Here is a 57401-nt window from a genome sequence, read left to right as displayed (position 1 = left end):
TTCTGTGCTATATTTTGCCATTAAAAAACTGACCTCCTTTAGTTAGTTTTTAGGTCTAACTTTTGGGGGTCAGTTCATAATGGGAGGTTTTTTCTTATTTATATAGCATAAATTATATATAATTTTCATTCATTATAGATAAAACTGGGTATCTTATTATTAGAATTATACATATGGAGGGATCTATGTTTAAGTACGAATTTATCGACGTAGTTCCTGAAGGGAGTCTTAAGGCTGGAAAAACCGATACCTTTGAAAAATGCAAGGAAATCATAAATGAAAAGGCCAAAGAAGGCTGGGAACTTGTCCAAATAGTACCGGTCACAAATGAAAAATGGTCAGCTTATTCCTTTATTAAATACACTATTATTTTTAAGGTGAATTTATAATTTTTTAAAGAGTTGGGAAAATACCCCAGCTCTTTTTTCATGCGTGAAATCACTTTAATTTTACTTATTTATTCTTATTCATTCTTTGCATCTTTAACTTGAAAATTCCCAAAAAAAAGCCAACCCTAAGGCTGGCTTGGTTTTACTCATCGTCTTTTGATAAGTCTATAAATCTCTTATTTTCATCTTCTTTTTCAGAATCATTTTCAATTTCGTTTTTATCTGATTTTTCAGTTTCACTTTCATTTTCAACTGGCTTTTCAGATTCTTCTGATTTTTCAGATTCTTCTTGTGGTTGGTTTTCTTCTTCAGAGTTTTCTAGATTTTTTACATCTACATCTGTATTTTCATCGATTTTTTCTTCGCTTACCTCTTTATTCTTCTTTCCTTCAAGAATTTCCATAAATTCTTCACCTGTTATGGTTTCTTCTTTTAGGAGATAGGCTGAGATTTCGTGAAGTTTATCGATGTTTTCCTTTAAGATTTCAATAGCTCTAAAGTGGGCGTCGGCTATGATTTTTGCAACCTTTTGATCAATCTTGTTGCCTGTGCCGTCTGAGACTATCATTGCTCTTTGACCGCCTAGGTATCTTCCTTGGATTTGCTCCAATTGCATGAAGTCAAATTCGTCGTCCATACCGTAGATTGTTACCATATTTCTTGCCATGGCTGTGGCTTTTTCTATATCATTTGACGCACCAGTGGTCTTGGTATTAAAGATTAGCTCTTCTGCCGCCCTACCACCTGCAAAGGTCACGATTTCATCGATTAACTCTTGCTTGGTCATGATATATTTCTCGTCCTTATCGACTGTCATTGTATATCCTAGGGCACCGCCAGTTCTTGGAACTATGGTTATCTTTGTAACTGGTGTTTTGTGGGTTTGGATGGCTGCTACTAGGGCGTGGCCAACTTCGTGGTAGGCTATGATTTTCTTTTGGTCATCAGAGATTACCGCATTTTTCTTTTGCATACCAGCTATTACTGTTTCGATTGATTCCTCAAGGTCTTCTTGGGTTAGCCTATTTCTGCCTTCCCTAACAGCCCTTAGGGCACCTTCATTTACAATATTTGCAAGGTCCGCTCCAGATGTTCCTGCAGTTCTCTTGGCTATTTCTTCATAGTCTATGTTTGTTTCTTTTTTAATTCTCTTAGCGTGGACTTTTAGGATATCCTCACGGCCCTTTAGGTCAGGAAGTTCGACTTGGACTTGCCTATCAAACCTGCCTGGTCTTGTTAGGGCTGGGTCTAGGATTTCCGGTCTATTTGTTGCAGCAAGTAATACTACTCCTTCTGCCGCATCGAAACCGTCCATTTCGTTTAGTAATTGGTTTAGGGTTTGTTCACGTTCGTCATTTCCAGAGTATCCTGACACGTCACGCTTCTTACCAATTGCGTCAATTTCATCTATAAAGACAATACATGGGGCCTTTTCCTTGGCTTGTTTAAATAAATCTCTTACCTTAGATGCTCCCATACCAACAAACATTTCCACAAATTCAGATCCTGAAATAGTGAAAAATGGTACCTTGGCTTCGCCAGCAACTGCTTTTGCAAGTAGGGTCTTACCAGTTCCTGGAGGGCCTACAAGTAGGATTCCCTTTGGAACTCTAGCTCCAATTTCCTTATACTTACCTGGATTGTGGAGGAAGTCAACAATTTCTGCCAAACTTTCCTTGGCTTCTTCTTGGCCTGCCACGTCTTTGAAGGTTTTACCTGTTTCATTTTCCATGTAGATTTTGGCATTGGATTTACCAAAATTCATGAAATCAGAACCGCCTCTGCCACCCATGGTCTTTGATAAAGACCTTGATGCGAAGTAGAAGATTCCGATTAGGAAAATAAATGGAAGGACACTTGTAAGGAAGAGTGACAAGTATGGATTCATCCTTGTTTCTATTTCCTTGCCGAAAATCAGCTTATCATTGCGTTTTTGAGCTTTCAAAAGCCTTTCTGTAAGGTCTGTGTCTTCCCAAAGACCTGTTTGGTAGGTCTTTTCTTCCCCTTCAACCTTTGCTTTGAAGGTGTATTTTAAATTGTCCTTATTAACTTCAGTTACTTGGTCGTTTTCAATCATCTCTACAAACTGGCTGTAGGATACTTCTTTGGCCCCGTCTTGTTGAGCAATAGGGCTAAAGACATATGAAAATATGAAATAAATTATTATGGCACCTATCCAATAATAGAGTAGGGGCCTATTTTTTCTTGGTTTTTGGTTCATATAGATCTCCTTGATATATATTTATCAAGTAGTATGTCAAGTTCTCTTAGCTCTTCGACTATTGTTTCTAGGTTCACATCCACAGCGTCATCTGGGAATTCTTCCCTTATCTTGTAGAAATATTCTCCAAGCTCCTTGCTTGCAGCGATTCCTGTCTCGGTTAGCCTGACATTGACCACTCTTTCATCTTCTTCACTTCTTATCCTATCTACAAAGCCTTTTTTCTCAAGCTTCTTGCAGATATTAGAAATATTGCCACCTGTGACCCCTATGGCCTTTCCAAGATTACCTATTGATACGTCCTCATTAGCAGAATAAAGGGCAATTATTATCTTTAGTTGGAGAGGGGTGAGGTCTAGACTGTTTGCTGTATCTTGGAGCAACAAGTCTATTTTATGTGATATTTCCCTAATCATTGAGAATATAGTATTGTTAAATTCAAAAAAGTTTATGTGTTTATCTGGCATAGCTACCTCCTATATACTAATTATTTTACATATCTTAAATTTTATGTCAATATAAAAAGCTATATTTTACACCTATTATATATTTATCAATTTTTACTAGCGAGATAAGACGCTGCCTTAAGGGCTGCAACCTGGCCCTCGCCGACAGCTTTCATGATTTGATAAGGCTTGCCAGTGATGTCTCCAGCCGCAAAAAGCCCCTTGATAGATGTGGATGTATCCTTATTTGTAAAGATATGATTATCTTCCATTTTTATACCCGGCACTAATCTTTCTGCCTTTGACGAATCTTTTTCTATAAAAAATCCATCAGCAAGGATTTCTTTTCCAGATTTAAAGATGAGTTTCTCTGCCCTGTCAGTCCCCTCAAAGCCAAGAGGAATCTCTCCTTCGATTAAATCTATGCCTTCATTTAAAGAAACTTCCTTACCTGTCATATTTACAAAAACAAGACTTCCCACAATCTCTGAAGTGAAATTTGCTTCTGCTACAGATTCATCATTATAACCGATAACCACGACTTTCTTTCCCCTATAAAGGGCTGAATCGCAAGTCGCACAGTAATTTACACCCTTGGCAAAAAACTTTTCTTCATTGGCCAAATCTTTTTTAAGCTCAATGCCACTTGCCATTATGACAGCCCTTGCTTCTACCATTTGACTTTCATTTTCAATTTCAATAGCAAAATAAGATCCCATGGCATAGATAGTTTTAACCTTCCTGGTATCTCTTTTGATTTCAAAATCTTTTAGGGAATCCTTAAAAGCCTGGTTTAGGTCAGCTCCAGTAACATCAGAAAAGCCCAGATAGTTCGAGATTTTCTTAGTTTTAACTAGCTTTTCAGAATCTTTCCCAAAAAGAATTACCGATTTATTCCTTATTTTTGAATTTAAAGCGGCGCTAAGTCCTGCTGGACCCGCGCCGATTATTGCAATGTCATAGGTCATTATATGAATTTTGCCATTTCCTCTTTGAGGTTTTCTTTTGGGTGGAAGCCGATTAGGTTGCCCTTTAAAACCCCATCTTTAAATATTAATAAAGAAGGAACTGCGTTTATATTGTATTGGGCTGCGATTTCGTTTGACTCATCCACATCCACTGTGTAGATGTCATAGTCAACTTCTCCTGCTAATTCTTCAAGGATTGGCGCTTGCATCTTGCATGGACCACACCAAGTTGCAGAAAAATCTACAAGGCAAAGTCCTGTGCCATTTTCTACCTTTTCTCTAAATTCAAATGTATCTAATTTTTGCATATAAGCTCCTTTATTTCTTAATTATTCTGTTCTACCAGACCAGCTACGTGGTTAACTGGTAGTGAATATATTATACCCTTTCCTTGGCTTCTCAAATCCATTTGGTCATAAATTTCCTTTTGAATTTTTTCTGCCATGTCTTTTTTAACAAGCATGATTACCAAATCTTTTTCTGGTTCTATGTTCATTGACAAGAACAACTTGCTTTTGACTGCTTCTCCTGAACCCCTGCCGTGGATTACTGTAGCTCCCCTAGCTCCGTTTTCTTGGGCTATGTGGATGGCTTTTTGGCCTTGGTGTCTGTCGACAATTACATATAAACAAACATATTCCATATTATTTTCTCCCTCTAATGATGTCGAAAATGCCACAGCTGAATTGACCGCTTGTAGCTTTTCAGATATTTCTCCTATTATTTTCTTTACAGACTCTTCTTCTATAAGGGCTGTAACTATTTCCTTTTTTGTCTTATCTATGGCAAGGGCTGATAAAATCTCGCTTGGCGCAGAGCCTTCGCCATAAAAACATCCAATGGCACTAGCCCCGTTGTCCTTTAAGATATTCATAAATTTAGATCCCTTACCCCTTGGTAAGATTATTCTTAATAATTGCATTATCTCGCTCCCTTATACAAATTGCCCATTATCATAATGGTTAAAACTGGCATCATGGCTACAAAGGAGATTACTCCAAAGCCGTCGGCAATATTACCTGCAACTCCTTGGCAAAATGCCAAAATGAAAGTCGCTGTCATAGGTCCTGATGCTACTCCTCCCGAGTCAAAGGCTATACCAACAAAGATTTGATCAACCCTCCTTGATAGGATGAGTGAGATTAAAAATCCTGGCACAATTAGCATCCAAAGGGCAAAACCTTCGATTCTTATCCTAAAAATTGCAAGCATAACTGCAAAGGCAACCCCGATTGATAGGGCTATTAGGATATTTTTTCTTGGAATGGAACCACCTGTGACGTCTTCTACCTGTTCGGATAAGACAGCCACCGCAGGTTCTGCAAGAACAACCAAAAGTCCTAATACGAAACCAATTAATGGCAAGAATTTGCTATGAGATAAGCCTTCTCCCATAACCCTAGCAAGGTCCATAAAACCACCTTCAACGCTAGTTAGGAAGAGTATTAGGCCAAGATAGGTATAAACAAGTCCCAAGCTGATTGACCTTAGTTCGTCTTTTTCTATCTTAAAATACAAATAGTTCATTATATAAAATACCAAAGCGATTGGCACTATTGCAAAAGTGGAATTGATAATGCCTGACATTAGTGGAGTGTGGGCCGCATGATCTGCTAGAATTTCTCCGCCGCCGCCTGAAAATAGACTCATCAAAAGGCCTGCAAGTATTGGGCCTGTTGAGGCAAGTCCAACAAGGCCAAAGGAATCATCCTCGCTTTTTTCTCCCTTTAAGTTGGCAACACCAAGGCCAAGGGCGATTATAAATGGAGTTGTCATGGCACCTGTGGTTGCACCTGAGGCATCAAAGGCTATGGCGTGGCCCATTTCTTCTGTAAAAATCATTAGGATAAAAACTATCCCATAGATTAAGCACATCATTGTTGATAGGCTAAATCCTTAAATATCCTATAAAGACCAAAAGAAATCATAATTCCCACTCCAAGGGAAATAATCATTACTATGACCTGGGCAGGGATTCCTATGGCGGTTGTGACTTCTCCTGCAAGTATTAAAAGGTCTGGCTCTGCGATTGATATAGTAAAACCAATGAAAACTCCAAAAACAATTACCTTTATAATACTATCAAATCTTGCAAGAAATTCTCCCATAATTGAGCCAATTTCTGATACTGATATTTCTACACCTGTTAGAAACACCCCGAGCCCAAGGATTACTCCAACGCATCCCAAAAAGAAATTAACTAAGAGTTTACTTTCTACCCCTACAAAAAATTCAAAATCACAACTAGGATGGCTATGGGCACTACTGATTTGGAGGTGTTTTTTATTTCATCTATAAATATAAGACTCACCTTCTTTCTTAGAATTTTATAAAAAAAGAGCAACCTAATAGATTGCCCTTAAGTTCTTATTTTTATTTATTAGCTACTGCTTCAGCTGCTTCTCTTGCTCTTTCGGCTGCTTGCATAGCTGTAATTATAGCTATTTCATACACATCTTGTGCTGAACAACCTCTTGAAAGGTCGTTAACAGGTGCGTTAAGTCCTTGGAGTATTGGTCCTAGGGCCTTGTAACCACCAAGTCTTTGAGCTATCTTATAGCCGATATTGCCTGCTTGTAGGTCTGGGAAGATAAATACGTTACACTTACCAGCCACGTCAGATTGTGGAGCTTTATTTTTAGCTGTTTCAGGATCAATGGCTGCGTCAAATTGGATTTCACCAACGATTTTAATTTCTGGATTTATTTCTTTAGCAATTGATGTTGCTCTTGCAACCTTTGTTGCGAGATCGTGGTGGGCGGAACCAAAGGTTGAGAATGATAGCATTGCCACATATGGGTCAAGACCAAAAGTCTTTGCTGTATGAGCTGTTTCTACTGCTACTTCTGCAAGTTCGTCCGCTTCTAGAGTGATGTTTACTGCTGTATCGGCAAATACTAGTTGTTCTCCATCTGGTCCTAGCATTACCATTACACCAGAAACTCTCTTCCTGCCTGGAATTGTTCTAATAATTTGTAGGGCTGGTCTAATTGTGTCTGCTGTTGTATGGATAGCACCTGATACAAGTCCGTCTGCGTATCCAAGTTTTACTAGCATAACGCCAAAGTAGTTTAGATCCCTTCTTAGGATAAATTCTGCTTCTTCTCTATCGATTTTGCCTTTTCTAATTTGTGTAAAGGCATCAACCATTTCATCAAATTTTTCATATGTTTCTGGATTTAAAATCTTGATATTTGATATACTTTTGCCTAGTTTGTCTGCTGTTTTTTGGATTTCTCCTTGGTCACCTAATACAAGTGGGCTTATTAGTCCTTCTTCTTGGTGCTTGATAGCAGCCTCTAGCACTCTTGAGTCACTACCTTCTGGTAAGACTATGGTAAGGTTTTTTCCTTTTATAGTATTAATAGCTTGTTCTAGAATTCCAATGTTTGCCATTAAATCCTCCTTGTTTTTTACTACTTTTATTATATTGTTTTCTATTTATAACGCTAGTTTTTTTGCAAATTTTTTGCAATTTTATCTTTTAGCTTTATTAAGAGCTTGGTTTTCTGGCTCAGATAATTCTTCTTTAGCAGAACCATTTGCAATTTCTTTTAGGTAAACATTGGCACCATCAGCACCATAAATGCTTGTTAAGATAATTCCATTGTGGAAATTATCTAGCATGCAAAGAGCAAAGGATAATTCACGAGATTGGCCTTCAAAGGCATCAAAATGAACAACTGCCATATTTGATACAGCACCCATAGTTGTATCTTTAGCGTCAGCCGCAGTCCTATTTATATTTCTAAGCTCCTTGTATGAGGATTCAATTTGGTCATTTAAATTATTTAATAATTCTTCAATATTCACATCTGGGTCGTTGCCTCTTAAGAGGTGGTCGTATCTTTGTTTTTGTCTACGAGTCCTATCTTGAAGTCCCTTTAGCATTGCAAATTGCAAGATTACAATTAAAGCCAAAAGACCCATTCCTACATATATTCCTGTCAAGCTTTCCTTCTTTCTATAATATTTCTATTATTTTGATATAATTTGTAAGCCTCTTTTAAGGCTTGATCTAGATCATACTTATATGACACACCATCGAGGTTTGCCTTTATGGTTGGTACTGTAGCCTTCATTGCATTATATAGCATCTCATTGGCTATTTCTCCATCGGCAAGTGTTGAGGCCTTTCCATGTTCTAAGTAAAAGGCAAGAATTTCAAGTGCCTTGGTGGCCAAAGTATTAAGTCTCACCTGAGGCCTTGCTGCGTCAATATAAAATTTATCGTCGATTGGTTCCTTCTTTTTGTATTGGTCAATCAAAAGATTTGCGTAGTAAATATCTTCATCAGCACATTTTACCAAAAGGTCCGAAATTTCTTCCATATCCTTGCGCTTTTTTCTGGCTTCTTCTTTAAGATTTCCCCAATCGTTTCTTTCCATCATTAGCCCAAGATTTAAGGCAAGATTTGCACTTAGGATTACAATCGCTCCTCCACCTGGTTTTGCGTTTACCTTCCTAGTTTCCTCTATTAATTCTCCTACCCTAAGGTCGTTAATCTTCATAGGAAATCCTGTCGTAAATTTTTTCTATATCTTCTATAGAATAGCAATCGATAACCACTTTATAGGCATCCTTGGATCTTTCGATGGCAACTTTTGTTGCTAGTTTATCCATGAATTTCTCCTCAAAATCGTCAAATAAAAGTGAGTCCAGGTTAGGAAGTTTTTCACTTTTTTCTTTTTTCTCTTCTTTTTTTGTTTCTATTTCTTTTTTGCCAGAAAGATCTACAAAGTTTCTGCGAGGAGTATCTTTTTCTTCTCTCGAAATTTTCTCTACATCACGGACAACAGCCTTCTTATTTATATAATCATCAAGGGCCTGGGCTCTTTTTTCCTCGTCACTTAAAGATAAAAGACTTCTTGCCTGTGATGGGGAGATAGTTCCCTGACTTAAGGCAGATTTTTCTTCCTCATTTAATTTCAATAGTCTTATTGTATTTGCAATATAAGAGCGAGACTTGCCCATTTTTTGGGCAATCTCATCTTGGGTTAGGCCAAAAGAGTCTATAAGCTTTTTGTAGGCAGCGGCTTCTTCAATGGCTGAAAGGTCTTCTCTTTGGACATTTTCTATCAAAGATAAAACTTCAATATCTTTTTCTTCATAGTCTTTCACAATAGCATCTATACTTTGAAGGCCATTTTTTAAACTCGCCCTATATCTTCTTTCACCAGCTAGAATTTCGTAATAATCTCCTTCCTTTGTGACTGTAATCGGATTTAAAAGCCCATATTCCTTAATAGAAAGCGCCAAGTCTTCTAGGGATTTTTCATCAAAATCTGTTCTTGGTTGGCCTTGTCTAGGCCTAACTTTATCAATTGGCAAACTTTGTATTTTTGTAAAATCTAAAGTTTCTTCTTTTTCTTCTGCCCTTTCTTCTTTTGAAATCTTCTGAGTCTCTTCTTGTTTTATTTCTTCTTTAACATCTGGTATTAGAGAACTAAGGCCCCTGCCAAGTGATCTTCTGTTGGTCATAAATCCTCCTAAATATTTTTAATTAGCTCGGTAGCTAGACTGATATAGGCCATTGCTCCTTGGCTTTTTGCATCATATTCTATGCCAGATTTGCCGTGAGAAGGTGCTTCTGCAAGCCTAACATTTCTAGGAATCATTGTCCTAAATACCTTATCTTTAAAGAATTTTTTTACTTCCTCGACAACTTCAAAGCTTAGTTTGGTCCTCTTATCAAACATAGATAGGAGAACTCCCTCCACATATAGGTCCTTGTTCAAACTTCCCTTTACAAGTTCAAAGGTATTCATAAGTTCGCTCACACCTTCTAGGGCATAGTATTCTGTCTGAATTGGGATAATTATAGAATTGCTTGCCACAAGAGAGTTGATTGAAAGTAATCCTAGGGATGGTGGACAATCTATAAGGATAAAATCATAGTCCTTTTTTATTTTACCTATTATTTCCTTAAGCTTTTGAGTCCTTCCAAGTGGGTCAAGGTCAACAAGTTCTACTTCTAGACCTGATAGGGCTGCTTCTGAAGGGATTAAGTCAACACCAGATTCTGTTTTTATAATATATTGGTCAAAACCTTCAAAAATATAACCCCCACTATTTGAATTCGAATTTTTTTCTCCATCTTTAGTTAGGTCAATATATCTTTTGCCAGAATTATCTAAACTCTCTTCTGATTTTTCTTCATGAATTTCTTCAGGCTTATTATCAGAAGTTTCTTCAAGATTAGCTTCTTCTTCAGCTTTTTTTCTTTCCTCCTCTTCAACTAGGATGTAGAAAAGATCGTAGATAGATGTGTCTGCCTTGTTTTTATCTATTCCTAGACCTGTTGTGGCATTGGCCTGGGGATCCATGTCAATTACCAATACCTTTTTATCAAGGTAGGCAAGTGCCACTGCTAAATTTACAACCGTGGTTGTCTTTCCAACCCCACCTTTTTGGTTAAATACTGATATAGTTTTCATATTCACCTCTCACTATTAATATGCTCATGTCGATCAACTTATTCTTTACAACTCGTCTGACCTTATTTCTATCTCCCTTTACACTTATCTTTCTTATATATTTCTTTCCTTTATATAGGACGCCTGCATAGGCTATTCCTAAATGTGCATAACCTGTAGTCGCAAGACATAAATCTGAACCTGTCGCCTCAAAAAGACCATCAAGCATTTCTCCTGCTACTTCTGGACTTACTACGTCATATTTTTCAATTGTTTCATATGAAACATTTAGTAATTTATGCTTGATTTCATTGGCATAGGTTATATAGGATTCTTTTATAACATCACTTGCACCAGCCACATCAATAATTGATGAAGCTACAAGTCCTCCTGTTATGGATTCAGCAGTGGAAATATATTCACCCTTTGTTCTTAATTCGTCTATTAGAACTTCTTCCCTGGACTTTTCTTCTGTTGTCAAAAGGAGCGGGCCAAAAACTTCTTTTACTTTATTAACTCCCTTATATAAGGAAGCTTTTAAATCTTCTTCACTTTCACCACTAGCTGTGACCCTTAATTCCACACCTGTAGTTTTAGCATAGGGACTGATGGTTGGATTTGAACCCGACAAATCAATCCTACTTGCCACATCCCATTCACCCAAAAGACCTATTTTGCAATTTATAGATCTTATCATAAGGTCGGTGTGGATTCTTGGCACAACTTCCTTGTCAAACATATTTTGCATTTCATTTGATGGACCAGGCATTAAAACAAATTTTGTCACATCTCCCATTATGCAACCTGGAGCTGTTCCTTGGTCATTTTTAAGTATAGTTGCAGATTTTGGGAAAATTGCCTGTTTTTTATTTACAGTCATGGCTCTTTTCTCATCGTTGAAATATTTTTGTAATTCCTCATAAGATTCCTGGTCCAAAACCATCTCATCTTCTAGACCCAAAACATTGACTACAGTTTCCTTGGTAATGTCATCTTCTGTTGGTCCAAGGCCTCCGCTAATAAAGACATAGTCATACTTGCCATCTGCTTCCTTTAGAGCTTGGTAGAGTCTTTCTGGATTATCTCCAACTGTTACCATCTTATATAAATTTATGCCTAGGTCCTGGAGCCTTTCGGCTATAAACTTTGAATTTGTGTCAAGAATTGAACCAAGTAGGATTTCTGTACCCACCGAATATATTATTGCTTTCATATAACTTCCTTAATGTTTCACGTGAAACTTTTCTATTTATATTTTACTCCTATTGAAAGTAAATTCTAATTATGAAAAATTAAAAACACCTAAGCTTTTTGCCTAAGTGTTATAAGTGAATATATACCTATTATTAAAAATGTTCCATAGATTGTAAGACCAATCGGGCTTAGACCCTGGTCTAGAATAGGAATCATAGCTATGATATTATTTGTTGCGTGTACTATTATAGAGCCCTTAATCGATTTTGTCTTGAAATATACATAAGCTAAAACAAGTCCCATGAAAAATGTATTTGGACTTTGAATTATATTAAAATGATAAAACCCAAAAATTAGGGCAGTTAAAAATATTGTGGTCTTTGTCGAAGATTCTTTTTTGATTTCTTCAAACAAGACTCCCCTAAAAAGTAATTCTTCAACGAGAGGCGCACCTATTGCAACTACCAATAATATAACAATGCCGTCTATCAGTCCTTTTGCACTAAAGGCTTTTTCCAAAAGTTTCATGGCACTATTTAATTGATCAGTCCCTGCAAAAACCTTCATTATTATGTTAACAAAAATTTGACCAAAGCCTACTGTTCCAAGACCTATTCCAAATAGTGGGATTGGATTTGTAATTTTTCCATTTAATATAAATGGTCTATCCAATTGATTTCTATAGGTCTTATCTCGCTTTTCTATATAAAAATATAAAATTGTTAGTTTTATTAATTGGGCCACCAATAGCCCATAGACAATATAGTCAGAAGCTTTTAGAATGTCCCCATCCATTATTCCTGCAATTATACTTGGTATGCTCGCTCCTGTAAAAACATCTATTATAACATTCGCAAATAGAAAGGATATTATTATGAATAAAACTTTAATTCCTTTTTTAAATCGCTCCATAAATCCTCCTTTGTTTCATATGAAACATTATAGGGGTTTCCTTTTTGGAAGGTTTTGACCCCTTGGATAAGTCTTCTTACAAGACCTGACTTTTTTGACAATCACATTTACTCTTTCATTGCCATCAAGGTCAAGCTCTTCCATTTTTATGACCTCTCCACCCAAAATCTCAAGGGCATTGGCCGCTGCTTTCACTTCCTCATCAGCCTTTGGTCCTTTGAGGGCGATAAAAAGTCCACCCACTTTCACAAATGGCAGGCATAGTTCAGAAAGAGTTGACATATTGGCAACAGCGCGGGAAACAACCACGTCGAAAGCTTCCCTATTTTCCTTAGCAAAATCTTCCGCCCTGGTGTGGATAGCCCTGGCATTTGATAGTCCTAAGATTTCTATTACTTCATTCATGAAATTAACCTTTTTATTAACTGAATCTATCAAGGTTAAATCAAAATCTTTTTCTATCCTAAGTGGGATACCTGGAAAACCAGCCCCAGCGCCCAAATCCAAAACCTTATCGCCTTCCTGAATATAATCCAAAACTGTAAGGGAATCCTTAAAGTGTTTTAATTCTATTTCAGAAGGATCTGTTATTGTTGTAAGATTGGTGTGTGAGTTTACTTCTAAAAGGTAATCTGTATAGGCCTTATATTTCTTATCCATAGAGTTCTCCAGTCTTAAGCCTAATCAAAAGCACATTTATATCCGCAGGGCTTACTCCAGATATCCTTGATGCTTGACCAAGTGAATCTGGTTTGATTTCATTAAGTTTTTCTGCAGATTCTTTCTTGAGGCCAGGTATTTTTGCATAGTCAATATCATGGCTTAGCTTTTTGCTCTCAAGCTTTTTAAATTTCTCTATATCCTTAAGCTGTTTATTGATGTAGCCTTCGTATTTAATCTCAGTTTGAACACTCATCCTTATATAAGCAGGAAGGTCAGCTCTTTCAGGGTCAAAACCCACTGAATTTTCATAAGTGATTTCAGGTCTTTTAATTAGCTCATAAAGGGTTAGGCCATTGTTTAGTGGAGTTGAGCCAAGCTCTTCGAGGGCCTTGTTTGTTTCCTCTTTTGGTGTAAGCATAATTGCCTTAAGCCTTTGAATTTCACCTTCAATTAGTCCACGCTTATCTAACATTTTTTGATAACGCTCATCAGACACAAGACCAATATCGTGGCCTTTCTTAGAAAGCCTTTGGTCGGCATTGTCTTGGCGCATGGTTAGCCTGTACTCACATCTGGATGTCATCATCCTATAAGGTTCGTTAGTTCCTTCTGTAACAAGGTCGTCAATTAGAACTCCTATATAGGCATCAGACCTGTCGAGGATAAACTCTTCTTGGCCTTTTATTTTAAGGGCTGCATTGATACCTGCAACCAAGCCTTGGCCAGCTGCTTCTTCATAACCTGATGACCCGTTGATCTGACCTGCAAAATATAAACCTGAATAAGCTTTTGATTCCAAAGTCCTTTTAAGTTCCCTGGTATCAATCATGTCATACTCAATCGCATAGGCAGGCCTCATTATCTTTACGTCCTCAAGTCCGATTATAGTTTTGTAAAATTCCATCTGGACTTCTTGAGGTAGGGAAGATGATACGCCTTGGACATACATTTCATTTGTAGTTAGGCCTTCTGGTTCTATAAATACTTGGTGGATGTCCCTGTCAGGAAATCTCACCATCTTATCTTCGATGGATGGGCAATATCTTGGGCCAATTCCCTTAATCTTGCCCCTATAAATTGGTGACCTGTCGAGGTTATCCATGATGATTTGTTTTGTTTCTTCTGTTGTGTATGTTAGGTAGCAGTCTTCTTGGTGCCTGTCAGAAAAATCCTTGCCTTCATTTAAAAATGAAAATGGAATTACTTCCTTATCGCCAGGTTGGACTGTTGTTTCCTTGTAATTTATAGAATCCCTGTGAACTCTGGCAGGAGTTCCTGTCTTGAATCTACGAATATTAAAACCCATTTCTACTAGGCTATCAGTTAGATATGTCGCTGCAGAAAGGCCGTGAGGACCACTAACTTTTTCATAATCGCCTATTAGGATTTTTCCGTTTAGGTAGGTCCCAGTACAAATTATAAGGGCCTTAGTTTCATAGATTGCCCCTTGAATTGTTTCACATGAAACAATTTTTCCGTCCTCGTAATTTATCTTGTCTACTTCTTGTTCAAATAAATCTAAGTTTGGTTCATCTTCCAAAACTTTTTTCATCTCTTCGTGGTATTTTCTTTTGTCAGCCTGCACCCTTAGGGAATGGACAGCTGGGCCCTTTGATGTGTTTAGCATCCTTGATTGGATAAAGGTCTTGTCGATATTAATCGCCATTTCCCCACCCAAGGCATCTATTTCTCTAACTATATGGCCCTTGCCTGTTCCTCCGATATTAGGATTGCAAGGCATGTCTGCTATTGATTCCATAGATGTAGTTAAGACTAGGGTCTTCATTCCAAGCCTTGCAGCTGCAAGACCTGCCTCACAACCAGCGTGGCCTGCACCAACAACAACTACATCATAGGATCCTGCTTGATATTTATTTTCCAACGCAAAACTCCTTAAATACTTTATCCATAATTTCTCCCGACACACTTTCACCTATAATTAGGCCCAAATCTTCGTAGGCAGAAGATAAATCAACCTCGCAGGCATCTATAGGGATCCCCGCCTCCATGTCAGATAAGGATTCCCTTATCTTATCCCTAGCTGATTTTAAAAGCCTTTCGTGTCTGGTATTTGTAATTAAAACTGATTCTCTATTTATTTCCTTAGTATCAAAAATATCTCTGATAGTATCTTCTAGTGTCCTAATCCCCATTTGGTCAACCATTGAAGTTTTAATAATAGGAAGGTCTAACTTAAATAAATTCTCGTTAAACTTCCCATCAAGGTCCGCCTTATTTAAGATTATAATGGCGTTTTTACCCTTAATAAGATCAAGGATTTTCTCATCTTCCTCGTCAAAATCTCTCGACATATCAAAAATCGCAAGGATTAGGTCGGATTGGTCCACAAGTTCGATTGACTTATCAACACCAATTTTCTCAACCAAGTCATCCGTATCCCTGATACCGGCTGTATCGTTAATCTTTAGGGTGAAATCTCCAAGGGAAATATATTCTGTAATCAAATCCCTGGTTGTCCCCGGTATATCAGTAACAATCGCCCTATTTTCATCCAAAAGGACGTTTAAAAGCGAGGATTTCCCCACATTGGGTTTGCCGATGATTGTAGTATTTATCCCGTCTTTTACAAGCTTGCCCTTGTTTGAAGTAGAAGCAAGTTGGTCAATTTTTGCCTGAGCTTTTTTGATGTAGGCTGTGATGTCAGAAACAGGTAAGTCTTCGCCATCTTCTGTGAAATTTATCGAATACTCAAGACGGGCAAGGCCTTCCTTGAGATCTGTCCTGATTTCTCTAATTTTTTTAGTCAGTGAACCTTGAAGTTGGCTTATACCTTGGCTTGCTGATAATTTATTTGTAGAATTAATTATATCAAGGACTGCCTCTGCCTGGGAAAGGTCAATTCTCCCATTTAGGAAGGCTCTTTTTGTAAATTCTCCTGGCTCTGCAAGGTCAGCCCCCTTGTCTAAAAGCAGGTTTAAAATCTCCCTTACAGCCACAAAAGACCCGTGACAGTTTATCTCGCACACGTCTTCTCTGGTATAAGTCGCAGGCGCCTTCATAAAGGCAACCATAACCTCATCTATAATCTCTCCGTCATTTCCAATAATGTGGCCGTAGCGAAGGTACCTATTGTCTTTGTCAGGATCAATAGGTCTTTTGTTAATCGGCCTAAATATTTCATTTATAATGGCTAGGGTCTTATCCCCTGTCATTCTCACTATCGAAATCCCACCAGTGCCCGCTGGAGTTGAGATAGCTGCTATTGTCTTTGCCATAAATCCTCCTTATGCTTTTAGTGATTGTCCACTACTTTCACTAGTGGTTTGTAACATAAAGATTATAGTGGAAATTGGCATTTTGTCAACATTAAAGCTTGACTTATAGCCATTTTGCTTGAATCGATAAAAATAAATGTATAATTTCCTTATTTTTCCCAAAAAAATCCGCAAAATTCGTTTATTTTCTTGGTTAAATATGATATATTAGAAGTAACGAAGATTTTTTGGAGGAATTATGAATTTATCATCACTGTCTTCCCTACAATGGAATCTCATCGCAGGAGGACTTGCAATATTCTTATTCGGTATCAGCCTAATGGGCGATGCCCTAACCAACTTTGCAGGACCCAAGATGCGAGGTTATGTTGAAAAATACACCTCAAACCCTATTAAAGGTGTCCTTGTAGGTATAATCATCACAGGACTTATCCAGTCCTCATCAGCAACCACAGTTATAGCTATATCCTTCGTAAGAGCTGGTATCATGAGCCTAGAACAGGCCATAGGAGTCACCCTCGGAGCCAATATCGGTACAACTGTCACATCAATCTTAATCGGTTTTAACCTAGGATATTTTTCCTACTTTATAGCCCTCATTGGTGTTTTGATCTTTATGTTCTCAGCCAAGAGGAAAAACAAATACATAGGTGAAATCTTTATCGGTTTCGGACTTTTATTTATAGGTCTTGAAATGATGGGCGGATCCCTTGAAGAACTCAAAAACATCCCAGGCTTTGAAGATGTAGTAGCAAATGTCGGCCAAAGACCAATCCTAGGCGTCCTTATAGGTACAATCCTCACAGCCATGCTCCAATCATCATCAGCCTTTATCGGTATCACCCAATCACTTTACGCATCAGGCGCCATAAGCCTAGAAGTGGCCCTAGCCCTAATGTTTGGTGCTAATATCGGAACATGTATCACAGCCATCCTTGCAAGTCTTGGAGGAAGCTTGTCAGCAAAAAGGACCTCCCTCTTCCACATACTATTTAACGTATCGGTCTCAGTAGTATTTTTAATATTGCTAAGTCCATACGAACAACTAGTAAAAACTATAGCAACTGCCACAAATGCAAGCGACCTAATGACCATAGCTATAGGACACTTCACTTTTAACTTCATAGGAATGATAATCTTCCTACCATTAATAAAGATCGTAGCAAGAATACTAAGAAAGATAATCCCAGGCAAGGACTCAATCCTAACCGACCTAGGAAACATCGAACTAGACGAAAGATTAATCTCAGCCTTCCCAGCAGCTGCCCTTTCGCAAACAAAGACAGCCATAATCCAGGAATCAGTAGTAGCCCTCGAAAACATCAAGGCAACCAAGTCCTACCTAAACACAAAGGACAAAAAACACTACGACACAAGCAAGGAAGCTGAATCTATGGTCAACGACATGGACACTAAAATCCAAGCCTACTTGCTAAACCTAGCCCAAAACCAACTCCCACCTGAAATCGAAAGAGATATGCAAACCTATCTGCAAGTACAAATGAACGTCGAAAGAATCTCCGACCTAGCAGAAAACCTAGCAGACTACTACCATGAAATCTACGAATCAGGCACAGGCTACGGTGAAGAAGCTGTAAAAGACCTAAACGACATCTGCGATTTGGTAATAAACAACATAGTATCAGCTATGGAAATCTATGAAGACATAGACCTAGCCAAATTCAATAAGCTAACAGAAGACGAGGCAGCCCTAGACCTAATGGAATTAAATCTAAGAAAGAGCCATTACGGTAGACTTAAAAAAGGCCTAGACATGACAACCATGGCCTCCTACGTCTACAACGACATCCTCTCCACAATGGAAAGAATCGGTGACCACGCCTACAACATAGCCAGAGTAACAGTGGAACCAATCAAAACTCACACCGGCTACCACATCGAAGGTGAAGACGGTAAAGCAATATTCTAAAAAAAGCCCCAACCAGGGCTTTTTTTCTTTGGGAAAAATCCTCACTTTTTGACATTAAACTCATTTTCACTTATAATTAAAATCTAGAATAGAAATGAAAATAAGGAGGACGTTTTGGGGAAATTTGATATTTTTAACTTCTACCTGCTATTGAGGATTACAATGGCTTTGGCAGCAGGTTTTATAATCGGATCTGAGAGAGAAAATAAAAATAAATCAGCAGGGACCAGGACTCACACCTTGGTCTGCCTGGGAGCCTGCCTTGCTATGATTGTGTCAAAATACGGTTTTTATGATGTCAAACACTTCGATGCAGCAAGAGTTGCAGCCCAAATTGTATCGGGAGTAGGTTTCTTGGGCGCAGGAGTGATTTTCGTAAAAAACTACGGAGTAACAGGCCTTACCACCGCAGCAGGAATCTGGACCACATCTATAATCGGCATGGCCTTTGGATCTGGCATGTACTTTATGGGCATCATAGCCACAAGCTTTATAGTATTTTTCCAATCCTATATGTTTCCAGGAGAAATCTTCCAAAGGCACACCCAATACACAGCTCTAATAGAATCCAAAGACTCAAACATAATCGGAAAAATCGATACCTACGTAGATGAAAACCACCTCCACAAAAAAGGCTACAACCTAAGATTTAAGGACGAAAAATTCATCCTAAACTTCAACATCTACCCAAAAGACCAAGAAGAACTAACCCACTTCATAACATTCCTAGAAAACGACCTCCACGTGGAGAAGTTTGATATATTTTAAAATAAATATTATAGATTATCCATGAGGATAAAACTTAAAAAGGCAGTAAATTTAATCTACTGCCTTTTGTTATTTTCTTAGTATAAATAAGTATTCATGAGCTATTAATAAAAAATTGTAGTCTACACTTCTTTGTTTCCAAAAGCCTGTTGCCCTTGTATTGTGTTGTTCTTTAATTATAAGTTCTTTTAATTTAAAACCCTCATCTTCAAAAACTTTCAAAACATCAAAACCCAAATGGACCATATGTTTATTTTTCCTGGTATCGCCCATTAAAATAGCGCAAAACTTATCTTTTTTTAAAACCCTATAAGATTCAGCCGCCACTTTTTTCATTTCTTTTAGAAATTCATCTATCTTTAAAAGTGACAAATCGTCTTCAAGATTATCTGAATATTTTATAATATCTGCATAAGGCGGATGGGTACAAACCAAATCAATACCTTCATCTTTTAGAAAATCTAAATTTCTAGCATCACCCTTTACAAGTTTAACATTTCCCATAGGTCTGTCAGTTAAATTGAAATCTATTTTTTCTTTACATCTATTTAAGGCAACATCATTAACATCAATTCCAATAATATTTCTATTCAAAAGCTTAGCTTCAACTAAAGTTGTTCCGCCACCAGCAAACTGATCGAGAACTAAATCTTCTTCTTCTGAATACCTTAAAAGAATATTTCTAGGTATATAGGGCGACCAATTCCCCCTCCATTTTGCATCGTGAGTTGCCCAGTTTCCTCTTTTTGGAAAAGACCAATGTGTTGTCATTTCTAATTCAAAATCATCTGGTTCCCATTTTTTTACGATAGACATTTCACACCTCTTAAAAGTTAAACTTCTTCTATATTTAAAAGACTAATGATCCAATTTAACCACCCCTGAACTGAACTTGATCGTCTGACTACTACACCTTCTTTGCAAACATTATATTTTCTCATTTTTGCTTGTATATTATCTTTTGATGGTAGTTTTCCAGTAGAGTATAATTCAAAAAATAATTCGCTAAATATTTTATGTTTTAACATTAATTGAACTAAGGCAAGCTGTCTATCCTTATAAGTTTTCTTAGCGATGTCTTTTCCTAATTTTGTAAGTCTAACTTTTATTAAAGTATTACCGTCTTCGTCACTATCTTCATAATCTGTATATTTTTCAAAAATTCCTAAATATTTGCCTGCATTATAGTAATAATCTGATTGTCTAATGTCAAATTCCATAACTTCAGCGATTTGTACCGTTGTTAAATCTTCTTTATATAAAGCTTCTAATAACGATATGACTCTTTCAAATGAATCAGCTTGAATAAATGGTGCATCATCTTTTGATTGATGATTAGTATTATCGTCAGTTTCTACTCTAGTAGACTGATATACTTTAAATAAATCCTCCATTGTTATTTCTGTATCTTCCAAACTGTAGTAATTTTCTTTAATTAGTTTGATCGAAGAATAATTGTTTGTATCTGTGAAAGTATATTCTTGCAATCTAAAAATCTGATTAGAGTATACAGAAAATACAAGTCTTATAGGTTTATTTACTCTATTACGCCACAATCTATAAGGATAATATAGTTGTCTTATGTGAAAATCATTATTGACAACATTTTTTGCCTCCATTATAACTACAGAGTTTTTATTTTCCATGCCTCCATCTATTTCACATTGCGCTTTGTCAACCTCTACTTCAAAAGGATCTCTATTTACTCGATCTACCTTAAATTTAAATTCTCCTGTCCCCATTCTTCCATTAAATGTTGAAACATTACCTTCTTCGTTTAAAAAATTATCAAGTATATCTGAAAGTAAAAGGACATTTATTGCATTTGACTCAGAGGTTATATTCCTTATATCAACACTTTCCAATTTTGGAAGTTTAACCTTACACATCTTTGTATTAGTAGTGAAACTATTTTCCAAAGCTTGATATAATTTAAAATCACTTAATATATATGAACCTCTTGAAATCGGAAGAATATTAATTTTATTTTTCTTGAAAATCGAAGGAAGAGATTCATAACTATCCCACTTAGCCATTAATCTGGGCTCTCTAAATTCTTTAATTTGACTTGCCTTAATCTCAAAACAACCATTTTTTTTAACATTATTTAGTATGTCGTATTTGTTGAAAAGTTCCTTCCAAGCTTCGTTAGATTTATCTGTTTTTACCATAATTCTTTATTAATACCTCATATATCTGTCCACGTTCATTTTTGTTAGAATTTATAGTTCTGGATGCTTTTACTCTTTTTATATTAAATCCTTTGTATAAATCATCAAAAAAATCATCATTTAGGTCATAATTTTTGGGATCTGAGTTACTAAGTAATAAATGAGCTGATTTTTCATCCATTTTTTTAAAAAATTCTGCTAATTCAATTTGATCTTCATCAGTAAAACTATCTTTAGAGTATGATGTAAAATTAGAAGTCGGTTTAATAGGTCTATAAGGCGGATCAAAATAAACAAAAGTATTTTCATCTATGAAATCAGCAGATTTTTTATAATCACCATGAATAATTTCTACATTTTGAAGTTTTTTATTTACATTCAGGATATTTTCTTTATCTAGAATTTTAGGATTTTTATAGGATCCGATTGGTACATTAAATAGTCCTCTCATATTTTCTCTATATAGGCCATTAAATCCTGTTTTATTTAGGAATATAAATAAAGCCGCTCTTTTTAAACTATCAGAATTTTTTAAAACTTTTAATCTATTAAATTCTTCTCTGTTTTTGTAATAAATAGCTTTTCTTTCTTCATGAGTTAGGTCCTTATATTCATTTTGAAATTCTTCTAATAACTCAATTAAATTTTCTACATCATCTCTAATTACCTTATAAGAATTTATAGCTTCTTTATTTATGTCACTTATGTAAACTTCTTTTAGGTCAAAGCTGTTAAGGACATCAAATAGAACAGCCCCAGCTCCAACAAAGGGTTCACAATATCTATTAATTTTCTCATCAAAAGGATAATACTTTCTTATTTCGTGCAATAATTGACTTTTACCACCTGCCCATTTTATAAATGGCTTAGCTTCAATAATTTTTTCTTTGTCACTCATAGTTGTCCTTCCTGTTACTGGTAACTATAAGTTACTTTACTCTATTGCTTAATAAAGATCCTCTTATAATTTTTTCGTAAAAAAAGAGTACCCTTTCGGATACTCATTTGTTGTTTTTATTCCCCAACGTAGTCTACTACTACGTATCTTTGTGGTTCACGGCCTTCGGAGTGGCTGGTGACGTTTCTGTGTTTACTGATTTCTTCGTGGGCTAGGCGTCTTTCGTAGGAGTTCATGTATCTTAGGTTCCATGATTTTCCGCTTTGGGCTACTTTTTGGGCTGTGTCCCTTGCTAGTCTTACGATTTTTTCGTCTCTACGTCTTTTGTAGTTGTTGATGTCTACATTTACTCTTAGGTTGTTGGATCTTGAGTCGATGGCTTTTCTTATGATAAATTCGATTGCATCTAGGCTTGCTCCGTTTTTGCCTATGGCGATGCCTGTGTCGCTTTCATCGACTTTTGCGTCTAGCTTTATGATTGATCCATCGAGGTTTCCTATGACACTTACATTTTCAAAGTGCATGGCTGTTAGGATTTCTTCTAAGAGTTCTTTGGCCTTGTAGTAGTTGTCTATGTTTGAACGTTTTTTGGAGAGGGCGTAGTCTCTTTTTTCTACTTCCTCTTCATTTTCTTGATCAAGGTCATTTTCGAATAGGTCTTCAGTTTTTTCTCCTACGAAGTCTTCTACTTCTTCAAATTTTTCCTTGATGGCTTCTCCAATGTCTTTAGCTTTTTCTTCAGCTTTTTCTTCGATTGGCTCTTCTGTTGGGATGCCTTCTTCTCTTTTAATTTCTTCAGATCTTTTCTTGATGTCGTAGTCTTTTTCTACTGCTTTTAGGGAGTCTACTTCGATTTCGTTTTTGAGGTCTTCTAGGACCTTGTCCATGTCTTCGTCGTAGGATATTCTAACTACTGCATCTTTGCCGCCGATTAGGCCTAAAAATCCACCGCTTCCTTCTTCTAGGACTTCGATTGTGACTTCGCTTCTATTTTTGCCTATTTCGTCTAGGGCAATTTTTACTGCTTCTTCTACTGTTTTGGCTGATTTTGTTAGAGATTTTTTCATTATTCTTCTACCTTTTTACCTTTCATTACTAAGTGCATCACTACCATTATTATTAGTCTGAATACTGATGATAGGGTGTAGTAGAGTGGAAGTCCCGCTGGTAATTGTCTAAAGGTGAAGAAAAATACTAGGGGTAATATTAGCATCATTGTATTCATGCCACCCATGGCTTGTTGTTGCTGTGGGTTTGTTTTCATTGAGAAAAGTGTGGTTAATAGTTGGGATAGGGATGTTAGTAGGGGTAGGCCGTACCAAAGTGGATCTGCTTCTAGGAGGGTTGGGACCCAGTAGAAGTCTGTTCTTAAGTGTTCTAGTCCTTCTGGAAATACGTATTTGCCTGTATTTTGCATCATTCTAAAGAGGCCGAAGAGGACTAATAACTGGATTATCATTGGTAGACATCCACCAAGTCCTGGTGCTACACCTTCTTCTTTGTATAGTTCTTGCATTTTCTTTTGTAGAACTTGTTGGTCGTAGCCGTATTTCTTTTGGATTTCGTCCATTTTAGGTTTAAAGGCTCTGGTTTTTTCTGCTTGTTTTTGGGTCGATACTGTTACTGGTATGGATATTAAACTTACAAGCAGGGTCATTATTATAATTGCTATAGCATAATAGCTTATAGATTGTGGTTCGGCTGAGCCTGCTGCGAGGTTATCGTAGATTATCCTCATTAGCTTGCCGAGTATTGTCGCTATAAAATTAAACATATATTCTCCGTTTTATTCTGTAGTATTAACTGTGGTATTATCTCATTTTACCGGGTCGTAGCCGCCCTTTGAAAATGGATTGCATCTTAAAATTCTCCACAAAGACATAAAAAAAGCTTTGACTGGCCCATATTTCCTAAATGCCTCTAGGGCATAGTTGGAACACGTTGGGTAGTATTTGCATTTTCCATAGCCTATTTGTGGAGAAATGAATTTTTGATAAAATCTTATCATTTTTATAAAAACTTTATTTAGCATAGTATATCTTCTTTTTTCTAAATGCTTGATTTAGGGCGTGACCTAGAGATGATTTTAATCTTTGATAGTCAAATTCTGTGGTATGTTTTTTGGGGATTATCACTATATCTACTCCATTTAAGTTTTTATAGTTTATCCTTATTATCTCTCTAAGTTGTCTTTTTAAATGATTTCTGGTGTGGGCCTTGCCGATTTTTTTGCTTATAGAAAATCCAAAACGTGGATTGTTTAGGTCGTTTTCTCTGACAAGAACAGTGAAATCTCTATTATAGCATGCAAAGTTTTTTTTGTAGACTTTTTGAAAGTCTTTGTCTTTCTTTAGGCTTAATCTTTTTTCCATTAATTACTTCTTATGGAATTAAGCTGAAAGTCTTTTTCTGTTTTTCTTTCTTCTTGCTTTAAGCACTCTTCTGCCACCTGGAGAAGACATTCTTTTTCTAAAACCATGATCTTTTTTTCTTCTTCTTCTATTTGGTTGATAGGTTCTTTTCATTTTTTACACCTCCTAATAAATTTTGACTCTTACTATTATATTGAAAATAAGCTTATCTGTCAAGATTATTTTCTTATTTTTCTAGGGATTAAAAGAGAGAATACATTTATTATTTCTTATGCAAAAAAATCCAGGATTTTTTGGTATGAATATTCTTTTTTGTAGAAAATTTTGGAATAATTATTTATTGTTGATATCTTTGGGGATTTTTTCTTTTCCACAACTTATGAAGAAAAAAATTCATATGAATATTTTTTTAAATTTATGTTTAGACTAAGAAGAGAATTTGTAAAATCTGCCAAAATATATTTTCCCCTATACAAAAATTTAATAAATACACAGACTTATCCACATATCAACATGCATTTTATGACCTCTAATCACTTAGGTTTTGACTTATCCATAATTTTATCCATAAATTGTGGATAAGTTGAAATAATGGCTAATTTATGGTAAGATTAGATGTGTAAAAGTAGGGGTAAAACTCTGGATTTACTAGGAATTTGTACTTTTAATGTGGATAAAATAGAAAAAAACACTTAACTTTTTTATTTATCCTCCAGCAAATCCTAAAAAATCAAGATAAATTTTATCAACAAGGGACTTATCCACAACTTATCCCGAATTTTGGGATAAGATCAAAATTTTTTAAGATATGCTTAAAATTACAAGGCAAATCTATGTGTGGATAAGACTTAAGAAAGGAATGCTTAGATGGAAAATCTAGAATTCATTACGAGTGAATTAAAAAATGAAATGAAAATGCATGTAAGCGATGACCAGCAATTTGATACATGGATTAATATTTTAAAACCCTTAAACCTATACAATGGTGTCCTTTATCTTGAGATTCCAAAAAAAGATACGCTTTTTATCTTTGAAGGTATCTGGAAGGCCAAACTCCAAGATGCACTTGATAAGATAGGACCAAAAATTGGAGGAAATCTTAAGGTAGAAGTAGTTGCCAAGGATGGAGAAGACTATCAAAAAATCCTAACCCTGGGCAAGGACTACGACAAAGACGGGCAGATGAGGATTGATGAGGTCAAATCATTCCCAAGACCACAACTAGAAGAGGCTAATGTTTTTGAAAATTTTGTCCAAGGCAAATCAAACCAATACGCCCTTGGCATTAGCCAGGCTGTGGCAGATACCATTTCTAAGGGCGATGTATCAAAGGTTTATAATCCGCTATTTATCTATGGCTCAAGCGGACTTGGCAAGACACATTTAATCCAAGCCATTGCCCATCAAATCCTTGAAACCAGGGATGATGCCTATGTTATGTACCTATCTAGCGAAAAATTTACAAACGAAATGATTGCAGCCCTAAGAACTAACAAAAACCAAGAATTTAGGGAAAAATACCGCTCAGCTGATATACTTCTTATAGATGATATTCAGTTTATAGCCAATAAGGAAGCAACCCAAGAGGAATTTTTCCATACCTTTAACGACCTTTACAATGCAGGCAAGCAAATAGTAATCACTTCAGATAAGCCACCAAGGGAGATAAAACACCTGGAAGACAGGCTGGTATCAAGGTTTAACTACGGTATTATAGCAGATATATCAAGGCCAGACTACGAAACCCGTGTGGCCATCCTTCAAAAAAAGCTAGAGGATCTTGGCGCTATAATTGATAATAATATCTTATCCTACATAGCCCTAGAAATTGACACCAATATCAGGGACCTAGAAGGTGCGCTTTCTACTGCCATTGCCTATGCCAAAAGTGACGGCAGGGTTGAAGTATCAATGGAAGATGCCATTAAAGGTGTAGGCACAAGGGTCAAAAACAAAAGGAAAAAGCTAACCATAGCCGACATACAACAGGCAGTTGCAAATAAATATAATGTAAAACTAGCAGACCTTAAAGGAAAGTCTAGGAAGAAAGAAATTGTAAACCCAAGGCAGATTGCCATGTATATCTCAAGGGAACTCTTAGATGATTCCCTAGTCACAATAGCAAATGCCTTTGACAGGGACCATACAACAGTCATCCACGGCATCGATAAGATAACAGATTTGATGGATGAAGATGAGGAGCTAAAAAACGAACTTGAAGCCCTAATAAAGGAAATTAGGGACTGATTTGGGCATAAGCCTGTGGATAAGTCTGTTAATAACTTTTTTTGACGGACCAATCCAGATTGCCTTGTGCAAAGTGTGGAAAACTAGCGATTTATCCCTAAACTTATCCATAGCTTATTAACATGGATAAAGCTTGAAATATAGAAGACTTTTAAAGATATCCACATTTATACAGGGCCTACTACTAATACTACTAAGTTTAAATAATAGTTAAGGAGCAGCTATGAAATTTGAAATTAAACAAAAAGAACTAATGAAAGCCCTCTCGATCGTAAATAGGGCAGTATCCAAATCTACCAATATCCAAATCCATGAATTAATATACTTTTCTACAGAAGATAATAGACTTTCAATGACTTCATTTGATGGAGAAATCTCTATCAAGACCCTAGCCGATGCAAAAATCCTAGAAGAAGGGGTTATGGCAGTTAAGGCCGATTTAATAACTAATATTATAAGAAAGCTTCCAGATGAGTTAGTAAAAATAGAATTGGATTCTGGTAAGATTAAGATTTCTTGCAAGAGATCTAATTTCAACCTTGTTGCCTTTGAATATTTTGATAAGGAAGAAATCAAGGTTCCAGACACAGTAGCTTTATTAATAGATAATGACAAGCTAAAAAGATCAATAAGCCAGACAGAATTTGCCACAACCCTAGATGAGACCAAGCTTGCCCTAACAGGTATCCTTTTTGAACTAAGAGAAGGGGCTTTGAATATGGTAGCCCTTGATGGTTACAGGGTTGCCCTAAAGAAAATCAAGCTAGATTATCCTGGGGATTTTGAAAATACTGAATACATCATACCCAAAAGATCGCTTTTGGAATGGTCAAGGATAGTTTCTGATGAGTCCAAGACTTCTTTATATAGGAATGAAAACGACCTAATGTTTGTATCTGAAGACACTACTATGCTATGCAAGGTAATAGATAAAAACTTTATCGACTACAGAAATATCATCAACGATATCTCAGAAACATCAGTTATAGTAGAAAAATCTGCCCTAAATGCTGCCCTTGATAGGGCCCAAGTCTTATCTGATCCTGGTAGGGCAAACCTAATCCGCGTTAATATTGAAGATAGGGCCATGACTTTAAGGTCAAATTCTGAAATCGGAGATGTTAAGGAAGTTATAGAAATCGATCAAGAAGGCGAAGGCCTAGATATAGCTTTCAATGCAAAATACATGCAAGATGGGGTAAGGGCTTGTGATAGTGAGAAAATCAAATTGAATTTTAAATCAAGCCTAAATCCATGTTTGATTTACCCAACAGATTCCAAACACGAGGGCGAGGATTATACTTATTTGGTTCTCCCAGTAAGGCTTGCTAGGTAAGAAGATGGAAATATTAGAATTTGAAACAAGTGAAATAAGGCTTAAGGACCTCCTAAAGGCAACTAATTTGCTACCTTCGGGAGGCTTTGCCAAGCATATAATAAGGGAAGAAGGCGTCCTTATAAACGACGAGCCTTGTTATATAGCAGGTAAGAAAATCCACCCAGGAGACCAGGTCGTCTTTGACGGTGTGAAGATAATAATCAAATAATGTGGATTCAGGATATAAAATTATACAATTTTAGGAATTATTTTTACGAGTCGGTTGTTTTTAATGAATCAACCAATATCTTTATCGGTGATAATGCCCAGGGAAAGACAAATTTGCTCGAGTCTTGCTATTACCTAGCCAATGCCACATCCTTTAAGAAATTAAGGGATAAGGACATCATAAATTTTGGCCAGGAAAAGATGGAATTATCAGGCACCATCAGAAAGGGCAGATCTTTCAAAAAAGTCCTAATCAGGGTCGAAGGAGCCGATAAGAATATTTTTGTAAATGAAGTAGAATATAAGAGGAACAAAGATTTAAAATCGCTTTTTAAACTAGTCTTATTCACACCAGAAGACCTAAGCATTATCAAGGAAGGACCCAATCTCAGGCGAGATTTGTTGGATGAGATAATAACTTCCATTGATTTTTCTTATGCAAAGGTCAAAAAAGACTACGACAAGATTTTGTTCGCGAGAAATAAACTACTAAAGAATAAATCGTCCTCATATTTTAATGAGCAACTCGATGCCTTTGATAGGTCCTTAGTCAAAGAAGGTTATAGGATTTATAGGTCAAGGCTAAAGTTTGTAAAGTATGTAGAAAAATATGCCCAGGATTTTCAAACAGTCCTCACAAATGGAGGAGAAAAGCTAGAAATAGACTATCTGCCAGACATAAGTGCGGATTCTATGGAAGAATTTTATAAAAAATTCAGGGAGAAAAGAGATGAGGACCTAAGATATCAAAGTACCCAAGCTGGCATCCACAGGGATGATATAATAATCAAAATCAACGGAAAAAATACGAGGCTCTTTGCCTCCCAAGGCCAACAGAGATCGGCTATTATCAATATAAAGCTAGCTGAAGTCAAGCTTTTGAGGGAGATAAGTGGGGATAGGGCTGTGATTTTGCTTGATGACGTGTTTTCGGAACTAGATGAGACTAGGAGCAAGTTTCTTTTGGAAAACCTAGCCGATTACCAAACTATAATCACAGCTACCAATACCAAAAGCTTGGAAAATGTTTCGGCTGATAAGATTTCCTATATTAAGGATGGCAGGATTAGAAAGGATAAATATGACAGAAAACAATTATGATGCCGGTAATATCAGGGTCTTAGAGGGACTAGAACCCGTTAGACTAAGACCTGGTATGTACATCGGCTCAACAAGTTCAAGAGGACTCCACCATCTTGTTTACGAGGTTGTTGACAACTCAGTAGACGAGGCCCTAGCTGGTCGTTGCGACTACATAAAGGTAGTGATTGATAAGGATAATGTGGTAACAGTAGAAGATGACGGTTCAGGTATTCCAGTTAAGGAACACCCAACAACCCATAAATCAACACTCGAGACAGTTCTTACAGTCCTCCACGCAGGTGGTAAGTTCGACGACTCTGCCTACAAGGTTTCCGGAGGTCTTCACGGCGTTGGTGTATCAGTAGTAAACGCCCTTTCAGAATACCTAATAGCGGAAGTAAAAAGAGATGGCCACATCTACAGGATGGAATTTGCCAGAGGCGAGGTCACAAAAGATATAGAAGTAATAGGTGATACAAACGAGACAGGTACAAAAATCACCTTTAAACCAGATGCGGAAATTTTTGATACTGTAATTTTTGAAAGATCTATCCTAGAAAATAGGTTTAGAGAAATGGCCTTCCTTAATAAGGGAGTTGAAATCCGTTTTGAAGACCAAAGAGAAGACTTTAAGACTTCCTTTAAGTTTGAAGGAGGAATTTCAGAATTTGTTGCCTTTTTAAACCGCAACAAGGATCCTATAATGGAAATGATCCCTCATTTTGATGGGGTTCAAGAAGGCGTTGAAGTTGAATTTGCCTTCCAATATACAGACGGCTATAGCGAAAATATTTTATCTTATGCCAACAATATCCAAACTCCAGAGGGCGGTACCCACCTTTCAGGCCTTAGGACATCACTTACAAGAACTGTAAATGACTATGCCAGAAAATACAATTTCATAAAAGACAACGAGGAAAACCTCCAAGGCGAGGACATCAGAGAGGGTATTACAGCCATTATTTCTGTTAAGATTTCTGATCCACAATTTGAGGGCCAAACCAAGTCCAAACTCGGAAACTCAGAGGTAAGGGGAGTTGTAGATTCTTATGTATCAGAGCACCTCACAGCTTTCCTTGAGGAAAACCCAAAACCAGCCAAGTCTATAATCGACAAGGCCCTTGCAAGTAGACGTGCAAGAGAAGCTGCAAGAAAGGCAAGAGATCTCACAAGAAAAAGGTCAATCCTTGATTCTGCAACTCTTCCAGGCAAGCTTGCCGACTGCCAATCAACAGATATCGGTGAAAATGAAATCTTCATAGTCGAGGGTAATTCTGCGGGCGGATCTGCCAAAGGTGGTAGAGATAATAGAATCCAAGCCATTCTCCCACTTAGGGGAAAGATCATGAACGTAGAAAAAGCCCACCTTGATAAGGTTTTAAATTCAGAAGAAATTAAAAATATGATAACAGCCTTCGGTACAGGCATTGGCAAGGAATTTGACATATCAAAACTCCGCTACGGTAAGATTATCATCATGACAGATGCGGACGTGGACGGGGCTCACATTAGGACCTTGCTCCTCACTTTCTTCTATAGGTACATGAAAGATTTGATTGACGAAGGTCACGTTTATGTTGCCCTTCCACCTTTATACAGGATTAGTCAGGGCAAGAAGGAAAGATATGTATATTCCGACGATGAAAAGGATAAGTACATCAAAGAACTAGGCGATGCTTCCTTTAAGATCAATAGGTATAAGGGTCTTGGTGAGATGAACGCCGAACAGCTTTGGGAAACAACAATGGATCCAGATAGGCGAGTGCTTTTAAGAGTAGAAGAAGACTTGGAATCAACAACCACAGACGATACATTCTCACTATTAATGGGAGAAAAAGTTGAGCCTAGACGTAACTTTATCCAAGAAAATGCCAAGTACGTTACTGATATAGACGTATAGGAGGCTTAAATGACAGAAAATCAAAACATAATTAATATAGACCTCGAAAAAAAGATGAAGACATCTTATCTTGAATATTCGATGTCTGTAATAGTATCAAGGGCCCTACCAGATGTCCGTGATGGACTAAAGCCTGTTCACAGGAGAATCCTCTACGGTATGCAACAGCTGGGCCTTGATCCAAATAAACCAACCAGAAAATCAGCCAGGGTTGTCGGCGATGTAATGGGTAAATTCCACCCACACGGTGACTCTGCAATTTACGATGCCCTAGTAAGGCTTGCCCAAGACTTTTCAACCAGGTATCCACTAGCCCAAGGCCAAGGTAACTTTGGTTCTATAGATGGGGATGCGGCAGCTGCCATGCGTTACACAGAAGTAAGGATGAGCAAGATTGCCAAGGAAATGCTAAGAGATATAAACAAGGATACAGTAGATTTTGTTCCAAACTTCGATGGCGAAGAGATGGAGCCATCTGTCCTTCCATCAAGGTTTCCAAATCTTTTAGTCAATGGGTCAAATGGTATAGCAGTAGGTATGGCAACCAACATGGCCCCACACAACCTAGGCGAAGCAATCGACGCTTGCATTGCCTATATGAAAAATCCAGAAATTGATATTGATGACCTAATCAAAATCATTCCAGGACCAGATTTCCCAACCGGTGCCCTTATTTTAGGTAAATCCGGCATCAAAGATGCCTACATGACAGGCAGGGGCAAGATTAAGCAAAGAGCGGTTGCTAGAATCGAACCATTTAAGAAAAACAGGGAAAGAATAATAATTTCAGAAATTCCTTACCAAGTCAATAAGGCAAGGCTAATTGAAAAAATCGCTGACCTTGTTAAGGAAAAAAGAGTAGATGGTATTTCTGATATCAGAGATGAATCTGACAGAAAGGGTATGAGGATAGTTGTTGAAATCAAGAGAGATTCCAACGCAAATATTGTTCTAAACAACCTCTATAAATACACCCAATTAGAAAACACCTTTGGCATCATAAACCTAGCCCTAGTTAACGGTGAGCCAAAGATTTTAAATCTCAAAGAACTAATCGAATACTATGTTGACCACCAAAAAGAAGTGGTAACCCGTAGGACAAACTTCGACCTTTCAAAGGCTCGCGAGAGAAAACACATAGTCGAAGGTTTGATTATTGCCATTGACCACATAGATGAGATAATAAAAATCATCAGGTCATCTTATGACAATGATCAAATCAAAAAGATTTTCTTTGAAAAGTATAAATTATCAGATGCCCAATCTCAAGCCATTTTGGATATGCAATTAAAACGCCTATCAGGTCTTGAAATTGAAAAGCTAAATGCAGAAAATAAGGAACTTGCAGAAACAATTGAGTATCTTCTTTCAATCCTAAATTCTGAAGAAAATCTTATTAATTTAATAATCGATGAAATTAGTGAAATCAAGGATAATTACGCTGACGAAAGACGTACAAAGATTGTTCCAGATGAGGGAGAATTTGATGTAACTGAACTTATCGAAGAAGAAGATGTTTTGATATCCCTAACAAAGGATGGATACATCAAGAGACTTCCAATTGATACTTACAAGGTTCAAAATAGGGGTGGAAAGGGAATTGCGGCCGGCAATACCAAGGAAGGCGACTTTATCAAAAAGATAGCCACAACAAATACCCATGAAGATTTATTATTCTTCACATCCTTTGGTAAGGTCTATTCTCTTGAAGCCTACAAGATTCCAGAAGGATCTCGTACTTCACGTGGCCAGGCAATAATAAATATCCTAAACCTAGAGTCAGGCGAAAAGATTACAGAAATGATTACCCTTTCTGAACTTGGTAAAAATAGCCAACTAGTCCTTCAAACCAAAGACGGCCAAATCAAAAAGACCGATGCAGAAAACTTCACCAACATCAGAAGAAACGGCATTATAGCAATTTCTCTAAGAGAAGGAGATAAGCTAATTTCTGTAAGGCAGATTGAAAAGGACGAAGAATTAATTATTTCGACCCAAAATGGTATGACCATTCAGTTTAATACAAAAGACGTTAGGACCATGGGCAGGACTGCTATTGGTGTCAGGGCAATCAAGCTTGATAAGGATGATGAAGTTGTAAGCATGAATATCAAGGGCGAAGAGACCTATCTTTTAGTTGTGACAAGAAATGGCTTTGGCAAGAAGACATCTTTCAACAACTTCAAGAACCAAAACAGGGGAGGCAAGGGCGTAAGGTGCCACAAAGTCAACGATAAAACAGGAAAAGTTGTTGACACCCTTCCAGTAGACCTTGATACAGATATAATGATGGTATCTAAAAAAGGTGATATGATTAGGCTAGCAGCCAGAGATGTTTCAACCACAGGTAGGTCCACCATGGGCGTTAAGCTTAAAAACCTTGCAAGCGAAGATGATGCTATAGTTTCAGTTACAACCTATGACAATATGTTGGAAGATGAGGAAAAAGATGTTTGAAAGTAAGATTTACGACAAGGAAAAATTTCTCCTAATAGAAGTGAAGGGTGATCTTGATATCTATTCAGAAGACGAATTTAGAAGCTTCATCGAAAAAGAAATCGAAGGGGCCGACAAGGATATGGTCATAGATATCAAAGACCTTGACTACCTTGATTCAACAGGGCTTGGCCTTTTTATGAAAATTTATAAAATCGCCAAGGAAAAAGACAAGACCGTTTCCATAATAAATCCAAAGGAAAATATCTTAAAACTTTTTAAAATTACAGACCTAACTGATGTCTTCAATATGGAGTAGCCATGGATAAGATAAGTATAAAAATACCTGCCAACAAAAAATACCAAAAATCAGTGAGACTCTTTGTGGCAGGCCTTGGCTCAGAAATGGGTTTTAATATAGAACAAATTGAGGATCTGAAGGTCCTAGTTAGCGAGGCTATAAACTACAAGATGGACCAAGATGGTTTAAATCTAAACTTTCTTGTGGGAGAAGAATCCTTATCTCTAGAAGTAGCTGGCAAGGATAAAAATGACGATGCCAGAGCCCTTGCTATGAGAGATGCAATCCTCGCTGCTCTTGCGGATGAAATTGAAACCGAAGGCGAGCTTTTGAGAATAACAATGAGGAAGACTCATGCCTAAGCCAAATGCCAGCCAAGAGTATAAGGACGAAATAAATAAAAAGTTTGAGGAATTCCACAAGACCCGTGATAAGAAATTGAGGGACGAATTAATCGAAGAGCATATGTATATAGTTGATATTTTATCTAACAAATACGTGGGCAAGGGAATCGAAAAAGACGACCTCTACCAGGTGGCAAGCCTAGGGCTTATCAATGCTGTAGACCGCTTTGACCCATCTAAGGGCTATGCCTTTTCGTCCTTTGCAACACCTACAATTATGGGTGAGCTTAAGAGATATTTTAGGGACAAGGGCTGGGTCATAAGGGTGCCAAGGCGTATCCAAAACCTTTATAAAAAGATAAATGTGGCCAAGAAAGTCCTCCCCCAAGAACTCCAAAGAGTCCCAACCATAGCTGACATCGCAGACTACCTAGGAGAAGACGAGGAAACCATCCTTGAAACCATGGAAGCAAGCAAGGTCTACACTCCTCAATCACTGGATATGAAATACACAGTCCAAAAAGGGGAAAATGCAATTGACCTTTCTGAAATAATCGGAGAAGAGGATAAAAATTTCGATTCGATCGAGCTTAAGGATTTGATTGAAAAATCAAAGGAAAGGCTTACCGACCTTGAAAAAGAAATCCTAGAACTCAGGTATTACGAAGGCAGGACTCAGGTAGATATAGCAGAAAGCCTCGATATAAGCCAGATGACTGTATCAAGACTTGAAAAAAAGATTTTAAACAAGTTTTCTATAGAGTTTGAAAGGATGGCTGAATAATGGGAAAAGATAAGAAAAATTATCTTCTAATCGGCCTTGGCCTTTTAATCCTAGGCTTAGTTTTAGGAAGTTTATCTAATGTGCCAGACCTTGCAAGGGGAATCTTAACAGGTCTTGGACTTGGATTTCTAATCCTAAGTACGGGTATAGAAGATAAGTGCAAAAGAAAATATATTTAATATGAAGCTCTTTCCAGAAATGGGAGGAGTTTTTTTATGGGAAATTTGCTAAAGTGGGTAAAAATATGGAAAAGAGAGGAGTTTTTATGAACAATTTTACTTACGACATCGGAACAAGGATTCATTTTGGTACAGACGCCCTAGATTACATAGGCGAAGAGGCAAAAAAATACTCAGACAAAATTCTTTTGACCTACGGTGGTGGGTCAATCAAGAGAAATGGAGTCTATGACAAGGTTATAAAAGAACTTGAGGGTGCAGGAATTGAAATTTATGAACTTTCAGGAATTCAGCCTAACCCAAGAATAGACTCTGTCAGAGAAGGAGTCAGGATAATCAAGGAAAATAAAATCGGGGCTATCCTTGCTGTTGGTGGGGGGTCAACCATAGACGCAGCCAAATTTATGGCGGCAGGTGCTTGTGCCGATTTTGACCCATGGGAATTTATTTCAAAAGGAAAGCCAATGAGCCCAGCAATCCCACTTTTGACAGTCCTAACCATGGCAGCAACCGGGTCTGAAATGGACTGTGGTGGTGTAATTACAAATCCAGAAACAAAGGAAAAATTATCTTCAGGCCATGCCGACACCAGGCCAAAGGTATCTTTCCTAAATCCAGAACTCACCTACACAGTTCCAAAATTCCAAACAGCGGCAGGTTCTGCAGATATTTTATCCCACATTTTTGAAACCTATTTTAATATTGACGGAACAATGTTTATGCTTGATAGGATAATGGAAGCCTTGATGAAAACTGTCATCAAATACGGACCAATAGCCATAAAAGACCCAGAAAATTACGAAGCCAGGGCCAACCTCATGTGGGCTTCATCTTGGGCCATCAATGACTTCATTTCAGATTCATCCAAGGCAGCTTGGACAGTTCATCCAATCGAGCACGAGCTTTCAGCCTTTTATGACATAACACACGGTCTAGGACTTGCAATCCTTACTCCAAGGTGGATGGAATATTGCTTAAGCGAAAAAACTGTCCACAAATATGTAGACCTCGGTGTAAATGTATTTGACCTTGATAAGAACCAAGAACCTATGGAAATAGCTAGACAAACAATAGAAAAAGTTAGGGGATTTTTCTTTGAGGACCTAGGTCTTGATTCAAATCTCACAAAAATCGGCATAGACGAAGAACACTTCGAAGAAATGAGCACCAAGGCTTGTGGCAAGTCCGGAGTCAAAAAAGGCTTCATAGACCTAAGACCAGCAGATGTGAAGAAAATATATGAAATGTGCCTAGAAGACTAGGAAAATATGAAAATTTATAATATTTTCGACAAGTTGGATTTCTCCGAGGACAGCGAAATTGAAGAAACAATTTTTGAAAATGACCAGGTAAAAATAATTAGAATTTGCTCTCTTGACCAGGCTACGGATTTTTATGACCAAGACCAGTTAGAGATTGTAAAAATTGTAAAAGGCAGGGCGAGCCTTGAAATCGAGGGGGAGGTTTTAGACCTTAAAGAAGGCGACATCCTCCCAATCCATTCCCATCAAATCCACAGGGTCCTAAGCCAAGACCATGCAGTTTGGCTTTGCATTTTCCTAAAATAATTCAAAAAAAAGACTAATATAAAATCTCTAAAGATATTGTATTAGTCTTTTTTTTCTAATTTTTCATTTTCGTAACAAATGTTACTGATAATCATTATCTATCGATGTATAATAATCATAAGGAGTGATAGTATGAAAATTGATATAAATGATGTTGTCTACGACCTAATTAAAGATAATGATAAACTAAAGAAAGACCTTATAAGCCTTGGTTTTACAGGCCTTAACAATCCTTTGATGCTTAATAGCTTGGGAAAGAAAATGACTCTTAAGCGTGGGGCCAAGATGATGGGGATTAAGGATTATGAAAAAAAACTAGCCGACCTTGGCTATGACTTGTACGATTCATCAGAAAATCCTGAAGTTTTGGAGAGAAAAAAATTAATTAAATCCTACCTTCAGAGATTATCATCTGGCGAAGATTTGGAAGATGTGAGGGCTGATTTTAAGAAAAATTTCGAAGGAGTTTCGTCTTCTGAAATCATGGACGCAGAAGAAGAACTCTTGGAATCTGGCATGGATAAAGAAGAAGTCAGAAAACTCTGCGATGTCCATTCTGCCCTATTCCATGGCGAAACACACGAAGAGAAAAATCCTTCAGCCTACGAGGAAGGTTCATTTTTGGATTATTTTGCTAAGGAAAATGATGAAATCAAAAAAATCCTAAAAAATGCAAAACAATCCCTAGAAAATGACCAAGACCTAGGAGAAGACATCTACAAGGTATTTAACCATTACAGAAAGAAGGGTGATTTGATTTATCCAATCCTTAAGGCCAAATACAACAAACCAGGTCCATCAGATGTCATGTGGGCAGTTGATATTGATATAGCAAATAATTTTAAAAAAGCTATGAAACTTAAGAAGAAAGACCTAGCTTTAGAGGCAATAAACAGGGCTGAAGAGATGACCTACAAGGAAGAAAATATTCTCTATCCTTTGGCATTCGAAACTATAAGCGATAAAGACTTTAATTTGCTTTATAAAGACCTTGCCGATTATGACCACAACCTTGTTTCCTATAAGAAAGCGGAAGATAAAAAAATAAATGATTACGCAGATGGATATATAAATTTTGCCAAAGGAAAAATGAGGGTCGACCAATTAGAGGCCATGCTAGATACTTTGGAAATTGAAATAACCTATGTTGATGAAAATGACATTAGTTCTTATTACAACGATCACAAGGGAAAGAAGGTCTTCAAAAGGCCAGAATCATCACTAGGAAGGGAAGTTTATTACTGCCATCCACCTCAGGTTGAGCCAATTGTAAGGAATTTAATAAAGGAATTTAAAGAAGGCAAAAAGGATAATTTCAAACTGGTAAAAAACATTAAAGGTATAGACTTTGCTATTTCCTACTATGCAGTAAGGGATAAGGACGGGGTTTACAAGGGAGTCCTAGAAACAGTCCAAGACCTAAGTTTTTATAAAGAATATCTAAATAAATAAAAGAGAGGCCGACTAGGATTTTAGTCGGTTTTTGCGTGCAAATTTATAATTTATGATATAATAATAACAAGACTAGAAATTAATGGAAAAAAACCAAGGGAGGAAATATATGATTTGTAAAAAATGCGGCCAAGAAAACAAAGACGGGGCCAAAGTTTGCGAGTCTTGCGGGGCAAGTCTTGTAGAAGAAGCTGACAATCAAAAGATAAAAATCTCTAAAGAAGAAAGTAGGAAGCGTACTGAAAGACAAAGGCAAAGATCAAAAGACAGGGATCTTATGACCTACGGCCTAATCCTAGGATCCGTAATGGCTTTTGCAGTTATTTTTATAGTCCTATCTTATTTCTTTAAGCTCGGAGCTCAAAGGGAAATGGCTAGTAATGATAAGCAAGAAACAGCTATAGAAGAAAATGTAGAACTTTACGAAAAGGCTCTTACAACAAGTGATGAAAAGATAAAGGAAAAAGACTACAAAAAAGCTATAGAAATCCTAAAGGCTATTCCAGAAGAAGCTAGCGATTATCATAAAAAAGCCCAAGAAAAACTTGATGAAATCGAAAGCCTAGTAATAGAAGACATCAAAAAGGCAGTCACAGATGAGGACTACAAGGAAGCAAGAAAACTTGCCAACACCTACACAGACCTCTTGCCAGATTCTAAAACCCTAGCAGATGTTAATGAAAAATTAAAAGGCGAAAATGTAAGCATAGCTGACCTTGGACTAGAAGAAGAAAAAACTGATAAAAAAGAAGAATCAGAAGAAAAGACAAGCAAAGATAAAGAAGAAGATACTGATAAATCTAGCGACAAAGATGCAAAAACAGATAGCAAAGAAGACGCTAAGGAAGCCAGAGCCAACAGGAGAGAATTAGCAGAAAAATATGACCTTGAACAACTAAGGGCAACAAACTCCTACGGCCAAAACGGCAACCCAGCCTACACAGACATCTACAAGGAAGCAGACTTCCTAAACAAAGACCTAAAAATCGACGCCAACATGGGAGAAGTTAGAACCGAACCAAACCTAAACTCAGGAGTAGCAGGCTACGTCAACAACGGCGACAAAGTCCACTGCGAAGAAGTAGTAAACGACGGCGGCAGATACTGGCTAAAAATCGAAAAGGGCTGGATATCTTCAAAACTAATAACAGGTGAATTCAGATAAAATCAAAGCTCAGCGATAAGCTGGGCTTTTTGCTTTTGGATATATTTATAAATTTTGAAAAAAATATAGATATGGTATAGTAATCCCATAAACAAATAAGGAGAAATGTATAGATGATTTTATAAGCAATATGGAAATTGATACTGATTGTGCTAAGGCTTTGCCTTGGTGTGTTTTGGTATGCCATATTGTGGATAAGATTATTCTTTTTAGGATAGGTCTGTTCACTAGGGACGGACTTTTTTTGTGAAAATTTATATAATTATAGGAAAATAGAATATTATTCATAAGTGGCATATCGTCCGAGGAGGATATATGTTACAGATTAAAAATTTAGGAATTAATTTAATTAAAGATGATAGAAAATTATTAGAAAATTTTGACCTCGCCCTCAACCCGGGAGACAAGGTCGGCCTAATTGGAGAGGAAGGCAATGGCAAGTCAATTCTCTTAAAGACAATAATTGATAGGAAAAGTGTTGAGAATTACGCTCAAATTAGTGGAGAAATATACAAAAAAGAAGAAATTATTGGATACCTCCCCCAAAGTCTTGATGAGAATTTTTTTGAAATGACAGTAGAGGCCTACATGAACCAAGTACTTGATATAAGCCTGTTAGATTACAATAAGTTTTATAAGTATCTAGATCAATTTGGCCTTGATGAATACCTCGTTTTTGGCAAATTAAAACTAGGGGACCTTTCAGGTGGGGAGAGGATAAAAGCCTTGCTTGTGTTTGAACTCTTAAAAGAGCCGACCGTTTTTTTATTTGACGAGCCGACTAATGATTTAGACTTAGAGTCGGCAAGCTTTATTACAAAAATTATGAAAGATATGAAAATCCCCTTAATTTTTGTATCTCACGATCCAGAGCTTTTAAGGAAAGTCGCTAATAGGATTGTTCATTTGGAGCAAGTTCACAGACGACAAATCCCTAGACATACGGTTTTTAACGGGCTTTATGATCTTTATATTAGGGAAAGAGAAAATCAAATACGAATTCAGACTGCCAGGGCAAATAAGGACAGGGAAGAATTTGCCAAGAAGGCGGAAAGGTATAGAAAAGTCTACGATTCTGTAAATCATGCAATTAATGCTACAAAAAATGATATTGAAGGCAAAAATCTAAAGGATAAGATGTCTAGTGTAAAATCGCTTGGAAAAAGGCTTGATAAGGAAAAGGAAAATCTTACAAAAAGACCTGATTTTGAAGATTCGATAGGAATATTTTTCGATGAGAATATCGATATTCCCAATTCAAAAGTGGTTTTGGATTTGAAATTGGATAAGCTTTTGGCGGGAGAAAAAATTTTATCTAAAAATATTGAGCTGAAAGTAGTAGGACCTGAAAAAATATGCATAATTGGGAAAAATGGTGCTGGCAAAACTAGTCTTCTTAAGGAAATTTACAAAAATCTTTCAAGATCTAATCTTAAAATAGGATATATGCCCCAAGATTATTTTGAATACCTTATAGATTCGGAAACACCAATCTCCTACCTTGCAAAACAAGATAGCAAGGATGAAAAAATCAGGGTTTCAAATATTCTTGGCAGCTTAAATTTTGCAAGGGAAGAAATGGAAAGAAGCCTTAAGAGCTTATCAGGCGGTCAAAAAGCCAAGGTATTTTTTGCAAAAATGAATATGGAAGGGGATCAGGTCCTAATCCTCGATGAACCAACAAGAAACCTATCTCCTCTTTCCCAGCCGGAAATAATAGCAAGTCTAAAAGCCTATAAGGGAGCGATTATCGCTGTTTCCCATGATAGGGATTTTATTGAAAAAGTTTTTGATAAGGTTTATGAACTTGATTATTCTGGACTCAGGAAGATAAAATAAAGCACAAGAAGACGAGTGGTTGCTCGTCTTTTTGTGCTTATAGATGCGAATTTTAAAGGAATGGTCTAATCCAATTATGTTTTTGGAGGAGAATTTATTTTTTAGGGCAAATATTTTGATTAAATAGGGAAAAAATTTGGTATAAATTTATTAAAGACAAAAATAAAGGAGATCTTATGGCTATTGATTTACTTGTGACCCTTGATGAAAATTATATAGAGCAGATGAAAGTTCTCATGACTTCGATTTACATATCTAATCCTGGTGAAAATTTTAATATTTATCTAATTCACAGCGGGATTTCTAATGAAAAGCTTGATGATTTAGAAAATGACTTGGCAAAATTTTCTTACAAATTTTTCCCTATAAAGGCGGAGGATGGGCTTTTTTCTTCGGCCAGGGTGACTGATCGATATCCCAAGGAGATGTATTATAGGCTTTTGGCAGGGGAACTTTTGCCAAAAAATCTTAAAAAAATCCTCTATATAGACCCAGATATTTTGGTTATTAATTCTTTAAAAGAAATTTGGGAGACAGATATAAGAGAATTCCTTTTTGCGGCTGCAAGCCATACAGGAAAGACCGATATGGCCAATAATGTAAATAAAATCCGCCTAGGAACAGATACAGATTATTATAATTCAGGCTTTCTTTTGATAAATTTGGACATGGCCCGAAAGGAAATTGTCCCTGAGGAAATTTTTGCCTATGCAGATGAAAATTACAAAAATTTATTACTCCCGGACCAAGACATCTTAAATGCCATGTACGGAGACAAAATTTTGCCCCTTAAGGATTCGATTTATAATTATGATGCGAGAAATTATTCCACTTACCTATTTAAAAGTAAGGGAGAGGAGGACTTAGCCTGGGTAATGGAAAACACAGTAGTCCTTCATTTTTGTGGAAGGGATAAGCCTTGGAAGAAGAATCACAGAAGTAGGTTTACTGCCCTTTATAGGCATTATATGAATCTTAGCAAGAGGTATTTGTCTTAGTAGATTATTGATGATTTTTAAAGTCTAATAATTTTATGGCAGTATTTAATTACAATTTTTTACAAGTAAAAAAGACGGGGATTTTTATTTCTCCGTCTTTTACTTTGCAAATTTTTAGTTTTCTCCAGTATACATAGTAGATGCGCCTGGGTAGAGTTTGCCTAGTTCGTCAAAGACTAAGCCGATGTCGCCGAAGCCTGTTTCTTCTAGGCGTTTTTGGGCCCTGGTGTAGGCTAGGTCTATGTCTTTGTTTGGTATTTTTTCTACGATTTTTTTGTCAAATTCGTAGTGATTTACCATGGCATCTTTTAAGGCTTCGTAGTCTCTTTCGTTTGATCCAAATTTGATTAGGTCTTTGTAGTCTTCTGGATCTGCAGCGCCTTCTTCCCCATCTTCTTCGTTTGAACTTCCTGTGAGGATTTCGCATGCCTTTTCTACGTAGTCATCATAGTAGGCTAGTGGGTCTTCTTCGTAGGCTTCGTGGAAGGCATCTTCGATTTCCTTGTCGGTGAAGGACCAGATTGTGTCATAGTCTGCTCCGTTTTCTACCATGAGATTTCTTTCCCATTGGAATTTATCACCGATTAAATCTTCTGGAGATTTTTTCCAGTAGTATTTTGATTCGATTGATTTTAGTGGGAATTTGAGGGATTTTTCTGGATATTCGTTTGCTAATTCTTGGAAGAAAAAGTCTTTTACATCCCAATAGCCAGTTCTTTCGCTCATTTTCTCACATTTTTTATAAAGTTTTACAAGATCGTCTCCGTCTAGCTTTCTAGCAAGTGATGGGGCAAATTCACCCATATCTACCATGAGTTTTTTGAGGTTATCTCCTGTTGCTTGCCATTTTTCATCATCTTTTTGCTCATCTTCAGATTTTTCTTTTTTATCTTCTTCTTTTTGTTCATCTTCTAGATTGACTTTGCCGTCTAGGGCCTTGGCTATGGTTTCTTCAGAAACTTTTGACTCAGGAAGGTCAGAGTCCTTGCATCCTGTTATTACAAAGCCTAGGGCGAGGGCTAGGATTAGTGCTTTTCTATTCATATTTCCGTCCTTTTTATTTCAGTTATTAATAAGTTTATATATTCCATCATACCATTTTTGCTATCTTTTATAAAGTAGACCTTAAAAGTGTAAGAAATTTTTAAAGAATTTTTTAAAATTATTACAAAATTGTAACCTTTTTGTTGCATTTTACCCGAAAATATTATATAATAGGTATAGATTTTACAATAGATAAGAAATGCCTGTAATTAAATTGTAATAAAGAGAGGGAAAAGACAATGAAAAAAATTAATAAAACTGTCCTGCTCGCCTCGACATTATTTATAACTTCCGCTATCAACCTAGCTGATAATGCCTATGCTAATGAGGATGAAAAATTATTTGTCAAAGAGAGCGTGGATAAGCTTAGCGAGGATAGTGAAGCTGTTGATAAAACCCAGGAAATAGAAACAAAGTCATATACAAATTTAGATTCTATTGATAAGGAACCAAGCCTTGAAGATCCTGATGTTCCTGTGGAAAATGATGACAAGGCTCCTGTAGAGTCTTTGGACCAAGCTATCATGGAAATTTCTGAAGAAAATCCAAAAGAAAATACAAATGACGAAAACACCAAAAAAGAAAGAATTCCTGGAGTTATATATTATGACAATGAGAGTCTAGATAATCTTATTAAGGAAGCTAAAAACACTTCTAAAGAAGTAAGCGAACTCCAAAACGAACAAACAAACCTAGATGAAGAAAATTATTATACAGGTAATGCTGGTGGTTATTTTGTAAAAAATAATAACAAGCTTAATTATTACAGGAATAATAAATTAGTTAAAAACGCCAATATCATGGTAAATGGTAGGATTTATAGGGCTGGCAAGACTGGTACTATTTCAAAACCTAAAAACAGATGGCTAAATATTGGCAATGATATATATTACAACGATAGTAAGGGTAATATCTTAAAGGGTATTAGCCAAATCGGAAAGCAAAAGTTCTATTTCTCAAATGATGGTGTTCTTCAGAGAAATAAAAAAATCATTACCGAAGGTGTTTACTACGAGGTAGACAGGGTAGGTAAGATGAATACTGCCCCAAATAGGTGGGTAAATGTCAACAATACCGTCTATAGAACCCTAGCCGATGGCAAACTTGCCAAGGGTGTAACTAGGATAGGTAATAAGGACTATATGTTTGGCAAGGATGGGGTTCTTCAAAAAAATAAGAAGATGATCCTTTCAAATAAATATTATGAAGTTGACCAAGCGGGCGTTGTTACAAACCCTAAGAATACTTGGTTTGCCCTTGAAGGCATAACCTATAGGACTTTAGCGGACGGTTCTCTAGCTAAGGGACCAGTTGAAATCAACGGCAACTCCTATGTATTTAACTACAATACTGGCGCTATGATAACTGGTAGACCTTCAATTACCAACGGATTATATTTCAATATAGACAATAAAGGTATAGCAACAACTGTAAAAGACGATTGGGTAACATACGAAGGAAAGACCTTCCACACCAACTCTGCAGGCTATGTTCAAAAAGGTCTTTGGGAAATCAACGGCAACCTATATTTCTTTAATGACAACGGAATGATGGTTAATTCTACATTCAAGCAAAATGGTATAATATATAAGACCGACGAAAAGGGAATAGCAAGAATTTCTGGATATGAAGTAGTAGGTGATAGAAGCATCGACTCTACAATAGAATGGATGTTTAAGGCTAAAAACAGCGGAATGACATACCATATGGGTCACCTAAGGAAAACAGAAAAGGCAGCTGACTGCTCTTCTGCGGTATTTAGGGCTTTGATTTACGGAGGATTCTTAAAATCAGATGCCTATGTAGGCAATACAGAAACCCTATTTTCTATGGGAGATAAGGGCGATGTAATGTATGAAATACGTCCAGACGAGATTGACTACGGTGATATTTTCGTAGCAGGAGTTCCTGGCAAGTCACTTGGGGAAGGCGGCCACACAGGCTTTATTCTAAATAAAAATCAGGACACAATTATCCACATGAACTACTCAGGTAACGGCGTTACAGTAACACCAAGAGTAGGAAACATGGGCGATAAGTCAGGAAGACCTGTAAAATATTACAGACTTAAAAATGCAAAATCCAACAGGACCTTTGTAAACAAAAAATAAGATGAATATTAAGAAAACTAGGCAATTTTGCCTAGTTTTTTTGTGGAAACTTTTCAAAATTAGATCAAAAACTCTTTTAAAATTCAATTTAAATATAAAAAAATATTTAAAAATCAACATTTCGGGTATAAATATAGGGTACACGTTTTTTAATGATATAAAAATAAAAAGGAGAATTTATGAGTGAACAAGGAAATAAAGATCAAAAAATGACTAAAAAAAGCCTCTTAGGCAAGGCCCTACTTTTGATAGTGGCCATCCTTTGGGGGTCTTCTTTAACTGTGGTCAAGGTTGCTCAAGAGACCTTTAGACCAAATATGATTTTAGCGATTAGGTTTACAGTATCAGCCCTAATCTTATCTATAATTTTTTGGAAAAAATTAAGAGAAATGACAAAGGACGATATGAAAAGCGGCCTTATAATAGGGATATTTTTGTTTTTGGCCTATTCAGTCCAAACCATTGGTGTTGGTTACACTGATCCAGGTAGGTCTGCATTTTTATCAGCTTCTTACTGCGTAATAGTGCCATTTTTGGCATGGTTTGCTATGAAGAAAAGACCTGATAAATTTAATATGATAGCCGCAGCCTTTACTATAGTAGGAATCTACTTTGTATCTATGGCAGGTGGTGATGGCGGATCAGTCTTTGACCAAGGCAAGGAAGCCATCATGGGTGACGGTTTTGCCCTCCTATCAGGACTATTATTTGCAGCCCATATAGTTGCTGTAACAAAGCTATCCAAGGACAAAGACCCTATTTTGATGACCATCCTTCAATTTATAATGGCGGCTGTTCTTTCTATAATAGTGACTTTGGTATTTGAAGATAATTCTGCTATAGTTTTAACTAAGAAAGCTGTCCTTGAAGTAGGCTACCTTGCAGTAATGTGCACAACTGTGGCCCTTTTATTACAAAATATTGGCCAAAAATTTGCTACAGCATCTTCAGCTGCCTTAATTTTGGCAACAGAATCTATTTTTGGTATCCTAATCCCAGTCTTTATGGGAATTGAGTCCTTGACTAGGAATAAGATTATAGGTTTCATCCTAATTTTCATAGCCATCCTTATTTCTGAAACCAAACTAAGCTTTTTAGGTTTTGGTAAGGATGATGATAAGGCTAATGAAAAATTAGGAGAAAAAGAAAAGGCAAATTCTTGATTACAAATAGGATCAAAATCCCAGTTCAAACTGGGATTTTTTCTTGCCTTTAAAGGGCAAGTCTGTGTAAAACTTTGTGAATATCTTGATTTATGCAAAAATCTTTAAAATAATTTGTGAATAATATACTATAAAAAGAATAGTCCCTTTTTGGTCTTGATAAAAATGAACAAAGGATTTCCTTCTTATGATAATGAGGTTTATCACTCTAAAGCCTTATCAAAAAGTGAAAGAAGATACAAATAAAATAACATTCTTCTTGATATAAAGATAAGGTCATGCATAAATATAAACTTAGATAAAAATAAATACAATAAATAGCCTTGACAAAATCACATTAGCAGGATAAAATAATAAACTATAAAAGCTAAATAATTTTTAGGGGGAAAACAATGAAAATGAAAAGAATATTCTCGACCATGATGGCTCTTGGCCTTGCAGCTACACTTGCTGCCTGTGGTGGGGATGATGCTAAAAAAGATGATGCTGCTGAAAAGAAAGACGATCAAGCAGTAGATAAAGCAGAAGATAAAAAAGACGATAAAGACGCTGCTGATGAGAATGCTCTTTCTGATGATGAAAAGGCAGAACTAGAAGGCTTTGAAAAACAAACCGCAGATGATACCCTAGTTGTAGGTACTTCTGAAATGAGCGGGGACTTTTATGGTTCTTGGTCAAATAACTCATATGACGTTAAGGTTAGACGCTACATAGGTACAGAAGGCAATAACGCCTACCTAACAATGGTTCAAGACGAAGGCGGCCAATGGCAAGCAAATATGACTGTTCTTGAAAAAGAACCAGAGACAGTTAAGAATGCAGATGGTTCAGAAACAACCACTTTTACAATCAAAAAAGATTTGAAGTGGTCAGACGGACAGCCTATCACAGCTGATAACTACTTATTTGACATGCTTTTCCATACTTATCCATCTTATCAATTGGTAACTGGATCTTTCACTATAGGTTCAGATTCTGTTAAGGGATATGAAGCCTATAAAGCAGGTGATGATGATAAGTTTGAAGGTCTTGAAAAAGTTGATGATTACACATTTAAGGTAACAACTGATGCTTCTTATTTGCCTTATTATGAATCTGCCTTCTTAAAACAAGTTATGCCTTTCCCAATCCACGCTATCTCTGATAATATAGCAGTAGCTCCAGAAGGAAACAAGATAGTTGCTAAAGACGGATATGAGCCAACAGAAGAAGAAAAGAAAAAATATATAGAAAATATCGACGCTCAAATAGCTAAATCAAACGAAGATTTCAATGAACAAACTCCAGCTCCAGCTGATGATGCTTCAGAAGATGAAAAGAAATCCTATGATGAGGCTAAAAAAGCTCACGATGAAGAAGTTAAAAAACTTGAAAGCCGTAAATCAGGCGATATTGATGCAACAAGCATGCTAATTGAAGAAGCTATGCAAAAAGAATTCAATGAATATAGGATTAAGCCAACAGTTTCCTGTGGACCATACAAGTTTGATTCTTACGAAAACAACATGGCAAGGCTTAGCCTAAATGAAAACTACGCTGGCAACTTCAAGGGCGAAAAAGCAACTATTCCACATGTAATAGTTCAATATGTAAATAGTAAAATCGCAATCGACCTACTAGAAAATGGTGACATCGACCTTTGGGAATCAGAAGCTGAAGGTGCTCTAATCGATCAAATGAGAGCTGCGGCAGATGAAGGTAAGATCGGTGGTTACAATACATTCGAAAGAAATGGTTATGGTAACGTAGTATTCCTAACAGACAGGGGAGCTACAAAATATAAAGAAGTAAGACAAGCTATTGCTCACTTGATGGATAGGAACTCTTATGTTCAATCCTTCGCAGGTGGCTACGGTGTAGTTACAAATGGTATGTACGGTACAAGCCAATGGATGTATAAGGAAAGAGGAGCTGACCTTGAAGCAAGCCCAGACTTTAACAAGTACACCCTAAACCTAGATAAGGCAAATGAACTATTAGATGCTACTCCTTATAAATTTGAAAAAGATGGCAAAACTCCATGGGATAAGGCAAAAGCTGACGAAGAATATTCAAAGAACCCAGACGGTTTTGACTATTATAGGTACGATGAAACAGGTAAGAAACTTCAAGTTAACCAATACGGTTCTGATGAATCTCCAATTACAACCCTAATCTCAAACCAAGTACCAGTAAATGCTAAGCAAGTTGGTATGGAATACAATGTAACAGCAGGATCTTTTGCTACCCTCCTTGATTACTACTATCACCCAAAAGATGACGCTGAATATACAGTATTCAACATGGGCTTAAGTTTTGGTACACCATTTGATCCATGGTTCCAATATAACTCAAAAGGATCTGACAACATGACAAGGACCAACGATCCAAAGGCTGATGAATTAACAGTCAAACTACGTCAGACAGACCCAGATGATAAGGAAGGCTACCTAGATACTTGGGAAGAATTTGAAAAATGGTACAACGACTACCTACCAGAAATCCCACTATATTCAAACCAATACCACTCAGGCTACACTGCAAGGGTTAAAGGCTTTGATATCAACACACCAGTTTGGGAATCTGAATATCAAATCAACGCAATGAGTTTAGATAATAGCAAAAAATAAAAACCCTAACAAGATTAAGTACACAGCAAAGCAAGGATTTATCCTTGCTTTTGTTGTGGGAAAATTTTTGGACAGGCATTCAAATTCATAAATAAGACTGGGTTCTAAGGAAATTGGAAAATAGAATTGAATCAAAGGTTGAAAATGAAATCAATATTGATTAGGAAATTAAATAGACAATAAAATCCTAACTGACTTGAAAAATAAGAAATTAAATAAAATAGAATAAAATTTAAATAAAACCAAAGGGTGGAAAATCCCAGGCAAAATTTTGAAAATATAGGAATTATTTCCTGTATATTATTCAAGGTAATTCATTTTAAAAACTAGCTCCATATTCTACTTAAAATTAGATTTTGAAAGAATTGACAAATATGACTTCGTTATATGTTTAATTAGGTAGAGAGATAAGCAGAATTGAAAGAACTTCCATAAAAATTTAACAAAGTCCTTGAAAATCTGACAAGATATAAGAATAATTATTCATAAAACTGAAAAGCTAAACGCTCTAAAACTTGACAAAAACGGTTTAATAGGATAAAATACTATACTATAAAAAGTTACTTAATTTTTAGGGGGAAAACTTATGAAAATGAAAAGAGTATTTTCATCACTTATGGCCTTAGGCCTTGCAGCAACCCTTGTTGCATGCGGTGGAGATAAGGCAGAAGATGCCAAAGAAAAAACAGACGACAAGGCAGCAGAAGCTCCAGCTGATAACAAAGAAGCTCCAGCTGAAGGCGAAGAAGGCAAGGAAGACGAAAAAGCTGAACTTGAATCTTTCGACAAACAAACTGCTGATGACACCCTGGTAATCGGTGCTGTTCAAGAGTTTAACGGAGACTTCTTACAAGGTTGGACAAACAACTCTATGGACGTTAAGGCAAGAAGATTCCTAGGTATCGAAGGAAACAACGGTTATGGAACAGTTGTTCAAGACGAAGGTGGTCAATGGATTAACAACATGACCGTTCTTAAAGAAGAACCAGAAACAGTTAAAAATGCTGATGGATCTGAAACAACAACCTACAAGATTAAAGAAGACCTAAAATGGTCAGATGGTACACTAATCAACGCTGATAACTACCTATTTGGTTCACTTCTTCACACCTATCCATCATACCAATTAGTAACAGGTTCAACATCAATCGGTGATGACTCACTAATGGGATATGAAGCATACAAAAATGGTGATAAGGATACATTTGATGGTCTTAAGAAGATTGATGATTACACATTTTCTGTAACAGTAGACGCATCATTCCTACCATACTACGAAGAAGCTGCTCTTAGGGGATATGGTCCTTACCCAATCCACGCTGTAAGCGAAAACCTTGCTGTTGCTCCAGAAGGTAACAAGATTGTAGCAAAAGATGGTTACCAACCAACAGAAGAAGAAAAGAAAAAATACATCGAAAACATCGATACTCAAATCGCTAAGAATAAAGAAGACTTCGAAGAAAACAATCCAGCACCAGCTGACGATGCTAACGAAGACGAAAAGAAAGCTTACGAAGAAGCTAAAAAAGCTCACGATGAAGATATAGCTAAACTTGAAAAGAGAAAAACAGGTGACGTTGATCCAACAAGCATGCTTATCGAAGATGCTATGCAAAGAGAATACAACGAATACAGAATCAACCCAACTGTAACAGCTGGACCATACAAGTTTGACTCATTCGGAAACAACATGGTTAGAATGAGCATCAACGAAAACTACGCTGGTAACTTCAAAGGCGAAAAACCAAGCATTCCACACGTAATTCTTCAATACGTAAACAAAAATATCGCAATCGACCTACTTGAAAACGGCGACATCGATATTTGGGAAGCTGAAGGTGAAGGCCCACTAGTTGACCAAATGAGAGCTGCAGCTGACGAAGGCAAAATCGGTGGCTACAACACATTTGAAAGAAATGGTTATGGTAACGTAACATTCCTAACAGACAGAGGAGCTACAAAATATAAAGAAGTTAGACAAGCTATCGCTCACCTAATGGATAGAAATAACTTCGTACAATCATTCGCAGGTGGCTACGGTGTAGTTACAAATGGTATGTACGGTACAAGCCAATGGATGTACAAAGAAAGAGGAGCTGATCTTGAAGCTAATCCAGAATTCAAGAAATATCAATTAAACCTTGATGAAGCTAACAAACTTCTTGATGCAACACCATTCACATTCGAAAAAGATGGTACAACTCCATGGGATAAGGCAAAAGCTGATGAAGAATTTGCTAAAAACCCAGATGGATTTGACTACTATAGATATGATAAAGATGGTAACAAACTTCAAGTTAACCAATACGGTTCTGATGAATCACCAATCACAACATTAATTTCAAACCAAGTTCCAGTAAATGCTAAACAAGTTGGTATGGAATACAACGTAACAGCTGGTTCATTCGCAACCTTACTTGACTACTACTACTATCCAAAAGAAGATGCTGAATATACAGCATTCAACATGGGTACTGGATTTGGTACACCATTCGATCCATGGTACCAATACAACTCAAAAGGATCTAACAACACAACAAGGACAAACGATCCAAAAGCTGACGAACTTACAGTTAAACTTCGTCAAACAGATCCAACAAAGAAAGAAGAATACCTAGACAACTGGGAAGCTTTCCAAATGTGGTACAACGACTATCTACCAGAAATTCCTCTTTACTCTAACCAATACCACACAGGTTATACAAAGAGAGTTAAAGGATTCGACATCAACACACCAGTTTGGGAATCTGAATACCAAATCAATGCCATGAGCATCGAAAAATAAGAATAAAATTTAAAGGCAGGGCCATACGGCCTTGTCTTTTTTTGTGAATATGGAATGAATAAAAAATGTTTTCTTGGAGTAAACTTATATTTGTTTTAGAGAAAATTTCACGAAAAAAATTCTCATGTTGGTGTTTTTGACGATGGCTAAGAGTCAACAATCACAGAGTGTAAAACTTGTTGATTTAAATAACAAATCATGGAAAAAATCTTATTAAAATAGATAAATATACAATCATATCTAACAAGGCGTGTAAAAGCTTGACAATAAAAGTTCAATAAGTTAAAATCAATGTATAAAGTAAGATATTTTAGGGAGGAAAGAATGAAGATTAAAAAAGTATTTTCATCACTTATGGCTTTAGGCCTCATGACAACGATTGCAGCGTGCGGTGGAGGAGATAAAGCAGACCAAGCCACCGACCAAGATCCTAATCAAGGTCAAGAAACACCAGCAGAAGGCCAAGAAGGTCAAGAAGGTGCAGAAGAATCTGTAGAAAACTTTGCCAAACAAACATCAGATGATACCCTTGTCGTTGGTGTAGAAGAAATCAACGGCGACTTCATCGGTGGTTGGACAAACAACAAAACAGACGTAAAAGCCAGAAGATACATGGGTATTGAAGGTAACAACGGCTATTCAACAGTGGTTCAAGACGAGGGTGGCCAATGGGTAAACAATATGACAATTCTCGAAAAAGAACCAGAAATCGTCACCAATGAAGATGGCTCAGAAACAACTACCTTCACAATCAAAAAAGACCTTAAATTCTCTGATGGTAGTCCAATCACAGCTAAAAACTATGTTTTTGGACCACTTTTATCATCTCATCCAGCCTACCAAGTAGTAACAGGCTCAACCAACATCGGTGCTGATACTATCAAGGGTTATGAAGAATATCACAATGGAGATAAGGATTTCCTAGATGGATTAGAATTAGTAGATGACTATACCTTCAAGGCAACAATTTCATCTGACTTTTTACCATATTTTGAATCAGCAGCCCTAAGAGGTTATGGCCCATTCCCATTCCACGCTATTACAGATAACCTAACAGTTTCTGAAGATGGCAAAAAACTTGTGGCTAAAGAAGGCTACCAAGTAACAGACCAAGATAAGGAAAGATATTTCAAAAACCTTGATACAACCATCCAAAAAGCCAAGGAAGACTTTGAAGATGACTGGTCTTTCATTGATAAAGCTGATGACGTAACTGAATCTGAAAAACAAGAATACGAAGAAGCTAAAAAAGAACACGAAGCAAAAATCAAAGAACTTGAAGCCAAAAAAGATGGCGACGTAGACCCAACAGAACTTCTTATAGAAGATGCTATGCTTAGGGAAGCCAACGAATACAGGACCAACCCATCAGTTGTTGACGGACCTTATAAGTTTAATTCTTTTGCCAACAATATGGTAAAACTTGACCTAAATGAAAACTACATCGGTAACTTCAAGGGTGAAAAGGCTACAATTCCTCATATAATATTACAAACCGTAAATAAAAATATAGCAGTAGACCTACTTGAAAATGGCGACATCGACCTTTGGGAAGCTGAAGTTGACGGTGCAAAGATCGACCAAATGAGAGCTGCAGCTGAAGCGGGAAAGATTGGTGGCTATAACACATTTGAAAGAAATGGCTACGGCAACGTAACCTTCCTAACAGATAGGGGAGCAACCAAATATAAGGAAGTAAGACAAGCTATCGCTCAATTAATGGACAGAAACTCTTTTGTACAATCTTATGCAGGCGGCTACGGGGTAGTAACCAACGGTATGTACGGTACAAGCCAATGGATGTATAAGGAAAGAGGAGCTGATCTTGAAAATAATCCAGAATTCAAGAAATACCAACTAAACCTTGAAGCAGCAAACGCCCTTCTAGATAAAACTCCATACAAGTTTGAAGCAGACGGCAAGACTCCTTGGGATAAGGCAAAGGCAGATGAAGAATTTGCTAAAAACCCAGATGGTTTTGACTACTACAGATACGACGAAAACGGCAAAAAACTTCAAGTTAACCAATACGGTTCTGATGAATCTCCAATTACAACATTGATTTCTAACCAAGTACCAGTAAATGCAAAACAAGTTGGTATGGAATATAATGTAACAAGTGGATCATTCGCAACCCTACTTGAATACTATAACTTCCCTAAAGAAGACGCCGAATATACAGCCTTCAACATGGGTACAGACTTTGGTACACCATTTGACCCTTACTACCAATACAATTCTAAGGGCTTCGATAACAGAACAAAAACCAACGATCCAAAGGCAGATGAGTTAACAGTTAAGCTTCGTCAAACAGACTCTAAGGACAAGGAAGGCTACCTAGATACTTGGGAACAATTCGAAATGTGGTACAACGACTACTTGCCAGAAATTCCTCTATATGCTAACCAAAACCACTCTGGTTACTCAAAGAGAGTAAAAGGCTTTGATATCAATACTCCACTTTGGGAATCTGAGTATCAAATTAATGCCATGACAATAGAAAATTAAGGATAAGAAAAATAATTAAAGAAATCCCCGCTTAAATGCGGGCTTTTCTTTAAATAAAATTGTTTTTTACATCCGATGAAAATTATGGTGAAATTCTTATCAATATTTACAAAATTTTATAAATATTCATAAAATGTATGAAATAAGCCTTATCATTTGTAAAACTTCAGGATTTTTATAAACTATAAGGTTGACAAAAAGGCCGAAATATTATAGTATTGTAGGTATAAATTATATGATTTAGGATTGGGCGTAAAATTAATTGAAATATTTGACCAATACATAAAAGCCCGCCTAAATCAAAAGAGGAAGGATATATATGTTACGTTATATAGTTAAGAGAATAATAAACTTAATACCAGTAGCTCTTATCATATCTATCATGCTTTTTGCCTTCTCCAAGGCCATGCCAGGAGACCCTATCCAGGCAATGATCCCTACTACAGGTAGGATGACAAAGGCGCAAAAAGAAGAGATGTATAAGAACTTATCAGCAAGGTATGGCTATGACAAGCCTCTACCAGAACAATATGTAAGATGGTTAGGCAGGACCCTTAAGGGTGACTTTGGTGAGTCTACCAGAGTTAGAAGACCAGTTAAGGAATACCTATCTGAACCACTTAAAAATACAGTTTACTTAAATATCGGTTCTACAATAATTTCCTTTGTACTTTCGGTGCTAATAGGAATTAGGTCGGCGACCCGAAAGGGGGGCATCTACGACAAGACGGCCCAGACATTAACCCTAGTAGGTCTATCTATACCGACCTTCTTTATAGGACTTATAATGATCTTTTTCTTTGCCTTTAGGCTAAAGATGTTCCCAGCAAATGGTATGCCTAGGGAAAATACTTTTGGAGAATGGGTAAAATACCTAACCCTACCTACTCTAACACTAACAGTAGGTTCGCTTGCATCCCTTTCTAGGTATGTAAGAAACTCCATGCTAGACGCTCTTGACCAAGACTACATCAGAACAGCTAGGTCAAAGGGTCTTAAAGAAAAAACAGTAGTATATTCTCACGCCTTTAGAAACGCGTTAATTCCAGTAGTTACTGCGCTTACATGGGCTGTACTTGGCATGTTCTCAGGTTCTGCCATCACAGAGAGGATTTTCTCCTACAGGGGAATCGGTAATGAGCTTATTTCTGCAGTAATGGCGCAAGACTACAACGTAATCCTTGCCCTATCAATGTTCTATGCCATCCTTACTCTTCTAGGCAACCTCTTAATGGATATAGCCTATGCCCTAGTAGATCCAAGAGTTAAGTTGGAGGCTTAATATGAATAGAAAATTAAAAAAACCATTTAAATCTTATTTTGGCTTCCTCAAGACTTATTTTTTGAGAGGATTTACCTTTGCAAGTGGCATGGAAGATAACCATACACCAAGCCCAGAAAATGAAGGCCCAACAAATGACCTTAATGCAAATCTAGAAGGTGGCCCACAGGAAGAACCAGAAAATGATAGGCTAAAAGAAGAAGCCATTATGTCACCAGGTAAGGTTGCCCTTAGAAACTACTTTAGAAACCCACTTGGTGTTATAGGACTTGCTATGTTTATAGCAATTGTTCTTGTAATCTTTGTTGGTTCAAAGATGCTACCATTTAACCAATATTACTCACAAGGTAACCTAACCAACGTTTCTCCAGGAGCGGGATATATGAATTATCCAAGCGAAATGGAAAAAGAAGGCGTTGAAAAAATCTCAATAGGTAATACCTTTGCCATTGGTCTTACAAAAGAAAATAACATCTATGTTTGGGGTTCAAACAACGAAGACGATGTTTTAACAATCCCAGAAGATGTTAAAGAAAAAATCAAAGGCAAAAAAATAAAAGACGTAGCAGCTGGTGATAGACACATCTTAATTGCTACAGAAGATAATGAAATCTATGGTTGGGGTAATAAGACTTTTGAACAAACAAAAGTTCCACCAATGCAAGAAGCCAAAATCAAAGAAGAGGGAATCGCAAAACTTGGCGGTGGTACCCAATATTCAGTTGTACTTACAAATAAAGGAAACCTTGTAATCTGGGGTTCAACACTCGCTTCAAGGCTTGATATGATCCCATCTGCCATCCAAGGTCAGGTAGTGGACTTTGATTGTAACACAATTAACGTAATAGTAACCAAAAAAGATGGGTCTGTTGACCTCCTTGGTGTAAGAGGTGCTGAAAATGATACAGCTATGCCTGCTGAGCTTAGAGAAGGCAAGGTTAAGGCTAAAAAAGCAGTTCTTACAGCCAATTCCGCAGCAGCTCTTACAGAAGATGGCAAACTTTATGTTTGGGGTCCATCTAGAGATAAGTTATCTGGAGACTTTATTCCAGAATTTGATGCTAAAATCGTAGATATAGAAGCAAGTGATTCAATTATTTCAGTTCTTGACGAAAATGGCAAGGTTCACCAATGGGGTATTGAAAACTATGGAGAGCTTGATACACCTGATGGCGAATTCGACCAAATTTTCTCAAACTACTTCAATGTCTACGCAGTAAATAAAGAAGGAAAAATTAATACTTGGGGACTAAACGGATTTAGGTTTGGTTCAGATGACCAAGGTCGTGATATCTTCACAAGACTTATCCACGGCGGCAAGATGACCATGGTAATTTCCCTAATTTCAACAATCATCCAAATCGGACTTGGTGTTTTAATAGGTATGGTTTCAGGTTTTGTCGGCGGTAGAGTTGATAATATCTTAATGAGGATTTCAGAGATCGTTGCATCTTTCCCATTCTACCCAATGCT

At 36.8% G+C, this 57401-nt stretch carries 52 protein-coding genes (1 of these 52 only partly in view); 26 read left to right on the top strand and 26 right to left on the bottom strand.

Translation table 11 applies throughout. The annotated features are described in order from the left end of the window. Window positions 1-185: 185 nt before the first annotated feature. Window positions 186-389: a DUF4177 domain-containing protein gene (locus AC1EJ5_RS07785; protein WP_223418321.1), complete on the top strand. Its 204-nt coding sequence runs from the start codon at window positions 186-188 to the stop codon at window positions 387-389. A gap of 142 nt (window positions 390-531) precedes the next feature. On the opposite strand, the gene ftsH is transcribed toward AC1EJ5_RS07785, so the two are convergent. The 17 genes from ftsH to mnmE all read right to left on the bottom strand — a co-directional run bounded on the left by ftsH (window position 532) and on the right by mnmE (window position 16445). After that, window positions 532-2610: an ATP-dependent zinc metalloprotease FtsH gene (ftsH, locus tag AC1EJ5_RS07780; protein ID WP_223418322.1), complete on the bottom strand. Its 2079-nt coding sequence runs from the start codon at window positions 2608-2610 to the stop codon at window positions 532-534. After that, window positions 2607-3077, bottom strand: a complete 471-nt coding sequence (locus AC1EJ5_RS07775; RefSeq protein WP_223418323.1) for a MarR family winged helix-turn-helix transcriptional regulator — start codon at window positions 3075-3077, stop codon at window positions 2607-2609. The genes ftsH and AC1EJ5_RS07775 overlap by 4 nt, the downstream gene beginning before the upstream one ends. 86 nt (window positions 3078-3163) lie before the next feature. Then, a complete protein-coding gene (locus tag AC1EJ5_RS07770) occupies window positions 3164-4024 on the bottom strand; it encodes an NAD(P)/FAD-dependent oxidoreductase (RefSeq protein ID WP_223418324.1) in 861 nt (286 codons plus the stop codon). Continuing rightward, entirely contained in the window at window positions 4024-4332 is a 309-nt protein-coding gene (trxA, locus tag AC1EJ5_RS07765) for a thioredoxin (protein WP_223418325.1), read from the bottom strand. Before trxA ends, AC1EJ5_RS07770 begins: the two co-directional genes overlap by 1 nt. 17 nt (window positions 4333-4349) lie before the next feature. Then, window positions 4350-4946 carry a P-II family nitrogen regulator gene (locus AC1EJ5_RS07760; protein ID WP_479815583.1) on the bottom strand — a complete coding sequence of 199 codons (597 nt, stop codon included), beginning with the start codon at window positions 4944-4946 and terminating at the stop codon, window positions 4350-4352. Next, window positions 4946-5902 carry a DUF1538 domain-containing protein gene (locus tag AC1EJ5_RS07755; RefSeq protein WP_479815581.1) on the bottom strand — a complete coding sequence of 319 codons (957 nt, stop codon included), beginning with the start codon at window positions 5900-5902 and terminating at the stop codon, window positions 4946-4948. Before AC1EJ5_RS07755 ends, AC1EJ5_RS07760 begins: the two co-directional genes overlap by 1 nt. Continuing rightward, window positions 5899-6213, bottom strand: coding sequence for a DUF1538 family protein (locus tag AC1EJ5_RS07750; protein ID WP_479815579.1), 315 nt, complete (start codon window positions 6211-6213; stop codon window positions 5899-5901). Before AC1EJ5_RS07750 ends, AC1EJ5_RS07755 begins: the two co-directional genes overlap by 4 nt. A 184-nt stretch (window positions 6214-6397) precedes the next feature. Next, the gene (gene pta, locus AC1EJ5_RS07745) at window positions 6398-7420 is read right to left on the bottom strand and encodes a phosphate acetyltransferase (protein WP_479815577.1); all 1023 of its coding nucleotides are present in this window, start codon (window positions 7418-7420) and stop codon (window positions 6398-6400) included. 81 nt (window positions 7421-7501) lie between these two features. Continuing rightward, a complete protein-coding gene (locus AC1EJ5_RS07740; protein WP_223418328.1) occupies window positions 7502-7975 on the bottom strand; it encodes a DUF4446 family protein in 474 nt (157 codons plus the stop codon). Further along, window positions 7972-8535, bottom strand: a complete 564-nt coding sequence (locus AC1EJ5_RS07735) for a cyclodeaminase/cyclohydrolase family protein (RefSeq protein ID WP_479815575.1) — start codon at window positions 8533-8535, stop codon at window positions 7972-7974. The genes AC1EJ5_RS07740 and AC1EJ5_RS07735 overlap by 4 nt, the downstream gene beginning before the upstream one ends. Next, on the bottom strand, window positions 8525-9505 hold the full coding sequence (locus tag AC1EJ5_RS07730; RefSeq protein ID WP_479815573.1) for a ParB/RepB/Spo0J family partition protein: 981 nt from the start codon (window positions 9503-9505) through the stop codon (window positions 8525-8527). The genes AC1EJ5_RS07735 and AC1EJ5_RS07730 overlap by 11 nt, the downstream gene beginning before the upstream one ends. Before the next feature lie 8 nt (window positions 9506-9513). Continuing rightward, the gene (locus tag AC1EJ5_RS07725; RefSeq protein ID WP_479815571.1) at window positions 9514-10461 is read right to left on the bottom strand and encodes a ParA family protein; all 948 of its coding nucleotides are present in this window, start codon (window positions 10459-10461) and stop codon (window positions 9514-9516) included. Next, a complete protein-coding gene (locus AC1EJ5_RS07720) occupies window positions 10439-11653 on the bottom strand; it encodes a CinA family nicotinamide mononucleotide deamidase-related protein (protein ID WP_479815569.1) in 1215 nt (404 codons plus the stop codon). Before AC1EJ5_RS07720 ends, AC1EJ5_RS07725 begins: the two co-directional genes overlap by 23 nt. 89 nt (window positions 11654-11742) lie before the next feature. Further along, window positions 11743-12546, bottom strand: coding sequence for a CPBP family intramembrane glutamic endopeptidase (locus AC1EJ5_RS07715; protein ID WP_479815567.1), 804 nt, complete (start codon window positions 12544-12546; stop codon window positions 11743-11745). A gap of 27 nt (window positions 12547-12573) precedes the next feature. Beyond that, complete coding sequence (gene rsmG, locus AC1EJ5_RS07710) at window positions 12574-13206, bottom strand: 16S rRNA (guanine(527)-N(7))-methyltransferase RsmG (protein ID WP_479815565.1); 633 nt, start codon at window positions 13204-13206, stop codon at window positions 12574-12576. Continuing rightward, on the bottom strand, window positions 13199-15091 hold the full coding sequence (gene mnmG, locus AC1EJ5_RS07705; protein WP_479815563.1) for a tRNA uridine-5-carboxymethylaminomethyl(34) synthesis enzyme MnmG: 1893 nt from the start codon (window positions 15089-15091) through the stop codon (window positions 13199-13201). Before mnmG ends, rsmG begins: the two co-directional genes overlap by 8 nt. Continuing rightward, complete coding sequence (gene mnmE, locus AC1EJ5_RS07700; RefSeq protein ID WP_479815561.1) at window positions 15081-16445, bottom strand: tRNA uridine-5-carboxymethylaminomethyl(34) synthesis GTPase MnmE; 1365 nt, start codon at window positions 16443-16445, stop codon at window positions 15081-15083. The genes mnmG and mnmE overlap by 11 nt, the downstream gene beginning before the upstream one ends. 238 nt (window positions 16446-16683) lie before the next feature. On the opposite strand from mnmE, the gene AC1EJ5_RS07695 reads away from it, so the two are divergent. Both AC1EJ5_RS07695 and AC1EJ5_RS07690 read left to right on the top strand, forming a co-directional pair. Continuing rightward, a complete protein-coding gene (locus tag AC1EJ5_RS07695; protein ID WP_479815559.1) occupies window positions 16684-18375 on the top strand; it encodes a Na/Pi cotransporter family protein in 1692 nt (563 codons plus the stop codon). A 114-nt stretch (window positions 18376-18489) separates the two neighbouring features. Further along, window positions 18490-19143: an MgtC/SapB family protein gene (locus AC1EJ5_RS07690; RefSeq protein WP_479815557.1), complete on the top strand. Its 654-nt coding sequence runs from the start codon at window positions 18490-18492 to the stop codon at window positions 19141-19143. Between the two features lie 69 nt (window positions 19144-19212). On the opposite strand, the gene AC1EJ5_RS07685 is transcribed toward AC1EJ5_RS07690, so the two are convergent. The 8 genes from AC1EJ5_RS07685 to rpmH all read right to left on the bottom strand — a co-directional run bounded on the left by AC1EJ5_RS07685 (window position 19213) and on the right by rpmH (window position 24737). After that, window positions 19213-19959 (bottom strand): TRM11 family SAM-dependent methyltransferase, encoded by a 747-nt coding sequence (locus AC1EJ5_RS07685; RefSeq protein ID WP_479815555.1) that lies wholly within the window; start codon window positions 19957-19959, stop codon window positions 19213-19215. 17 nt (window positions 19960-19976) lie between these two features. Continuing rightward, entirely contained in the window at window positions 19977-21314 is a 1338-nt protein-coding gene (locus AC1EJ5_RS07680; protein ID WP_479815553.1) for a type II restriction enzyme, read from the bottom strand. Next, complete coding sequence (locus tag AC1EJ5_RS07675; protein ID WP_479815551.1) at window positions 21298-22212, bottom strand: DNA adenine methylase; 915 nt, start codon at window positions 22210-22212, stop codon at window positions 21298-21300. The genes AC1EJ5_RS07680 and AC1EJ5_RS07675 overlap by 17 nt, the downstream gene beginning before the upstream one ends. Window positions 22213-22328: 116 nt before the next feature. After that, complete coding sequence (gene jag, locus AC1EJ5_RS07670) at window positions 22329-23279, bottom strand: RNA-binding cell elongation regulator Jag/EloR (protein ID WP_479815549.1); 951 nt, start codon at window positions 23277-23279, stop codon at window positions 22329-22331. Beyond that, complete coding sequence (locus AC1EJ5_RS07665) at window positions 23279-23986, bottom strand: YidC/Oxa1 family membrane protein insertase (protein WP_223418361.1); 708 nt, start codon at window positions 23984-23986, stop codon at window positions 23279-23281. The genes jag and AC1EJ5_RS07665 overlap by 1 nt, the downstream gene beginning before the upstream one ends. A 42-nt stretch (window positions 23987-24028) precedes the next feature. Beyond that, entirely contained in the window at window positions 24029-24244 is a 216-nt protein-coding gene (gene yidD / locus AC1EJ5_RS07660; RefSeq protein ID WP_209772806.1) for a membrane protein insertion efficiency factor YidD, read from the bottom strand. After that, the gene (gene rnpA / locus AC1EJ5_RS07655) at window positions 24234-24584 is read right to left on the bottom strand and encodes a ribonuclease P protein component (protein ID WP_223418363.1); all 351 of its coding nucleotides are present in this window, start codon (window positions 24582-24584) and stop codon (window positions 24234-24236) included. Before rnpA ends, yidD begins: the two co-directional genes overlap by 11 nt. Window positions 24585-24602: 18 nt before the next feature. Next, window positions 24603-24737: a 50S ribosomal protein L34 gene (rpmH, locus tag AC1EJ5_RS07650; RefSeq protein ID WP_209772810.1), complete on the bottom strand. Its 135-nt coding sequence runs from the start codon at window positions 24735-24737 to the stop codon at window positions 24603-24605. Window positions 24738-25451: 714 nt separating this feature from the next. Between rpmH and dnaA the strand changes: the two genes are divergently transcribed. From dnaA to AC1EJ5_RS07570, 16 genes are all read left to right on the top strand, one after another. Beyond that, the gene (gene dnaA, locus AC1EJ5_RS07645) at window positions 25452-26831 is read left to right on the top strand and encodes a chromosomal replication initiator protein DnaA (protein ID WP_479815546.1); all 1380 of its coding nucleotides are present in this window, start codon (window positions 25452-25454) and stop codon (window positions 26829-26831) included. A 223-nt stretch (window positions 26832-27054) separates the two neighbouring features. Then, window positions 27055-28167 carry a DNA polymerase III subunit beta gene (gene dnaN / locus AC1EJ5_RS07640; protein WP_479815544.1) on the top strand — a complete coding sequence of 371 codons (1113 nt, stop codon included), beginning with the start codon at window positions 27055-27057 and terminating at the stop codon, window positions 28165-28167. 4 nt (window positions 28168-28171) lie between these two features. Then, a complete protein-coding gene (locus AC1EJ5_RS07635; RefSeq protein WP_223418366.1) occupies window positions 28172-28378 on the top strand; it encodes an RNA-binding S4 domain-containing protein in 207 nt (68 codons plus the stop codon). Then, entirely contained in the window at window positions 28378-29478 is a 1101-nt protein-coding gene (gene recF, locus AC1EJ5_RS07630) for a DNA replication/repair protein RecF (RefSeq protein ID WP_479815542.1), read from the top strand. The genes AC1EJ5_RS07635 and recF overlap by 1 nt, the downstream gene beginning before the upstream one ends. Beyond that, window positions 29459-31360 (top strand): DNA topoisomerase (ATP-hydrolyzing) subunit B, encoded by a 1902-nt coding sequence (gene gyrB, locus AC1EJ5_RS07625; RefSeq protein WP_308748555.1) that lies wholly within the window; start codon window positions 29459-29461, stop codon window positions 31358-31360. Before recF ends, gyrB begins: the two co-directional genes overlap by 20 nt. 9 nt (window positions 31361-31369) lie before the next feature. Next, window positions 31370-33817 carry a DNA gyrase subunit A gene (gene gyrA / locus AC1EJ5_RS07620; protein ID WP_479815540.1) on the top strand — a complete coding sequence of 816 codons (2448 nt, stop codon included), beginning with the start codon at window positions 31370-31372 and terminating at the stop codon, window positions 33815-33817. Next, entirely contained in the window at window positions 33810-34115 is a 306-nt protein-coding gene (locus AC1EJ5_RS07615) for an STAS domain-containing protein (RefSeq protein WP_223418372.1), read from the top strand. The genes gyrA and AC1EJ5_RS07615 overlap by 8 nt, the downstream gene beginning before the upstream one ends. Before the next feature lie 2 nt (window positions 34116-34117). Further along, a complete protein-coding gene (locus AC1EJ5_RS07610) occupies window positions 34118-34459 on the top strand; it encodes an ATP-binding protein (RefSeq protein ID WP_479815538.1) in 342 nt (113 codons plus the stop codon). Beyond that, the gene (locus AC1EJ5_RS07605) at window positions 34452-35225 is read left to right on the top strand and encodes a SigB/SigF/SigG family RNA polymerase sigma factor (RefSeq protein ID WP_209772820.1); all 774 of its coding nucleotides are present in this window, start codon (window positions 34452-34454) and stop codon (window positions 35223-35225) included. Before AC1EJ5_RS07610 ends, AC1EJ5_RS07605 begins: the two co-directional genes overlap by 8 nt. Further along, window positions 35225-35404 (top strand): hypothetical protein, encoded by a 180-nt coding sequence (locus AC1EJ5_RS07600; protein ID WP_479815536.1) that lies wholly within the window; start codon window positions 35225-35227, stop codon window positions 35402-35404. The genes AC1EJ5_RS07605 and AC1EJ5_RS07600 overlap by 1 nt, the downstream gene beginning before the upstream one ends. A gap of 86 nt (window positions 35405-35490) precedes the next feature. Further along, a complete protein-coding gene (locus AC1EJ5_RS07595; RefSeq protein ID WP_479815534.1) occupies window positions 35491-36666 on the top strand; it encodes an iron-containing alcohol dehydrogenase in 1176 nt (391 codons plus the stop codon). Between the two features lie 6 nt (window positions 36667-36672). Beyond that, complete coding sequence (locus AC1EJ5_RS07590; protein WP_479815532.1) at window positions 36673-36972, top strand: cupin domain-containing protein; 300 nt, start codon at window positions 36673-36675, stop codon at window positions 36970-36972. A 132-nt stretch (window positions 36973-37104) separates the two neighbouring features. After that, entirely contained in the window at window positions 37105-38424 is a 1320-nt protein-coding gene (locus AC1EJ5_RS07585) for a DUF438 domain-containing protein (protein ID WP_479815530.1), read from the top strand. A 109-nt stretch (window positions 38425-38533) separates the two neighbouring features. After that, window positions 38534-39589, top strand: coding sequence for an SH3 domain-containing protein (locus tag AC1EJ5_RS07580; RefSeq protein WP_479815528.1), 1056 nt, complete (start codon window positions 38534-38536; stop codon window positions 39587-39589). Between the two features lie 315 nt (window positions 39590-39904). Continuing rightward, complete coding sequence (locus AC1EJ5_RS07575) at window positions 39905-41428, top strand: ATP-binding cassette domain-containing protein (RefSeq protein WP_479815526.1); 1524 nt, start codon at window positions 39905-39907, stop codon at window positions 41426-41428. Between the two features lie 176 nt (window positions 41429-41604). Then, window positions 41605-42426, top strand: a complete 822-nt coding sequence (locus AC1EJ5_RS07570; RefSeq protein WP_311487024.1) for a glycosyltransferase family 8 protein — start codon at window positions 41605-41607, stop codon at window positions 42424-42426. 114 nt (window positions 42427-42540) lie between these two features. Here the strand turns inward: AC1EJ5_RS07570 and AC1EJ5_RS07565 are convergent, their stop codons facing one another. Continuing rightward, window positions 42541-43470: a hypothetical protein gene (locus tag AC1EJ5_RS07565; protein ID WP_479815524.1), complete on the bottom strand. Its 930-nt coding sequence runs from the start codon at window positions 43468-43470 to the stop codon at window positions 42541-42543. Window positions 43471-43709: 239 nt separating this feature from the next. Between AC1EJ5_RS07565 and AC1EJ5_RS07560 the strand changes: the two genes are divergently transcribed. From AC1EJ5_RS07560 to AC1EJ5_RS07530, 7 genes are all read left to right on the top strand, one after another. Next, window positions 43710-45581, top strand: a complete 1872-nt coding sequence (locus tag AC1EJ5_RS07560) for a peptidoglycan amidohydrolase family protein (RefSeq protein WP_479815522.1) — start codon at window positions 43710-43712, stop codon at window positions 45579-45581. A 179-nt stretch (window positions 45582-45760) separates the two neighbouring features. Beyond that, the gene (locus AC1EJ5_RS07555) at window positions 45761-46744 is read left to right on the top strand and encodes a DMT family transporter (protein WP_479815520.1); all 984 of its coding nucleotides are present in this window, start codon (window positions 45761-45763) and stop codon (window positions 46742-46744) included. Window positions 46745-47136: 392 nt separating this feature from the next. After that, window positions 47137-49353 carry an ABC transporter substrate-binding protein gene (locus AC1EJ5_RS07550; RefSeq protein ID WP_479815519.1) on the top strand — a complete coding sequence of 739 codons (2217 nt, stop codon included), beginning with the start codon at window positions 47137-47139 and terminating at the stop codon, window positions 49351-49353. Between the two features lie 586 nt (window positions 49354-49939). Next, complete coding sequence (locus AC1EJ5_RS07545; protein WP_479815517.1) at window positions 49940-52138, top strand: ABC transporter substrate-binding protein; 2199 nt, start codon at window positions 49940-49942, stop codon at window positions 52136-52138. A 324-nt stretch (window positions 52139-52462) separates the two neighbouring features. Continuing rightward, window positions 52463-54646, top strand: a complete 2184-nt coding sequence (locus tag AC1EJ5_RS07540) for an ABC transporter substrate-binding protein (RefSeq protein ID WP_479815515.1) — start codon at window positions 52463-52465, stop codon at window positions 54644-54646. A gap of 319 nt (window positions 54647-54965) precedes the next feature. Continuing rightward, window positions 54966-55928 (top strand): ABC transporter permease, encoded by a 963-nt coding sequence (locus AC1EJ5_RS07535; protein WP_223418418.1) that lies wholly within the window; start codon window positions 54966-54968, stop codon window positions 55926-55928. 1 nt (window position 55929) lies between these two features. Continuing rightward, on the top strand, window positions 55930-57401 hold the 5' portion of the coding sequence (locus tag AC1EJ5_RS07530) for an ABC transporter permease subunit (protein WP_479815513.1). 481 nt of this gene lie beyond the right edge of the window; 1472 of the gene's 1953 nt are visible here — the first part of the coding sequence; its start codon is at window positions 55930-55932; its stop codon lies beyond the right edge, outside the window.

The organism is Anaerococcus sp. C0059F3, from assembly GCF_056590475.1.
This window is presented reverse-complemented; position numbering and strand designations above follow the sequence as displayed.

Coding starts and splice junctions, on each gene's coding strand:
- AC1EJ5_RS07785 (WP_223418321.1), top strand. CDS start 186: ATGTTTAAGTACGAATTTATCGACGTAGTTCCTGAAGGGAGTCTTAAG.
- ftsH (WP_223418322.1), bottom strand. CDS start 2,610: ATGAACCAAAAACCAAGAAAAAATAGGCCCCTACTCTATTATTGGATA.
- AC1EJ5_RS07775 (WP_223418323.1), bottom strand. CDS start 3,077: ATGCCAGATAAACACATAAACTTTTTTGAATTTAACAATACTATATTC.
- AC1EJ5_RS07770 (WP_223418324.1), bottom strand. CDS start 4,024: ATGACCTATGACATTGCAATAATCGGCGCGGGTCCAGCAGGACTTAGC.
- trxA (WP_223418325.1), bottom strand. CDS start 4,332: ATGCAAAAATTAGATACATTTGAATTTAGAGAAAAGGTAGAAAATGGC.
- AC1EJ5_RS07760 (WP_479815583.1), bottom strand. CDS start 4,946: ATGCAATTATTAAGAATAATCTTACCAAGGGGTAAGGGATCTAAATTT.
- AC1EJ5_RS07755 (WP_479815581.1), bottom strand. CDS start 5,902: ATGATGTGCTTAATCTATGGGATAGTTTTTATCCTAATGATTTTTACA.
- pta (WP_479815577.1), bottom strand. CDS start 7,420: ATGGCAAACATTGGAATTCTAGAACAAGCTATTAATACTATAAAAGGA.
- AC1EJ5_RS07735 (WP_479815575.1), bottom strand. CDS start 8,535: ATGAAGATTAACGACCTTAGGGTAGGAGAATTAATAGAGGAAACTAGG.
- AC1EJ5_RS07730 (WP_479815573.1), bottom strand. CDS start 9,505: ATGACCAACAGAAGATCACTTGGCAGGGGCCTTAGTTCTCTAATACCA.
- AC1EJ5_RS07725 (WP_479815571.1), bottom strand. CDS start 10,461: ATGAAAACTATATCAGTATTTAACCAAAAAGGTGGGGTTGGAAAGACA.
- AC1EJ5_RS07720 (WP_479815569.1), bottom strand. CDS start 11,653: ATGAAAGCAATAATATATTCGGTGGGTACAGAAATCCTACTTGGTTCA.
- AC1EJ5_RS07715 (WP_479815567.1), bottom strand. CDS start 12,546: ATGGAGCGATTTAAAAAAGGAATTAAAGTTTTATTCATAATAATATCC.
- rsmG (WP_479815565.1), bottom strand. CDS start 13,206: ATGGATAAGAAATATAAGGCCTATACAGATTACCTTTTAGAAGTAAAC.
- mnmE (WP_479815561.1), bottom strand. CDS start 16,445: ATGGCAAAGACAATAGCAGCTATCTCAACTCCAGCGGGCACTGGTGGG.
- AC1EJ5_RS07695 (WP_479815559.1), top strand. CDS start 16,684: ATGAATTTATCATCACTGTCTTCCCTACAATGGAATCTCATCGCAGGA.
- AC1EJ5_RS07685 (WP_479815555.1), bottom strand. CDS start 19,959: ATGTCTATCGTAAAAAAATGGGAACCAGATGATTTTGAATTAGAAATG.
- AC1EJ5_RS07680 (WP_479815553.1), bottom strand. CDS start 21,314: ATGGTAAAAACAGATAAATCTAACGAAGCTTGGAAGGAACTTTTCAAC.
- AC1EJ5_RS07675 (WP_479815551.1), bottom strand. CDS start 22,212: ATGAGTGACAAAGAAAAAATTATTGAAGCTAAGCCATTTATAAAATGG.
- jag (WP_479815549.1), bottom strand. CDS start 23,279: ATGAAAAAATCTCTAACAAAATCAGCCAAAACAGTAGAAGAAGCAGTA.
- AC1EJ5_RS07665 (WP_223418361.1), bottom strand. CDS start 23,986: ATGTTTAATTTTATAGCGACAATACTCGGCAAGCTAATGAGGATAATC.
- yidD (WP_209772806.1), bottom strand. CDS start 24,244: ATGCTAAATAAAGTTTTTATAAAAATGATAAGATTTTATCAAAAATTC.
- rnpA (WP_223418363.1), bottom strand. CDS start 24,584: ATGGAAAAAAGATTAAGCCTAAAGAAAGACAAAGACTTTCAAAAAGTC.
- rpmH (WP_209772810.1), bottom strand. CDS start 24,737: ATGAAAAGAACCTATCAACCAAATAGAAGAAGAAGAAAAAAAGATCAT.
- dnaA (WP_479815546.1), top strand. CDS start 25,452: ATGGAAAATCTAGAATTCATTACGAGTGAATTAAAAAATGAAATGAAA.
- dnaN (WP_479815544.1), top strand. CDS start 27,055: ATGAAATTTGAAATTAAACAAAAAGAACTAATGAAAGCCCTCTCGATC.
- AC1EJ5_RS07635 (WP_223418366.1), top strand. CDS start 28,172: ATGGAAATATTAGAATTTGAAACAAGTGAAATAAGGCTTAAGGACCTC.
- recF (WP_479815542.1), top strand. CDS start 28,378: ATGTGGATTCAGGATATAAAATTATACAATTTTAGGAATTATTTTTAC.
- gyrB (WP_308748555.1), top strand. CDS start 29,459: ATGACAGAAAACAATTATGATGCCGGTAATATCAGGGTCTTAGAGGGA.
- gyrA (WP_479815540.1), top strand. CDS start 31,370: ATGACAGAAAATCAAAACATAATTAATATAGACCTCGAAAAAAAGATG.
- AC1EJ5_RS07615 (WP_223418372.1), top strand. CDS start 33,810: ATGTTTGAAAGTAAGATTTACGACAAGGAAAAATTTCTCCTAATAGAA.
- AC1EJ5_RS07610 (WP_479815538.1), top strand. CDS start 34,118: ATGGATAAGATAAGTATAAAAATACCTGCCAACAAAAAATACCAAAAA.
- AC1EJ5_RS07605 (WP_209772820.1), top strand. CDS start 34,452: ATGCCTAAGCCAAATGCCAGCCAAGAGTATAAGGACGAAATAAATAAA.
- AC1EJ5_RS07600 (WP_479815536.1), top strand. CDS start 35,225: ATGGGAAAAGATAAGAAAAATTATCTTCTAATCGGCCTTGGCCTTTTA.
- AC1EJ5_RS07595 (WP_479815534.1), top strand. CDS start 35,491: ATGAACAATTTTACTTACGACATCGGAACAAGGATTCATTTTGGTACA.
- AC1EJ5_RS07590 (WP_479815532.1), top strand. CDS start 36,673: ATGAAAATTTATAATATTTTCGACAAGTTGGATTTCTCCGAGGACAGC.
- AC1EJ5_RS07585 (WP_479815530.1), top strand. CDS start 37,105: ATGAAAATTGATATAAATGATGTTGTCTACGACCTAATTAAAGATAAT.
- AC1EJ5_RS07580 (WP_479815528.1), top strand. CDS start 38,534: ATGATTTGTAAAAAATGCGGCCAAGAAAACAAAGACGGGGCCAAAGTT.
- AC1EJ5_RS07575 (WP_479815526.1), top strand. CDS start 39,905: ATGTTACAGATTAAAAATTTAGGAATTAATTTAATTAAAGATGATAGA.
- AC1EJ5_RS07570 (WP_311487024.1), top strand. CDS start 41,605: ATGGCTATTGATTTACTTGTGACCCTTGATGAAAATTATATAGAGCAG.
- AC1EJ5_RS07565 (WP_479815524.1), bottom strand. CDS start 43,470: ATGAATAGAAAAGCACTAATCCTAGCCCTCGCCCTAGGCTTTGTAATA.
- AC1EJ5_RS07560 (WP_479815522.1), top strand. CDS start 43,710: ATGAAAAAAATTAATAAAACTGTCCTGCTCGCCTCGACATTATTTATA.
- AC1EJ5_RS07555 (WP_479815520.1), top strand. CDS start 45,761: ATGAGTGAACAAGGAAATAAAGATCAAAAAATGACTAAAAAAAGCCTC.
- AC1EJ5_RS07550 (WP_479815519.1), top strand. CDS start 47,137: ATGAAAATGAAAAGAATATTCTCGACCATGATGGCTCTTGGCCTTGCA.
- AC1EJ5_RS07545 (WP_479815517.1), top strand. CDS start 49,940: ATGAAAATGAAAAGAGTATTTTCATCACTTATGGCCTTAGGCCTTGCA.
- AC1EJ5_RS07540 (WP_479815515.1), top strand. CDS start 52,463: ATGAAGATTAAAAAAGTATTTTCATCACTTATGGCTTTAGGCCTCATG.
- AC1EJ5_RS07535 (WP_223418418.1), top strand. CDS start 54,966: ATGTTACGTTATATAGTTAAGAGAATAATAAACTTAATACCAGTAGCT.